The 57,671-nt window shown below is 68.6% G+C and carries 49 protein-coding genes (2 of these 49 cut by a window edge); 23 read left to right on the top strand and 26 right to left on the bottom strand.

Going from position 1 to position 57,671, the window contains the following annotated elements; all coding sequences use genetic code 11:
* Positions 1-1,553, top strand: partial view of a cytochrome bc complex cytochrome b subunit gene (locus OG504_RS51805; RefSeq protein ID WP_405996633.1) — the 3' portion only. Its footprint begins 46 nt before the window's first position; only the last 1,553 of its 1,599 coding nucleotides appear in the window; its start codon lies off the left edge, out of view; it ends in the stop codon at positions 1,551-1,553.
* Between the two features lie 74 nt (positions 1,554-1,627).
* The gene (locus OG504_RS51800; RefSeq protein ID WP_405996142.1) at positions 1,628-2,293 is read left to right on the top strand and encodes a nitroreductase; all 666 of its coding nucleotides are present in this window, start codon (positions 1,628-1,630) and stop codon (positions 2,291-2,293) included.
* Positions 2,294-2,327: 34 nt separating this feature from the next.
* On the opposite strand, the gene OG504_RS51795 is transcribed toward OG504_RS51800, so the two are convergent.
* Entirely contained in the window at positions 2,328-5,096 is a 2,769-nt protein-coding gene (locus OG504_RS51795) for an ATP-binding protein (RefSeq protein ID WP_405996141.1), read from the bottom strand.
* Between the two features lie 377 nt (positions 5,097-5,473).
* On the opposite strand from OG504_RS51795, the gene OG504_RS51790 reads away from it, so the two are divergent.
* The gene (locus tag OG504_RS51790; RefSeq protein ID WP_405996140.1) at positions 5,474-6,193 is read left to right on the top strand and encodes a sigma-70 family RNA polymerase sigma factor; all 720 of its coding nucleotides are present in this window, start codon (positions 5,474-5,476) and stop codon (positions 6,191-6,193) included.
* A 356-nt stretch (positions 6,194-6,549) separates the two neighbouring features.
* Here OG504_RS51790 and OG504_RS51785 read toward each other — a convergent pair whose 3' ends face one another.
* From OG504_RS51785 to OG504_RS51750, 8 genes are all read right to left on the bottom strand, one after another.
* Positions 6,550-6,720, bottom strand: a complete 171-nt coding sequence (locus OG504_RS51785) for a hypothetical protein (RefSeq protein ID WP_405996139.1) — start codon at positions 6,718-6,720, stop codon at positions 6,550-6,552.
* A 139-nt stretch (positions 6,721-6,859) separates the two neighbouring features.
* Positions 6,860-7,606 carry an SDR family oxidoreductase gene (locus OG504_RS51780; RefSeq protein ID WP_405996138.1) on the bottom strand — a complete coding sequence of 249 codons (747 nt, stop codon included), beginning with the start codon at positions 7,604-7,606 and terminating at the stop codon, positions 6,860-6,862.
* 74 nt (positions 7,607-7,680) lie between these two features.
* Positions 7,681-9,381 carry an L-aspartate oxidase gene (locus tag OG504_RS51775; protein ID WP_405996632.1) on the bottom strand — a complete coding sequence of 567 codons (1,701 nt, stop codon included), beginning with the start codon at positions 9,379-9,381 and terminating at the stop codon, positions 7,681-7,683.
* A gap of 110 nt (positions 9,382-9,491) precedes the next feature.
* A complete protein-coding gene (locus OG504_RS51770) occupies positions 9,492-10,037 on the bottom strand; it encodes an Ohr family peroxiredoxin (protein WP_405996137.1) in 546 nt (181 codons plus the stop codon).
* A 94-nt stretch (positions 10,038-10,131) separates the two neighbouring features.
* Positions 10,132-11,046, bottom strand: a complete 915-nt coding sequence (locus OG504_RS51765; protein ID WP_405996136.1) for an RNA polymerase sigma-70 factor — start codon at positions 11,044-11,046, stop codon at positions 10,132-10,134.
* A 112-nt stretch (positions 11,047-11,158) separates the two neighbouring features.
* Positions 11,159-11,926, bottom strand: a complete 768-nt coding sequence (locus OG504_RS51760) for a class I SAM-dependent methyltransferase (protein WP_405996135.1) — start codon at positions 11,924-11,926, stop codon at positions 11,159-11,161.
* Complete coding sequence (gene aceE, locus OG504_RS51755) at positions 11,923-14,577, bottom strand: pyruvate dehydrogenase (acetyl-transferring), homodimeric type (RefSeq protein WP_405996134.1); 2,655 nt, start codon at positions 14,575-14,577, stop codon at positions 11,923-11,925. The genes OG504_RS51760 and aceE overlap by 4 nt, the downstream gene beginning before the upstream one ends.
* A gap of 52 nt (positions 14,578-14,629) precedes the next feature.
* Positions 14,630-15,370 carry an SDR family oxidoreductase gene (locus tag OG504_RS51750; protein WP_405996133.1) on the bottom strand — a complete coding sequence of 247 codons (741 nt, stop codon included), beginning with the start codon at positions 15,368-15,370 and terminating at the stop codon, positions 14,630-14,632.
* 211 nt (positions 15,371-15,581) lie between these two features.
* Between OG504_RS51750 and OG504_RS51745 the strand changes: the two genes are divergently transcribed.
* The 7 genes from OG504_RS51745 to OG504_RS51715 all read left to right on the top strand — a co-directional run bounded on the left by OG504_RS51745 (position 15,582) and on the right by OG504_RS51715 (position 20,915).
* On the top strand, positions 15,582-16,025 hold the full coding sequence (locus tag OG504_RS51745) for a cupin domain-containing protein (protein WP_405996132.1): 444 nt from the start codon (positions 15,582-15,584) through the stop codon (positions 16,023-16,025).
* Between the two features lie 70 nt (positions 16,026-16,095).
* The gene (locus OG504_RS51740) at positions 16,096-16,653 is read left to right on the top strand and encodes a DUF5134 domain-containing protein (protein ID WP_405996131.1); all 558 of its coding nucleotides are present in this window, start codon (positions 16,096-16,098) and stop codon (positions 16,651-16,653) included.
* 114 nt (positions 16,654-16,767) lie between these two features.
* Entirely contained in the window at positions 16,768-17,766 is a 999-nt protein-coding gene (locus OG504_RS51735; RefSeq protein ID WP_405996130.1) for a patatin-like phospholipase family protein, read from the top strand.
* Entirely contained in the window at positions 17,763-18,989 is a 1,227-nt protein-coding gene (locus OG504_RS51730) for a macrolide family glycosyltransferase (RefSeq protein WP_405996129.1), read from the top strand. Before OG504_RS51735 ends, OG504_RS51730 begins: the two co-directional genes overlap by 4 nt.
* Positions 18,989-19,477, top strand: coding sequence for a hypothetical protein (locus OG504_RS51725; RefSeq protein ID WP_405996128.1), 489 nt, complete (start codon positions 18,989-18,991; stop codon positions 19,475-19,477). The genes OG504_RS51730 and OG504_RS51725 overlap by 1 nt, the downstream gene beginning before the upstream one ends.
* A complete protein-coding gene (locus OG504_RS51720) occupies positions 19,474-20,412 on the top strand; it encodes a hypothetical protein (RefSeq protein ID WP_405996127.1) in 939 nt (312 codons plus the stop codon). The genes OG504_RS51725 and OG504_RS51720 overlap by 4 nt, the downstream gene beginning before the upstream one ends.
* Positions 20,413-20,552: 140 nt before the next feature.
* Positions 20,553-20,915, top strand: coding sequence for a TetR/AcrR family transcriptional regulator (locus OG504_RS51715; protein WP_405996631.1), 363 nt, complete (start codon positions 20,553-20,555; stop codon positions 20,913-20,915).
* Positions 20,916-21,071: 156 nt separating this feature from the next.
* On the opposite strand, the gene OG504_RS51710 is transcribed toward OG504_RS51715, so the two are convergent.
* Complete coding sequence (locus OG504_RS51710; RefSeq protein WP_405996126.1) at positions 21,072-22,001, bottom strand: UTP--glucose-1-phosphate uridylyltransferase; 930 nt, start codon at positions 21,999-22,001, stop codon at positions 21,072-21,074.
* Positions 22,002-24,037: 2,036 nt separating this feature from the next.
* Here OG504_RS51710 and OG504_RS51705 point away from each other — a divergent pair.
* The 4 genes from OG504_RS51705 (at position 24,038) to OG504_RS51690 (ending at position 27,663) form a co-directional block, all read left to right on the top strand.
* Positions 24,038-25,573 carry a serine/threonine-protein kinase gene (locus tag OG504_RS51705; RefSeq protein ID WP_405996125.1) on the top strand — a complete coding sequence of 512 codons (1,536 nt, stop codon included), beginning with the start codon at positions 24,038-24,040 and terminating at the stop codon, positions 25,571-25,573.
* An 80-nt stretch (positions 25,574-25,653) separates the two neighbouring features.
* Positions 25,654-26,226 (top strand): sigma-70 family RNA polymerase sigma factor, encoded by a 573-nt coding sequence (locus OG504_RS51700; protein ID WP_405996124.1) that lies wholly within the window; start codon positions 25,654-25,656, stop codon positions 26,224-26,226.
* A gap of 117 nt (positions 26,227-26,343) precedes the next feature.
* The gene (locus OG504_RS51695) at positions 26,344-26,718 is read left to right on the top strand and encodes a DUF805 domain-containing protein (protein WP_405996123.1); all 375 of its coding nucleotides are present in this window, start codon (positions 26,344-26,346) and stop codon (positions 26,716-26,718) included.
* Between the two features lie 45 nt (positions 26,719-26,763).
* Complete coding sequence (locus tag OG504_RS51690) at positions 26,764-27,663, top strand: hypothetical protein (protein ID WP_393049032.1); 900 nt, start codon at positions 26,764-26,766, stop codon at positions 27,661-27,663.
* Positions 27,664-27,800: 137 nt separating this feature from the next.
* Here OG504_RS51690 and OG504_RS51685 read toward each other — a convergent pair whose 3' ends face one another.
* The 4 genes from OG504_RS51685 to OG504_RS51670 form a co-directional block, all read right to left on the bottom strand.
* Positions 27,801-29,120 (bottom strand): NPP1 family protein, encoded by a 1,320-nt coding sequence (locus tag OG504_RS51685; protein ID WP_405996122.1) that lies wholly within the window; start codon positions 29,118-29,120, stop codon positions 27,801-27,803.
* Between the two features lie 105 nt (positions 29,121-29,225).
* Positions 29,226-30,125 carry a MerR family transcriptional regulator gene (locus tag OG504_RS51680; protein WP_405996121.1) on the bottom strand — a complete coding sequence of 300 codons (900 nt, stop codon included), beginning with the start codon at positions 30,123-30,125 and terminating at the stop codon, positions 29,226-29,228.
* Positions 30,126-30,222: 97 nt separating this feature from the next.
* Positions 30,223-30,996 (bottom strand): SDR family oxidoreductase, encoded by a 774-nt coding sequence (locus OG504_RS51675; protein ID WP_393049040.1) that lies wholly within the window; start codon positions 30,994-30,996, stop codon positions 30,223-30,225.
* Positions 30,997-31,852: 856 nt separating this feature from the next.
* The gene (locus OG504_RS51670; RefSeq protein ID WP_405996120.1) at positions 31,853-32,884 is read right to left on the bottom strand and encodes a CHRD domain-containing protein; all 1,032 of its coding nucleotides are present in this window, start codon (positions 32,882-32,884) and stop codon (positions 31,853-31,855) included.
* Positions 32,885-34,073: 1,189 nt separating this feature from the next.
* On the opposite strand from OG504_RS51670, the gene OG504_RS51665 reads away from it, so the two are divergent.
* The 3 genes from OG504_RS51665 to OG504_RS51655 all read left to right on the top strand — a co-directional run bounded on the left by OG504_RS51665 (position 34,074) and on the right by OG504_RS51655 (position 37,889).
* Positions 34,074-34,355 (top strand): hypothetical protein, encoded by a 282-nt coding sequence (locus OG504_RS51665; RefSeq protein WP_405996119.1) that lies wholly within the window; start codon positions 34,074-34,076, stop codon positions 34,353-34,355.
* On the top strand, positions 34,352-34,927 hold the full coding sequence (locus OG504_RS51660) for an NAD(P)-binding domain-containing protein (protein ID WP_405996118.1): 576 nt from the start codon (positions 34,352-34,354) through the stop codon (positions 34,925-34,927). Before OG504_RS51665 ends, OG504_RS51660 begins: the two co-directional genes overlap by 4 nt.
* Before the next feature lie 61 nt (positions 34,928-34,988).
* A complete protein-coding gene (locus tag OG504_RS51655; RefSeq protein WP_405996117.1) occupies positions 34,989-37,889 on the top strand; it encodes an AfsR/SARP family transcriptional regulator in 2,901 nt (966 codons plus the stop codon).
* A 2,392-nt stretch (positions 37,890-40,281) separates the two neighbouring features.
* On the opposite strand, the gene OG504_RS51650 is transcribed toward OG504_RS51655, so the two are convergent.
* The 3 genes from OG504_RS51650 to OG504_RS51640 form a co-directional block, all read right to left on the bottom strand.
* Entirely contained in the window at positions 40,282-40,488 is a 207-nt protein-coding gene (locus tag OG504_RS51650; protein WP_405996116.1) for a helix-turn-helix domain-containing protein, read from the bottom strand.
* Between the two features lie 331 nt (positions 40,489-40,819).
* Positions 40,820-41,260: a hypothetical protein gene (locus OG504_RS51645; RefSeq protein WP_405996115.1), complete on the bottom strand. Its 441-nt coding sequence runs from the start codon at positions 41,258-41,260 to the stop codon at positions 40,820-40,822.
* Between the two features lie 264 nt (positions 41,261-41,524).
* The gene (locus tag OG504_RS51640) at positions 41,525-42,787 is read right to left on the bottom strand and encodes an IS110 family transposase (RefSeq protein WP_405996114.1); all 1,263 of its coding nucleotides are present in this window, start codon (positions 42,785-42,787) and stop codon (positions 41,525-41,527) included.
* A 401-nt stretch (positions 42,788-43,188) separates the two neighbouring features.
* On the opposite strand from OG504_RS51640, the gene OG504_RS51635 reads away from it, so the two are divergent.
* A complete protein-coding gene (locus OG504_RS51635) occupies positions 43,189-43,989 on the top strand; it encodes a transposase (protein ID WP_405996113.1) in 801 nt (266 codons plus the stop codon).
* A gap of 697 nt (positions 43,990-44,686) precedes the next feature.
* Here OG504_RS51635 and OG504_RS51630 read toward each other — a convergent pair.
* The 7 genes from OG504_RS51630 to OG504_RS51600 form a co-directional block, all read right to left on the bottom strand.
* On the bottom strand, positions 44,687-45,292 hold the full coding sequence (locus OG504_RS51630) for a hypothetical protein (protein ID WP_405996112.1): 606 nt from the start codon (positions 45,290-45,292) through the stop codon (positions 44,687-44,689).
* A 25-nt stretch (positions 45,293-45,317) separates the two neighbouring features.
* A complete protein-coding gene (locus tag OG504_RS51625) occupies positions 45,318-45,449 on the bottom strand; it encodes a hypothetical protein (protein ID WP_405996111.1) in 132 nt (43 codons plus the stop codon).
* Positions 45,450-45,972: 523 nt separating this feature from the next.
* Positions 45,973-47,178: a lactonase family protein gene (locus tag OG504_RS51620; protein WP_405996110.1), complete on the bottom strand. Its 1,206-nt coding sequence runs from the start codon at positions 47,176-47,178 to the stop codon at positions 45,973-45,975.
* A 77-nt stretch (positions 47,179-47,255) separates the two neighbouring features.
* A complete protein-coding gene (locus tag OG504_RS51615; RefSeq protein ID WP_405996109.1) occupies positions 47,256-47,888 on the bottom strand; it encodes an amidohydrolase family protein in 633 nt (210 codons plus the stop codon).
* Positions 47,889-47,937: 49 nt separating this feature from the next.
* Positions 47,938-48,219 (bottom strand): hypothetical protein, encoded by a 282-nt coding sequence (locus tag OG504_RS51610; RefSeq protein WP_405996108.1) that lies wholly within the window; start codon positions 48,217-48,219, stop codon positions 47,938-47,940.
* Between the two features lie 188 nt (positions 48,220-48,407).
* Entirely contained in the window at positions 48,408-49,325 is a 918-nt protein-coding gene (locus OG504_RS51605) for a transposase (protein ID WP_405996107.1), read from the bottom strand.
* Positions 49,297-50,001, bottom strand: a complete 705-nt coding sequence (locus OG504_RS51600; RefSeq protein WP_405996106.1) for an ISL3 family transposase — start codon at positions 49,999-50,001, stop codon at positions 49,297-49,299. The genes OG504_RS51605 and OG504_RS51600 overlap by 29 nt, the downstream gene beginning before the upstream one ends.
* A gap of 301 nt (positions 50,002-50,302) precedes the next feature.
* On the opposite strand from OG504_RS51600, the gene OG504_RS51595 reads away from it, so the two are divergent.
* Positions 50,303-50,866 carry a cysteine hydrolase family protein gene (locus OG504_RS51595; protein ID WP_405996105.1) on the top strand — a complete coding sequence of 188 codons (564 nt, stop codon included), beginning with the start codon at positions 50,303-50,305 and terminating at the stop codon, positions 50,864-50,866.
* A 658-nt stretch (positions 50,867-51,524) separates the two neighbouring features.
* On the opposite strand, the gene OG504_RS51590 is transcribed toward OG504_RS51595, so the two are convergent.
* Both OG504_RS51590 and OG504_RS51585 read right to left on the bottom strand, forming a co-directional pair.
* Positions 51,525-51,782 (bottom strand): hypothetical protein, encoded by a 258-nt coding sequence (locus OG504_RS51590; RefSeq protein ID WP_405996104.1) that lies wholly within the window; start codon positions 51,780-51,782, stop codon positions 51,525-51,527.
* A gap of 495 nt (positions 51,783-52,277) precedes the next feature.
* Positions 52,278-53,102 (bottom strand): SDR family oxidoreductase, encoded by an 825-nt coding sequence (locus OG504_RS51585; protein WP_405996103.1) that lies wholly within the window; start codon positions 53,100-53,102, stop codon positions 52,278-52,280.
* A 358-nt stretch (positions 53,103-53,460) separates the two neighbouring features.
* On the opposite strand from OG504_RS51585, the gene OG504_RS51580 reads away from it, so the two are divergent.
* The 4 genes from OG504_RS51580 to OG504_RS51565 form a co-directional block, all read left to right on the top strand.
* Complete coding sequence (locus OG504_RS51580; RefSeq protein WP_405996102.1) at positions 53,461-53,679, top strand: hypothetical protein; 219 nt, start codon at positions 53,461-53,463, stop codon at positions 53,677-53,679.
* Positions 53,680-54,363: 684 nt separating this feature from the next.
* A complete protein-coding gene (locus tag OG504_RS51575) occupies positions 54,364-54,903 on the top strand; it encodes an ArsR/SmtB family transcription factor (RefSeq protein ID WP_405996101.1) in 540 nt (179 codons plus the stop codon).
* Positions 54,900-56,186 (top strand): MFS transporter, encoded by a 1,287-nt coding sequence (locus OG504_RS51570; RefSeq protein ID WP_405996100.1) that lies wholly within the window; start codon positions 54,900-54,902, stop codon positions 56,184-56,186. Before OG504_RS51575 ends, OG504_RS51570 begins: the two co-directional genes overlap by 4 nt.
* Positions 56,187-56,737: 551 nt before the next feature.
* On the top strand, positions 56,738-57,671 hold the 5' portion of the coding sequence (locus OG504_RS51565) for a glutaminase domain-containing protein (protein WP_405996099.1). It continues 128 nt past the right edge of the window; the window shows 934 of its 1,062 coding nt (coding positions 1-934); it begins with the start codon at positions 56,738-56,740; its stop codon lies beyond the right edge, outside the window.

The raw sequence follows: 57,671 nt of genomic DNA, 5'->3' as shown, positions 1-57,671 counted from the left end.
GCGTCCCCCGCCTCGTCAGAGAAAAGGCCCGACGGGCTTTTCCGGACCACTGGTCGTTCCTGCTCGGGGAGATCTGTCTCTACAGCTTCGTGATTCTCATGGTCACGGGTGTGTATCTCACCTTCTACTTCCATCCGTCGATGAACGAGGTGCGGTACAACGGCAGTTACGCACCACTGCGCGGCCAGATGATGTCGGAGGCGTTCGCTTCGACCCTGCACATATCCTTCGACGTCCGCGGCGGTCTGCTGATCCGGCAGGCCCACCACTGGGCGGCCCTGATCTTCGTCGCCTCCATACTCGCCCACATGATGCGGGTGTTCTTCACAGGCGCCTTCCGCAAGCCGCGCGAAGTCAACTGGCTTTTCGGATTCCTGCTGTTGGTCCTCGCCATGTTCGCGGGACTGACGGGATACGACCTCCCGGACGACCTGCTGTCCGGGACCGGCCTCGCCGTCGTGAACGGAACGATCCTGTCCGTTCCGATCGTCGGAACGTACCTGTCGATGTTCCTCTTCGGGGGTGAGTTCCCCGGGCACGATCTGGTGGCGCGCTTCAACACGATCCACGTTCTGCTCATCCCCGCCCTCATGGTGGGGCTGCTGACCGCACATCTGGCCCTGATGCTCTATCACGGGCACACCCAGTACCCGGGCCGTGGACGCACCAACAGCAATGTCGTTGGCGTGCCGGCCAAGGTACGTGCCGTCAAGTCCGCCGGGTATTTCCTGCTGGTGACCGGTGCGGTCTTCGTCATCGCCGCGGTCGCGCAGATCAACCCCGTCTGGCAGTACGGTCCTTACCGTGCCGACCAGGTTTCGGCCGGGTCGCAGCCCGACTGGTACATGGGCGTGGCAGACGGACTGCTGCGGGTGATGCCGGGCTGGGAAATCAACTTCTGGGGACATACCCTGGCGCTCGACAACCTGATTCCGCTGACCACGGGGGTCGGTTTCTTCCTCGCCCTGGGCGTGTATCCGTTCATCGAGTCCTGGGTGACCCGTGAAACGCGCGAGCAGAATCTTCTGGACCGACCACGTAACCGGCCTGTGCGAACAGCACTTGGCGTCGCATGGATCAGTTTCTATGCGGTGGCCCTGATCGGCGCCGGGAACGACATCATCGCCGTCCGTCTCCATGTCGCGGTCGAGTCGGTGACGTGGGCTGTCCGCATCGGCCTCTTCGCCGTGCCGGTCGTGGCTTATTCGGTGACAAAACGCTGGGCGCTCGGACTTCAGCGCGGCGACCGCGACAAAGTACTGCACGGACGCGAGACCGGCATCATCAAACGCATGCCCGACGGCGAATTCGTCGAGGTGCACCAGCCGCTCAGCCAGGAGCAACTCCACCTTCTCACCCAGCATGAGCAGTACCGGCCGATCGACCCTGGCACAGCGAACGGAGCGGCGAATCCGAACACCGTGTTCCGCCTCGCCCGGCAACTGCGTGCCCGGCTCAGCAAAAGCCTGTACGGCGAGGGGGCGCAGATCACCAAACCGACGGTGCAGGAATACAAGGACAAGAAAACTCCGGTCAAAGGAATTCACCGGTGACCAGACCCGTTCTCGAGCCTGTGGCACACCGGAACCGGAGCCGACGCGTTGACCAGATGGGGAGGTGGGCGATCTTGGACGTCTACGAGGCGGTCACGAGCCGCCGGGCGGTGCGCGGATTCACCGACCGGCGTGTCTCGAGGGAGGTGCTGGAGCGCGTGTTGTCCGCTGCGGCTTGGACGCCGTCCGGATCGAACATCCAGCCGTGGCGCGCCTACGTGGTGATCGGCAGGCCGCTGGCGAGGATCAAGAAAAGCACCAGCGAGCGATTAGCCGCGGGCGACGCCTGGGACGAGCCGGAGTACGAGCAGTACCCGACCGCGCTGAAATCCCCGTACCACGAACGTCGATCCGCCTTCGGTGAGCAGCGCTACGGCGCACTCGGCATTCCGCGCGAGGACGTGGAGGCGCGCCAGAGGGCCGCTTCCGCGAACTGGGACTGTTTCGGTGCGCCCGCCGCCCTGTTCTGCTACATCGACCGCGATCTGGGCCCGGCCCAGTGGTCCGACGCCGGCATGTATCTGCAGACCGTCATGCTGCTGCTCCGCGCCGAAGGACTGCACAGTTGTCCGCAGATGGCATGGGCGAAGTTCCGCAGGAGCGTCGCGGAGGTCCTGGCACCGCCGGACGAGCTCATGCTCTTCTGCGGCATGTCGATCGGATACGAGGACGTCTCGATCGACCACGCCCGTACGGGCAGGGCGCCGCTCGATGAGACAGTCACGTTCGTTGAACATTAGTACCGCCGTCGGCCGGTTCACGGCGCCTCACGGCCTAGGCCGACGTCGCCTCGCCCTCGAGCCGCATGGTGCGGATCTCCTTGCGAGAGGAAATGCCGAGCTTCGAGAACACCTTGCGGAGGTGCCATTCGACCGTGTGGGGACTGATGAACAACTGGGCGCCGATCTCGGGGTTCGTGAGCCCGTCGGCGGCGCGACGGGCGATCTGCGCCTCCTGCGGAGTGAGGGCTTCGTGCGTCGCGGCGCTGCGTTTACGAACCTTCGCTCCCGTGGCCTGCAGCTCGCGTCGCGCACGTTCCGCGAAAGCCTCGGCCCCGATCTGTCTGAGCATTTCGTGGGCGGCGGCCAGGTGAGCACGGGCGTCCGCGCCGCGGTTCTCGCGGCGAAGCCACTCGCCGTAGAGAAGTTGGGCACGTGCCAGCTCCGTCTTGACCTCGGTGTTGCCGAGTCGCTCGATCGCCTCACGGTACAAAGCGTCGGCGGCCTGGCCGTCGCTCACCAGCGCACGGGCCCTGGCCGAGGTGCCAAGAGCCCAGTCGGTGCCACTGGCCTGCGCCATGTCGTAGATCGTCCGGACTGTCTCCGCTGCGTCTTCCGGTCTTCCGAGTCGTGCTGCTGCCTCGATGAGTTCAACCATCGACTGCAGGTACAGGCCGAGTTCCTGTGGGTTCTCGCAACCGCGTTTGGCGGCCGCATAGGCCTCCTCGTATCGGCCGAGGCCGTTGTAGAGCACCGCCGCCGCCCATTGCGTGGCGGTTGTCACCTTGCCCTCGCCTCGCAGAAGGAAGTCCTGGGTGATTGCCTCGATCGCCTGCCGGGTCTCGGACTCCCGGCCCCTCCACGGCTCGACGACGAGCGCCCCGTAGTGCGCGAAGAACCTGCTGCCGGTCGCCTCGCCGATCGCGGTCGCCTCCACGACGAGGGAGTCGGCTCCGGCGAGGTTGCCCGCGAAGACCCGATTCGACAGACGCAGCAGCAGAGCCGACGGCAGCACGGACAGAGCTCCGGTCTCGCGTGCCAGGTCGACCAACCGCGCCGAGAGCACGGACCAGCTCTCGAAGTCCCAGGTGCTGTGCGCCAAACGGCAGGCGAGCGGGAGCCAGCCGAGCCCCTCCGCCCCCGAGACCTCGTCGGTGCGAAATGCGGCCAGCGCCTTGAGCAGCATCGGCGTGCCCGCGGCGTAGCCCTCCGTGGCCACCCGTGCAAGACCCGTCAGAAGGAGGTCGTCGCGTGTCGGCTCAGCGGGCCTCGGTGCGCTCAGTACGGCCTTCGCCACTTCGCGGACGCCGCCCTTCGGGAGCCGGCCTGCGGTGAGAGCCGCGTAGATCGCGTCGCGGTAGGTCTCACGGGCGCGCCTGGGATCAAGCGGCTCGAACCGCTTGGCCGCCTCCAGCAGCAGTGGCAGACCTGCGCTGGCACTCTTCGACGCGGACATGATCTGGCCGCGCAGCAATGTCGACTGCGCAGCGCCGAGATCGTCGAGTGGGCCCAGCCCCGCCGCGTCCGCCAGCTCTCGCGCGGCGTCGAACGCGCCGGCCTGGTATTTGGCCTGCGCCGCTGCCAACGCCCTGGCTCCGCGGCGTGCGGGATCCGGGGTCAGCTCGGCAGCCCGATCGAGAAAGGCCGCTGCTGCGGCGATCCCGCCACGCGCCTGCGCCCGGTCCGCCGAGCGCTCCAACTCGGCGGCCACTGTCTCGTCCGGTCCGGCCGTCGCACAGGCCAGATGCCACGCCCGACGATCGGGATCGAGTTGGGTGTCGGTCGAGTCTGCCAACGCCTTGTGCGCCTCGCGACGGCCGTCCGGGCCCGCCGCGCGATACGCCGCCGAGCGCACCAGCGGGTGCCGGAAGCGCACCCACGTGCCGAAAGTGATCAATCCCGACGTCTCTGCGTGCTCCACAGCGGCGTCCACGGCGAGCCCGAGCCGCCCGGCCGCACGTCTCAACAGCGTCACGTCGCCGACCGGCTCGGCGGCGGCGGTGACCAGCAGCCGCTGCGTCTCGGCCGGGAGTGACTGGACACGGCGAAGGAAACCCTGCTCGATGTGGCTCGACAACGGCCGCGCGTCGGGGCGCACGAAGGCGTCGGTCAGGTCCACCGGGGCCAACCCGCCGGGCAGTTCGAGCAGGGCCAGCGGATTGCCGCGCGTCTCGGCGACGATACGGCTGCGTACCCGGTCGTCGAGCGGACCGGTGACGACCGAGTCGAGGAGTTTCCGGGAGTCGCTCTCGGTCAGGCCCTTCACCGGCAGCTCGGGCAGGCCGGCAATCGACTTGCGGGCAGTGGGCTCGCGGACGGCGAAGACGAGCACGACCGACTCCGCGAACAGCCGACGGGCGACGAACTCCAAAGTCTGCGCCGACACCTCGTCCAGCCACTGCGCGTCGTCGACGAGGCACACCAGCGGCTGGTCCCCGCCGACGTCCGCAAGAAGGCTCAGCGTGGCCAGGCCCACGAGGAACCGGTCGGGTGTATCACCGCCACGCAGCCCGAACGCCGTGCAGAGGGCGTCGCGTTGAGGCTCGGGAAGATCGTCGATGCCGCCCAGCAGAGGGGCGCAGAGCTGATGCAGGCCGGCGTAGGACAGCTCCATCTCGGACTGGACGCCGGCAGCCCTGACAACGTGACATCCGGTGGCACGCTCGAAGACGTAGTTCAGCAGCTCGGTCTTCCCGATCCCTGCCTCACCGCGCAGGACCACGACCCCACTTCGCCCCGACCTGGCGCCTGCCAACAGGTCGTCGAGGACCCGGCACTCGTTTCGCCGCCCGAGGAGTCCGGCGAATGAACCGCGGCTCGTCATGGCAGCCTCCCTGATCATCAGAATAGACCAGCGTCCGTAGGCGCGGCTCCGGACCGCCGCGGCGGTGTTCGTCGGCCGACAGTTTCCTCGCCGCGGGTCCGTCGGCGGTTGCCGCCGGTGGCCGGCCGGGTTCGGCGTCGCCGTCGGCACCGGTGGCGGTACAGGCACAGAACGGCACCGTTCGGGCGTCGGCGAAACGGCTCCGACCTGCCTCTCAGCGCTGCCGGGCAGGCGACTTCGGGGCTCGGTCACGGACCTGCCACGGCACAACCACGGAGCCCCCTACGGCTTTCACAGGGGCGATCGGCTGCCCCTGGGCGCGATGTTGGTTTCGGCCGCCTTTCAAGCGACTGACCTACGGAGCAGAGGAGCCGGTCGTGGACACACAAACGGTCGCAGCCACGCGAGGTCGGGAGACGGCGGGCATGACGGCCACCCCGACGGTCATTGAACTGGACAGCGCGACGTCGGTGTTCGTCCGTGCCCGGCCAGGACTCCTCAGGATCGCCAACCGGATCGTCGGAGACGCCGGCGAGGCCGAAGACGTCATCCAAGAGGCATGGCTCCGGTGGCAGGGCACAGACCGTACGGTCGTCCTGAACCCGTCGGCACTGCTCAGGACCACCACCGTCCGGCTGGCCATCAACGTCGTCCAGTCCGCCTGGAGGCGTCGGGAGTCCTGCGCCAGCACCTGGCTTCCGGAACCGGCGGACATCGAGGCGAGCCCGGAAGCGGCGGCAGAGAGGCTGGAAGCCGTTGAACGGGCGGTTCTCCTGCTGATGGAGGCCCTGACGCCGAGGCAACGGGCCGCGTACGTCCTGCGGGAGGGTTTCGGCTACCCGTACACCCGGATCTCCGGGATCCTGCGCCTGAGCGTCGCGAACGCGAGGCAGCAGGTGTCACGCGCCCAGAACCGTCTCACCACGGACCGTCGCAGGCAGCCAGTGGACTCCGTCGCGTATCGGCGTCTCGTCCAGGCGTTCCTCGCAGCAGCCCAGTCCGGCGACCTTGCGCAATTGGAAAGGGTCCTTTCCTCGGACGCCGGCCACCGCCCAGCCACCGTCTTCGAGCCGATGACCCGCAGGGCGGGCGAGTAGTCGTCAGCGAGCGTCTTCAGCGCGTTCCCCGATCGGGGAACGCCGAGGGGACGCGCGACGCACTCGGCTCCAGCCCGGACACCGCCGCCGACTGTCAGCGGCCAATGCCCCGGCCTCCATGCGGGTCAGCGTGTCATGGGGGCCAGTCGTGCTCGGGCAGGGTGATGACGTGCAGAGCAGCGTCGGCGATGCCCTCGGGTGGCGGACCCTCCTGGACTCGGTGCCGAAGATGGTGGCCGCAGGGGACCGAGGGCCGTCGACCTGCGATCTGCCCGTCCGCTTCCCTACCGCCCTGCCCCGTCCGCTGTTGGTGCAAGAGTGCCGTGGTGCGCATCTCCTCACCCTCGGGACCGACGTCATGGGGACGAAAGCCTGCGCAGAGCCGTCGAGACGGCTGCCATGCAGTCGTCGACATCCACCAGCTCCTGCCGCAGTTCGGTGACACGGGACTGCAGTTCGGCGGCTTCGGCGGCCAGTGCCATGACGGTCGCCGCGATGTCGGTGCGTCGCTCATGGGTTTCGGTCATCGTGCTCCCCTTGCTGTCGTCGGCATTCTCGTGCGGCGGCCGACGACACATTCCGGTTGCCTTGCGAGGGAATCCGGCGAACTTTTCGTGAAAGATTCGGGTGGCCCTTTCCTCCGAAAAGGGCCACCCGAAACGATCTCTACTTCTCCTGCGCGAGCCAGTCGGCGAACTTCGTCCCGGCGATGTGTGCGCCCGGACCCGGCAGGAGTGTGTTCTCCTCCAATTCGGCGCCCCAGTACGTCGCCTTCGGGTCGGTGACGATCTTGCGGGGGTCGTTCTGGGCGCTGAGTCCCATGCGGATGAACTCCTCGAGCTGGAACGCCTCGGGACCGGCGACCTCCACCACGCCGCCCACCGGCTGCCCGACCGCGGTGCGGGCGACTGCCGCGGCCACGTCGTCGGAGACGATGGGCTGGATCCTGGCGTCGGGCAGGTGCACGGTGTCCCCCTCGGTGACCCCGTCGGCGAGTCCCTTGGCGAACTCGAAGAACTGGGTGGCGTGGACGATGGAATAGGGGTTGCCGGACGCCTTGATCAGGTCTTCCTGGGCCTGCTTGGCGCGGAAGTAGCCGCTCCCCTGAAGGCGTTCGGTACCGACCACGGACAGTGCGACGTGATGCGCCACGCCCGCCTCGGTCTCCGCCTCCAGCAGATTGGTCGTCGAGGTGTGGAAGAAGTCCATGACCGCCTGGTCCTCGAACGAGGGCGAGTTCGATACATCGACCACCACCGACGCACCCTGCAGGACCTGGGCCAGTCCCTCGCCCGTCAGCGTGTTGACGCCGGTGTTGGGCGCCGCCGCGACCGCCTCGTGCCCGTGCGCGCCGAGCCCGGCGACCACCTTCGAGCCGATGAGCCCGGTTCCACCGATCACTACGACCTTCATGACGGAATTCCTTTCGGGTTTTCCTGATGCCTGTACCAGTAGAGACCGGACACGGGCTCTGTTTGTGACAGCTCCTATTCGACGAGTTTCCCCGCGGTCGTGACTTCCTCCATGAGAGAGGCAATCTCGTCGGGGACGGCCGGAATGCCTTCGCGGGTGATGCCCGTCGTCGGGGACCACACGAGATTCACCTGCAGAGCGGGATCCAGGCCGGGGTAGTCGCTGCGGTTGTGGCAGCCACGCGTCTCGCGGCGCTCCAGCGCCGATTCGAGGGTGGCCCGGGCCGCGAGCGCCGCGGACTTCAGGTCGAAGGCGTGCGCGAGATCCTGATGGCCCGCGATGTCCGGGTGGATGCCGACGGCCTCCATGCGCTTCTCGATCACCGCGAGTTCCGCAAGGCCGGCACGCAGTCCGTCCTCGTCGCGGACGACGCCCGCGTGCTCGGTCATGGTGTTGCGGATCGCGCGTTGCAGGGCACGGACGTTCTCGGGCCCGTCGGCGGCGAGGAGTTCGTCGATCTCGGCGCGGGCCTCCGCGATGGCCGTCGCCGACCGGGGCTGTGCCGTCAGGGACTGTGTGTACGCGGCGGCGGCCTGGCCGGTGAGGCGGCCGAACACGAGCAGTTCGATGAGGCTGTTGCCGCCGAGGCGGTTGGCGCCGTGGAGTCCGCTCGACGCCTCGCCGATGGCGTACAGGCCGCGTACGTCGGTGCTGTGGTCCTCGGGGCGCACCCACACGCCACCCATCGAGTAGTGGGCGGTGGGGGCGATCTCGATCGGGTCCCGGGTGATGTCCAGCATCTGCAGGTCCAGCAGGGTCTGGTAGACACGGGGCAGGCGCGTCATGATCGTCTGCCGGGGCAGGTGCGAGACGTCGAGCCACACACCGCCGTTGGGCGTGCCGCGCCCTTCCTTGATCTCCGTGTACGCGGCCAGGGCCACGCGGTCGCGGGTGGACAGTTCCATGCGCTCGGGGTCGTAGCGGTTCATGAAGCGTTCCCCGAGCGCGTTGCGCAGGATGCCGCCCTCGCCGCGGGCGGCCTCGCTGACGAGGGTGCCTGCGGCGTTCTCCGGTTCGATGATGCCGGACGGGTGGAACTGCACCAGCTCGGCGTCGCGCAGCCTGGCCCCGGCCTCCACGGCCAGGCGGAAGGAGTCCCCGGTGTTCTCGTCGCGGCGCGAGGAGGTGCGCCGCCAGATGCGGGTGTGGCCGCCGGCGGCCAGGACGACCGCGTCGGCGTGGATCAGGTAGCGCCGTCCGCTGGTGAGGTCGAAGCCGTACGCGCCGAACACGGCGCCCTCGTGCACCAGCAACCGGGTGATGTACACCCCCTCCAGTACCGGGATGTCCAGCTGCTCCGCGCGCCGGATGAGGGTGCGCTGGATCTCCAGGCCTGTGTAGTCGCCGGCGAAGGCGGTCCTGCGGAACTTGTGCGCGCCGAAGAAGCGCTGCGAGATCCGGCCGTCCTCCTCCCGGGCGAAGTCCATGCCGTAGCGCTCCAGGTCCTCGATGCCCCGGGCGGCGCCCTGGGTGACGATCTCCACGGTCCGGGGGTCGGCGAGGAGGTAGCTCTCCTTGAGGGTGTCGGCGGCGTGCTGCTGCCAGCTGTCCTCGGGGTCCATGGTGGCCAGCGCCGCGTTGATGCCGCCGGCCGCGAGTGCCGTATGGGCGTCCTCCTTGGGGCGCTTGCCGACGGCGAGGACGTCGATGCCGGCCTCGGCCAGTTCGATCGCCGCTCGCAGGCCGGCACCTCCGGTGCCGATCACCAGCACCATGGTGGCAAGACGTTGTTCGGTGACAGCCACGGTCCACTCCGATCACTGGGGTCTTCATCCAGTACGACCGGGTAGTCCCGCGATCTGTGACGACTCGGGCGGCCCTGCGCTCAGGTGGCCAGCGTGATGGTGGTCGGCGTGCCGTGCCAGGCCATCCTCGCGTACGGGCACAGCACGTCGGCCCGCCGCAGGAGCTCGGTCGCGACGTCAGGGGCGACGCCCGGCCATCTGACAACCAGGTCGATGTGCAGGACGTAGCCGCCGTCCTGTGGATTGCGGCCGAACGCCACGGTCGCCTCGACGGATATCGCGGCGGGATCGAGCGCGGACTGTCGTGCGATGAGGCTCAACGCCCCGTGGAAGCAGGCCGCGAACCCGGCGGCGAACAGTTGCTCGGGGTTGGTTCCGCAGCCGTCTCCGCCCAGTTCGACGGGCAGGCGCAGGTCGAGGTCGAGGACTCCGTCGTCCGAGCGTGCCCTCCCCGAGGCTCTCCCGTGGGCCGCCGTCCCGCCGGTCACGGTCACCGTCGTGGTGTAGAGGGGAGCGAAGGCCGCTCCGTCGAAGTCCTGCTCGGTGGACAGGTCGGGCGGCTGGATCGGCTCGGTCACCGCGTGGCCCCCGTGGTGCTGCGACGTGCCGGACCAACTGTGCTGCATTCCATGGTGAGCGCACCTTTGCGTCGTGGCGTCCCGGATACCGGACGACTGGATGACCGACGAGCAGCCGCTCTTGTGACGCGCAGGGCGGCCTTCAGGAGGAGAACGTGGTGTCGCCGTCCAGAGAGGCCACATAAGGTGCCAGTTTCTCGGGATTCATGACCCACATGGCCCGCTCGATGCCACGTTCCGAGATGTCGAGGGTCAGCAGAACCACCGCCGTCCCATCGGCCGTGACAAGGGCGGCCGGCCCGCCGTTGGCCTCGACCCAGTGGATCTCCTTCTCCGGCCAGAAGCGCGGGGCGAAGGCGGCGAGGTACCTGGAGACGTGCACCAGGCCGACGACCGGGAACTTGGATGCCCCGCGCAGCCCGTTCCCGTCGGTGTAGCTGACCACGTCCTCGGCGAGGATGCCTTCGAGCACCGCCAGATCACCGGTCTGTGCCGCGGTGAGGAACACTTCCATCAGCCGTCGGTGCTCGGTGGCGTCGACGGGTTTGCGGCGCTCCGACGAAATGCGTTTGCGCGCGCGGCTCACCAGTTGGCGTGTGTTGGTCTCGCTGGTCTCCAGCATGTCCGCGATCTGCTGGTAGGGGTAGTCGAAGGCTTCCCGCAGCACGTAGGCGGCCCGTTCCACGGGGTTGAGCCGCTCCAGCAGGAAGAGGACCGCCGTGTCGAGCGCCTCGGCCCGCTCAGCGCCCAACTGCGGATCCGCACGCGTGTCGACCGGCTCCGGCAGCCAGGGACCGACGTACGACTCACGCCGCACCCGGGCGGACTGGGCCACGTTGAGCGCCAGACGGGCGGTGACGGTGGCGAGGAACGCCTTCGGCTCGCGGACGACGTCACGGTCGGTGTGCTGCCACCGCAGCCACGCCTCCTGGAGTACGTCCTCGGCCTCCGTGGTGCTGCCGAGCACACGGTAGGCGATGCCGAAGAGCTGGGGACGCGCCGCCATGAACACGTTCGTCGCCTCATCGAGCGAGTCCGTGTCGTCCCCGATACCCATGCGTGCCGCCTTCACTTCCGACCCCTTCGCGCAAGCGCTTGCCCATGTTACGGCGGGCGGGCGCACCACCTGGCGGAGGGCGTCATGGCCGTGCGCGTCATGCCTCTGCGCGTCATGGCCGTGCGCGTCGTACAGCCAGGACGGAAGGGTCCGGCCGTTCGGGCAGCGGGATGAAACCACCTCTCTCCAGTTCCGCGATCATCTCCGTACGGGTGGCCGGCCACATCCAGAACGTCTCCTCGTGCCGGCGCAGCACCCGCCCGTCGTCGTGCACCCAGTACTCGAACCGTGCCCGGATCCTGTCGACGTCGGCGGACGTCACCATGCGTCCCCCGTACTCGTGCCGGCCCACCGTCCGGGTCGGCAAAGCATGGATGGTCTCGTGATGTGGGAGGCGAGCCGGCGGGAGCTGGACGAGCAGCACCCCCGTGGGCACCAGCGCCTCGGCGACGGCGGGCCACAGCGCACGGCGCGCCGCCGGATGGAGACAGGCGACGGTGTTGTGGCACACCGCCACGTCCGCGACCCCGTGCAGCCCCGCCTCCTCGAGCGCGTACGGGTGCACGGTCACCCGCGTCGTCAACTCCGCGCTCAGGGACGCCAGTCGCGTCATCAGCGGGGTGCGCATGCACCGGGCGGGCTCCACCGCGTGCACGGGAACGCGTGACTCCAGGAGACTCATCAGGGTGACACACCCGGTGCCCGCCCCGACGTCGACCACACCGACCCGGGCCCTGCCGACGTCGTCGCGGTAGAGCGAGCGCACCCGGGCCTCGTCCCGCTCCGCCTGCAGCAGGTCGTAGAACTCCGCACTGACCGCATAGGTGTCCTGGTGATCCCGTCCGGGAGAGTCGACCGGCGGCGAGGTCACGACGGTCACCCGCGCCATCCATACCGGTCGCGCGCCCGCACGACCGTCTCCGGACCGATCGCGCCGGCACGCGCCAACCCGTCCAGGGCGGCGACGACGATCGACTCCGCGTCCACGCGGAAGTAGCGCCGTACGGCGTCCCGGGTGTCCGACAGCCCGAAGCCGTCCGTGCCCAGCGACGAGTAGTCGTGGCCGACCCACTGGCTGATCTGGTCGGGCACCTGCCGCATCCAGTCGCTGACCGCCAGCACCGGCCCGGGCGCGTCCGCCAGTGCCGCCGTCACAAAGGGAACGCGTTCCTCACCCCGCAGCCGTGCCCGGTCGGCGTCCAACGCATCGCGGCGCAGCTCCGTCCAGGACGTCACCGACCAGACGTCGGCGTGGACGCCCCACTGGGACAGCAGCAACTCCTGGGCGCTGAGGGCCCAGTGGATGGCCGTTCCGGAGGCCAGTAGCTGGATTCGTCGTCCTGTTACGGCGGGCTCGGCCTGTCGGAACAGGTAGATGCCCCGCACGATGCCTTCCTCGACGCCCGGTCCGGCGGGCATCGCCGGCTGCTCCTTGGGTTCGTTGTAGACCGTCAGGTAGTAGAAGACGTCCTCGGGCCGGTCACCGTACATACGGCGCAGCCCCTCCCGCACGATCACCGCGATCTCGTACGCGAAGGCCGGGTCGTAGGACACGGCGGCCGGATTCGTGGACGCCAGCAGCTGGGAGTGGCCGTCGGCGTGCTGAAGTCCCTCGCCCGTCATCGTGGTGCGGCCCGCCGTCGCCCCGATGACGAACCCGCGCCCCATCTGGTCGGCGAGCGCCCAGAACTGGTCGCCGGTGCGCTGGAAACCGAACATGGCGTAGAAGATGTAGAACGGGATCATGGGTTCGCCGTGGGTGGCGTACGAGGTCGCCGCAGCGGTGAACTCGGCCATCGAACCGGCTTCGGTGATGCCTTCGTCGATCAGCTGGCCGTTCTTGGCTTCCCGGTAGTACAGCAACTGGTCCGCGTCGACCGGTTCGTAGGTCTGGCCGTCCGGCGAGTAGATCCCGGCCGTCGGGAACAGGGACTCCATGCCGAACGTGCGGGCCTCGTCCGGGATGATCGGCACCCAGCGCCTTCCCGTCTCCTCTTCGCGCATCAGGTCCTTGACCAGGCGGACCAGAGCCATGGTGGTGGCCACCTCCTGGTGGCCGAAGCCCTTCTCCAGGGTTTCGAACGCGCGGGCCGGCGGCTGCCTCAGCGGTTTCGGGACCACCCTGCGCACCGGGGCGGGGCCGCCCAGCGCCGCCCGTCGCTCGCGCAGGTACCGCACCTCCTCCGAGTTTTCGCCCGGGTGCCAGTACGGCACCAGGTCGCCGCTCAACGCGCTGTCGGGGATGGGGAGTTCGAGCAGGTCACGCATCTCGCGGAACTGCCCCATGGTCAGCTTCTTCATCTGGTGGTTGGCGTTGCGCGACTCGAAAGCCGAGCCGAGCGTGTGCCCCTTCACCGTCTGGGCGAGGACGACCGTCGGCGCGCCCCGGTGCTCGACGGCTGCCCGGTAGGCGGCGTAGACCTTGAGCGGTTCGTGCCCGCCCCGGGAGCTGCCGAACAGGTCGGTCAGCCGGCTGTCGCTCAGCCCGGCGGCGAGAGCGGAGAGCGCGTCGCCCGTGAAGAAGTGATCGCGGATGTACGTGGCGTCCCGGGCGGCGTACGTCTGCAACTGGGCGTCGGGCACCTCGCCGAGACGGTGGACCAGGGCGCCCGTGGTGTCCTGTCCCAGGACGGGGTCCCAGGCATCGCCCCAGAGAGACTTGACCACGTTCCAGCCCGCTCCGCGGAACCTGCTCTCCAACTCCTGCACGATCTTGGAGTTCGGCCGCACCGGCCCGTCCAGGCGCTGGAGGTTGCAGTTGACGACGAAGGTCAGGTTGTCCAGCTGTTCCCGGGCGGCGAGCGCCAGCGCGGCCGTCGATTCCGGCTCGTCCGTCTCGCCGTCCCCGAGGAAGGCCCACACGCGCGATGCGGAGGTGTCCTTGATGCCCCGGGCGTGCAGATACCGGTTGAACCGGGCCTGGTGGATGGCGGCCAGCGGGCCGAGGCCCATGGAGACGGTCGGGAACTCCCACAGCCACGGCAGACGTCGGGGGTGCGGGTAGGACGGGAGTCCATGGCCGTCGGCCTCCCGACGGAAACCGTCCAACTGTGCCTCGCTCAGGCGCCCTTCGAGAAAAACGCGGGCGTAGATGCCGGGTGAGGCATGCCCCTGGAAGTAGAGCTGGTCGCCCGAGCCGCCCCCGCCGTCCTTGCCCTGGAAGAAGTGGTGGAACCCGATCTCGTACAACCAGGCCGCCGAGGCGTAGGTCGATATGTGGCCGCCGAGGCCGAAGCAGGCGCCGCGGGTCACCATCGCCGCCGCGTTCCACCGGTTCAGGGCGGTGATCCTGGACTCCATGGCCACGTCACCGGGAAAGGCGGGCTGCGCCGACGCCGGAATCGTGTTGATGTAGTCGGAGGTCAGGAGCCCGGGCAGGGACACGCCGGACCGGGCCGCGAACTCGTGCACGCGTCGCAGCAGGTACACGGCCCGGTCCGGCACCGCGTTCCGCACGACGGCGTCGAGCGACGCCTGCCATTCGGCGGTCTCCTCGGCGTCCTGGTCGGGTAGTTGGTCAAGCTCACTCATGACTGTTTCCTGTCCGGGCGTGAGGTGGGGAGACGGTTGGGTGCCGGCGGCGTCATCGCCGCGCGAGCCACTCGGAGAAGGTCTCGTGCCCGAGGTGGGCGTCCGCCCCGGGCAGCAGCGCCCGCTGCCCGAGCGTCGCCCCGAAGAAGGGGGTGTGGGCGTCGGAGACCACGTCCGGCATGTAGCCGCGCGCTGCCAGCAGCTTCGCGGTGAGGTCGTCGAGGCGGTGCACCTCCGGACCAGCCACCTCCAGAACACCGAACAGCGGTAGTCCCACGGCGACATGGGCGATCTCGACGGCGACGTCGTCGGCCGACACCGGGCGGATCAGTACGGGCGCGACATGGACGGCGTCCCCGTACGTCGCCGCGCGCGACATGTACTCCACCGACTCGAAGAACGGCGTGGCGCGCACGATGGAGTAGGGCATGGGCGAGCGCCGCACCTGTTCCTCCTGCAGTGCCTTCGCCCGGAAGTAACCCGCCTGCAGACGCTCGGCCCCCACGATGGACAGGATCACGTGGTGTTCCGCGCCCGCCTTCGCCGCCGCCTCCAGCAGGTTGTGGGTCGCAGCGCCGAAGAACTCCAGGCTCTCCAGCTCCCCGCGGGAGGGCGTATCGGTCACGTCCACCACCACATCGGCGCCGCGCACGGCCTCGGTGAGGCCCTTTCCGGTCGTGACGTCGACGCCCTCGTGACGCGATACGCGCACGACCTCCACACCATGGTCCCGAAGCCTGGCAACCGTCCTGGAACCGATCACACCAGTGGCCCCTGCTACAACGACCCGCATTTCGGGCCCCTTCCCGTCGAGAGGTCGGTGACCCCGCTGATGACTTCGTGAGGCGGCCGTGACGCCGGCCCCTCACACCATCTAGGACAGGACTCCCACCAATGTTGTGACACTGATGTGGATCCGGGTGTCACAGATCCGTCCGGAACCCGGTCATGAATGCAGGCGGCCATGGCAGCCATGGCCGGGTGAATCCAAGGGAGGCCGACCCATGTCGGACACGGACACAACGCACGGCACCGAACCGCAGACCCACCCGGAGGGATGGAAGACAGCAGCGAAGATGGTGCAGGAGACCGCACCGCTCACCGTCCCCGAGGGCGCGTCGGGGATGACCATCTTCGTCGAGTGGGAGCCCGGAGACCCGGGAAGCCCGCCGCACCGCCACTCGGGACCGGCGTTCGGTTACGTCCTCGAGGGCGCCGTCCGTTTCGAGATGGAGGGCGAGCCCGAGCGGGTGGTCGAGGCGGGCGGGACGTTCTGGGAGCCGGGCGGCGACCCGATCCACTACCAGGACGGCAACGCGCTGTCCGACGCGCGCACCCGGTTCGTCGTGACGATGCTGTGCGCACCGGGCAAGCCCATGCTCGAACTGGTCGAGAAGGAGGAACTGGCCCAGCGGGCCCATCTCCGCGCCCCGCGCCCCACCGACTGACTGTGCACCGCCCGCCCCGTAGGCAGTTGTGAACGGGACCCGTCCGCTCCGTGGGAGGACGCGGTGAGGCATGAGCACCACTGATGTCGTGCCCGGCATGCTGACCGTGCTGTTCGCGGCCTCGGCCGTTTACACACTGTGGCATGCCGTCCTGCCTCGAGGCTCCGGGTGGCGCGGCCGAGGCGACCAGCTGCTGCACACCGTCATGGCGTCGGCCATGGCGGTGATGCCATGGCACGGGGTCGGCGAAGTGCCGGCGCGGGGGCAGACGGTCTTCTTCGCCGCCGCGGCTCTGTGGTTCCCGTTGACCGCGGTCCTCGGCCGGCGTGGCCCCGGACTGGCCGACCTCGCACGGAGGTCGCCCTGCGCGGTCGGCATGGCGGCCATGGCGTGGATGCCGATGCGGCACACCGGAGTCACGGACGCACGGACCGGCGACCTGGTCACCGCCGTGCTGACGCTCTGCCTCGTGGCCTACGCCCTCCGGTCACTGACCCGGGACATGCCCGGGCTCCAGGGAGCTTCGAGCGGCGCGGGTGCCTCCACCGACATCGGCGGGCCCGTCGACCGTTTCTGGCACGGATCGACCGCCATGGGCACGGCCGTCATGCTGCTCATGCACCACTGACACCGGACCCGGTCCGCACCATGCGTCATACCAACGGTGTCACACATTGTGCGGCAGCCCGGTCCTAGTGAGAGAACCCATCCGATTCCGTGCCCATGGCGAGAAAGGTGGATCATGAGAGTTGCTCGTCGCCGGAGACCGGTCTCATCGGCACACTCCGGCTTCAGCGGAGTCGACCCGGGCCGACCGCCCGGAGACCCGACCGCGGCGGGTCTGCGCTCCCTCCCCCGTCCCGTGGCCGTGGTGGTGGGCGCCGGTGGTGTGCTCGGAGCGGCGCACATCGGTGTCGGGTACGCGCTGGAACGCCATGGATTCGTCCCGGACATGATCATCGGAACGTCGGTGGGCGCCCTGAACGGCGCCATCGCGGCCGCCCACCCCGACAGGGCCGCGCCGTGGTTGGACCACGTGTGGACCCACCTGCGTCGCCGTGACGTGTATCCGCTCGGCTACCTGTCCTCACGGACCAGCGTCTTCACCGATCGCGGCCTTCGTCGACTGATCGCCCGGGCAGAACTGCCCTCGCGGATCGAGCAGTTGGCGGTCCCGTTCACCGCGGTTGCCATGGACCTGGTCACCGGCGCCCCGGTGCTGCTCGACCAAGGAGACCTCCAGTCCGCACTGCTGGCCAGCGCGGCCATTCCCGGGATGCTGCCCCCCGTGGATCGTGCGGGCCGGACACTCGTCGACGGCGGGGTGATCGCCTACGTCCCGGTACTGGCGGCCCAGCAGGCCGGGGCGGCCAGCGTGGTGGTGGTGGCAACGGGGCCGGAGAGCTCGCCGTTGCGCCCCACCAGTACGCGCCGACGTGCCGGTGCGATCGCTGCCAGGGCCGGGCTGCTCCTGTTGCACCACCAGATCGAGCGTGACCTGCATGAAGTGGCCCAGCACATCCCGACCGTCGTGTTGCCGACCGGCATCGAGGACTGGCCCGCACCGTGGGACTTCGGCCACTCCCAACGGCTGATCAGCACCGCATGCCGCACGGCGGGGCGCTTCCTGGACGAACTACACATCGACGGGCCGGGGTTGTACCGGGTCAACGACTCTTCGGCGACCTGCACAAGCCCGGACGAGACATCGATTTCTTCCACGGCGGGGGTCGGCCTGTGAGCACCATCGCGTTCCTCAGTATCGGCATGCACGGGCACATCAACCCGACACTGCCGGTCGTTGCCGAGCTCGTCCGGCGCGGCCACACCGTCACCTATCACACCACGCCCGCGTTCCGTAAGGAGATCGAGGCGACCGGCGCGAGAGTGTACCTGTACCCCGGGGGCGACCAGCCGCTCCCCGACCCGCCGACACCGGTCTCGTGGATGGAGTCACTCGCGAGCACCGCAGTCCGCCTGCTGCCCGCCGTGCTCACCGACCTGCGCCGCGACCGACCCGACCTGATCGTCCACGACAGTGCCTGTCTGTGGGCCGCGGTGGCCGCCCGCGAACTCGAGGTGCCGGCCGCCTCATCCTTCACCACGTTCGCCCTCAACCGGCATGTCCCCAGCCCCACTCGTGGTTCCTGGGACCTGCTGACCGCGGCGACGGCTCAGCCCCGCGCTGTCCAGGGATACCTGCGATCCCGCTGGGCGCTGCACCGCCGCTTCGACGCACGCGCGTTGCCCCTGCTCGACGTGGCGAACATCCGTCAGCCGCTCAACCTGGTCTATACGTCACGGGCGTTCCAGCCCGCCGTCGAGGACTTCGACCGGTCCTACCGGTTCGTCGGCCCGAGCATCGGTGCCCGGCCGGTCGACCCGTCGTTCCCGGCCGACCGGCTGCGCGATCCGGTGCTGTACGCCTCGCTGGGCACGGTGTTCAACGCCGACCCGCGGTTGCTGCGCGGCCTGGCCACCGCGCTCGCCCCGCTGGGCGGGACCGTGATCGTCTCCACCGGGCAGACCGATCCCGAGGCGCTGGGTCCGTTGCCGGCCAACGTGCTCGCCCGCCGCTCCGTGCCGCAACCGGAGGTGCTGGCCCGCGCGGCGCTGTTCGTCACCCATGGCGGGATGAACAGCGTCAACGAGGCCATGTACGCCGGGGTTCCGCTGTTGGTGGTCCCGCAGGGCGCCGATCAGCCGATGGTGGCCCGACGCGTCGTCGAACTCGGCGCCGGCCTGTCGATCCGCACCCGGGACGTGGCAGAGGACTCGGTGCGCGTCCTCGCCCGGCGCCTGCTGCACGAATCCCGGTTCCGGGCAGCCGCGGGCACCCTTCAGGTCGCGCAGCGCGAGGCGGGGGGATATCGGCGCGCCGCCGACGAACTCGAACGGTACCTGCACACGGCCGGCTCGGTCAGTGAGTCGTCTCCGTCGATCCGGCACAGCGAGGCTGAGTGATGTCACTCGCCGTCGTTGTCCTGCTGCTGTTCGCCGGGGTGTCGGAGGCCGCCGGGCGCATCCTGCCGCTGGTCGCACGGCGACCTGGTATGTCACGGATATTCGTGGCCGGGTTGCTGCTGCCCGCCGGCCTCGTCGAGGGTGTGGTGTTCGCGCTGTGGCCACTGACCGCCTGGGCCACGGCCGAGCTGGTGCTCTCCTCGCCACCGCCGGGCACCGGCGTGGTGTGGACACCAAGCCTCGTCGCCCCGATGGTGCTCGCTGCCGTCCTCGCGTTCCCGTTGCTCGGGCCCCTGCTCCACTTCCTGCTCTTTGTGGGGGTGGGGGCCGGTCTGGTCGGCCCGCTCGCCACGGCGAGCGGGCTGGACTGGTGGAGCGCCGCAGGTTGTGTCGCCGCCGCGGGGACTGTGCTCGGTCTCGCCGTAGAGGCCGTTCGACGTCTTGTCGTGAGGTTCAGCGCGACCGAAGTGCTGGAGTCGATCGCATGAACGACTTCTTGCTCTGGGCCTGCGTGATCGGACCTGTTCTGCTGGCTGAAGCCCTGCTGGCCCGCTACGAGATCCTTGCCTACGGCGCAGGCTGGCGAGCCCCTGCCGACGAGCTCCCGGAAGGCGTTCCCTACGCCCGGGGCGCGGCCCCTGGCAGTCCCCCGGATGCCTACCTGGTGTACCTCGACGGCATCGGCAAACGTCACGTCCGTGACAGCCGGGACGGCGGCCAGCTGGTCAAGGCTCTGATCGCCGGAGCGCCGGAGCTACGAGTGCTGGGACAGGTGCAGCCCTACTCACCACTGGCCGACCCGCTCGCCGACCGGCCGGTGTGGGCGTGGCTGCGCCGACATATCGGGCTGCTGCTGTTCCTGCACAATGTCGTGCAGACCTTCGTCGCCGCCGACCACCGCTACCGCCCCCTGTACAACCGGGCCGTCGGCTCCCAGATCGCCACTCAGCTCCGGCTCGCCGGCTACCGGCCCGACAGCGGTATCCCCGTGGTGCTGCTCAGCTACAGCGGGGGCGCCCAGGTCGCCATCGGCGCGGTCGACGAACTGCACGCCAGGCTGCGCTGCCCGATCCTGCTGATCACGCTCGGTGGGTTCCACAACGGCGCCAACGACCTCACCCATGCCGAGCACTTGTATCAGCTCACCAGCGCGAACGACCGGATCGAGCAGATCGCTACCTGGATCTTCCCCCAACGCTGGAGGCTGTTGCGTCGTAGCGGATGGAACCGCGCCCGCCGCGCCGGGAAGATCAGCGTGCATCGGCTCGACCCGGCCACTCACTTCGGGCCGCGCAGCTACATCAGCCCCACGGCTCAGCTGCCGGATGGCCGCAGTTACCTCGACCGCACCGCCGACACGGTGATCGCGGTGATCCGTGCCCACCACGGTGCGACTGCGGGACTGGGCGACCCGTTGCCATGAGGGGCTCGACGAGCCCATGCCACAGGCTCCGGCCTGATCGGTCGCGACTCGACGTGGTCGGGCGCTCCCACGACGATACCGTCGCCTGGTTCGCTCACGGAGAGGGTATGGGCTACTGAGCCGGGGCTCCGGAGAAGGGAATCTCACGGAGCCGCGGCCGTCGTCCGGGACCGACCAGCGCCAGAACCAAGATCCCCGCAGCCTCGCGCGAACTCTTCGCCGCCAAAGGCTATTCGGGCGCGACGCCGCACGGAATCGACCAACGGGCGCAGGTGGGCCCAGCCCTCGTGCACCACTTCTTCGACAACCGGGACGACCTCTGCCGGGAAACCGTCTCCTCACGCCTCGACATGTCCCCCTCCTCGGCGCGCACGGACACGGGGCGGTGGAGGGGTTCAAGCACTCCGGGGAGAGGACCGCCCGGACGTTCCTCGCTTCGTGGGAGAACGGGTCGAGCCGGCGCCCGCGCCGGTCTCCGTCGTCCGGGCCGGACTGGCCGGTGAGGCGACCGCCCGGACGTTCCGTGACCGGATCGAGGTGGCCTTCGGCCGGGCGTGCGGCGGATCACCCCCGAGGGACCGAGCGGACACCGGTGTTCACGTCGCCGGTGTCCGTGCAACTCGTCGGCCTCGCCGTACTCCGCTACAGACGACAGCAGGTCAGGTGCTGGTCTTCGCCTGGAAAGCGGCAGCACTGTCGACGTCGAGTTCGGCGACCAAGCCACGTAGAACAGGCCCGTACTCCGGGTGGGCGAGCGCGAAGGCCATCTGGGCGACCACGTAGTCGGCCGGATTGCCGGTGTCGTACCAGCGGCCCTGGATGACCTGCCCGTACACCGCGCGGGAGGCGGCGTAGGCGTTGATGGCGTCCGTCAGGTAGACCTCGCCGGTCCTCTGCTCGTACCAGCGGCGGGTCTGCTCGCGCAGTTCGTCGATGATGCCGGGGGTGACGACGTAACCACCGATGGCCGCGTACGACGACGGTGCGGCAGCGGGCTCGGGCTTCTCGACCAGGCCAGTGATGCGCAGTTGGCCGTCCCCGAGGTCTTCCTTGACGATGGGCACCCCGTAGCGCTGGGACTGGACGGGGTCCATCGGCATGAGGGCCAGCACCGGGCAGCCGGTCTGCTCGTAGGCGCGGATCAACTGCTGCGCGCGGGGGATCTCGGCCACGAAGACGTCGTCGGGCCACAGCACCAGCACTGGCTCGTCGCCGAAGGCACGGGCAGCGTTCAGTACAGGGGTGCCGTTACCGTAGGGGCCGTACTGGTCGAGGTACGTGAGGTGGCCTTGGCGGGCCAACTCCGCGACCTCCTCCACCGCGTCCGCGTAGGCCGTCTTGCCGTCCACGCGGAGTTGTTCGACGAGGGCGGGATTGGGACGGAAGTGCTCCTGGATCAGGGACTTGCCGCCCGAGACGACGATGGTGATGTCGGTGATGCCCGAGTCCACCAGCTCGCGGACGGTATGCTCGATGACCGGTTTGTCGCCGACCGGAAGCATCTCCTTCGGTGTCGCCTTCGTCAGAGGCAGCAGCCGGGAGCCAAGCCCTGCGGCGGGAATCACGGCCCTGCGAATCGTCGGGGACATCACGTCTCTCTCCGGTCGAGTGTCATGTGTCGTATCGGCAGGCACGACCTGCCGACGCTACCAACGCCCGCCGCCGAACCTGGGCGGCGCTGGGACAGGCACCTGCGCTGGAAGGTCCCTGCGCACCTGTCATTGACGTGGTTGTGCTCGAAGTAAAGACCGAGTACATGCCGCGTCTGTGACGGACGTCGCGGTCCTCAACGGCGGCGTCGGGACATTGCGTTCGCTCGGAGCCACAGCAGCGTTGCGAGGTCCGACAGAGCCAGACGACCGGCCAGCCGGCGCGATCACCAGACTCCCCCGACTTGCCCCAAGAAGGACCACGAGCAAGACGCGGCGACCTCCTACTGCTCACCGCACCTCGTGTCCGGCCTTGAGATGCCGGACCACGAGGGCGCCCGGGTGCTGCGCGCCGGCACCGTCTCCCGCAGCACACCGGCATCTTCCGAAGCGTGACTGGCGCACCGCTCCCGCCAACACTCAAGATCACGCGCAATCGCCGGACTCCGACAGCCGTCTTGGGACTCATCGCATCGCCGCAGGACAGAACGGCTCGGTAGGCGACTTCAAGGCGATCGCTCCAACCTCGCGGCCCGCGACTCGACTCACAAAACACACCCTGGCCGCAGTCGGATCCGGACCATACGCGGGCCGGACTCCGACAACTCTCCTTACAGTTCAGCGTCTACACAGGTCAGGGACGCCTGCGGCCTGTACCACCAGCAGACCAAGAACCTTCTTGTTTCTTACAGCCCTCAGAAACTTGGGTTCTTCCAGAGCCTCAAGTCGGGTGCCTGGAAGGAGCTTTCCCCTTTCAGGCACCCACGGGACGGGGCCACCATCCATAACCGGTCAGCAACCTTCCGGACCCGTTCACCACAAATCTGCGCCCGTCCCGGACCAGCCACGGACCGGCTGGGGCGCTACGTTGCGGAGCCCTCGGTGGTGCGAAGCATGCGAGGAAGAGCGGACGACGTCGAGTGTCGGGCGTGATCACACGGTAGTGGGCTGCCGGGGAGAGCTCGAGGTCGTTGAGCACCGCGAGGACTGGCTCCCAGCACATCCCTATGGTGTCGCCGTCCGGGATGACGTGGATCCGTCCTTGAACTGACACCTGGAGCGACCACCCGCACCTTGCGGCCGCAGCGCAGCGCAGGGTACTCAACTCCACCGAGCACCCTGCTGACTCGACCACGCTCGCGGCGAGAGTCTCTCGAGAGTCCGGCCGATCGAGCGACAAGTCCTGTCCGGAATACAGCACAATCATGATCCGGCCGACGACCGGGGAACGCGGACCGCGTGCCGATGGTTACCGGTAATGGCCGACGGATGCTGGCACGGAACGGGCTGGGCGGAGCCGGGAGCGGATGCGGGCAGCGGAGATCGTCGGGGTGCACGGGACGGAACGGTCCAGGACCTCGGGGGGAGCAGTCGACTCGGGACCGGGGGAAGGCGCTCGAGCGCGGCATCAAGGAGTTCACGGACCGGCCCGACCGCCCGCCCACGCTCCGCACGCCGCACTGGACTTCCCTGCTCGCCAAGGGCACGGACCGGTTGGGGCCGCAGAACGACCCCTACAGCGCGTCGATGACACCGGCGGAGGAACAGTTCGTAGCGGAGTCCCACAACGCGTGCACAGCCCCACGGGAACTCCCGGGAACTCGCGGGTGGAAGCGGGGAGCCCCCAGGCACGGGAAAGGGCTCCGACCGACCCATAAGACCAGGTCAGAGCTCTGCCGGCAGACGAGCCGGGCTGTACGCCCTGGACAGCGCCGTACGAGAGGGTGTCGGGCGGGTGGGAAACATCATGCCCGGACCATGAGACAGCGGTTGCCAGGTGTTCAACGACCGCTGAACCAGAAGCGGAAGCGGTGAACCCGACGCGCCGTCCACGGCGTGTAGGTGCCGAACGACGGCTCCAGGGACATCGGGCCGGCGTGGTGATCAGACGTTTGGAAGACGCGAGGAAAGCGAGTACCGCCGGGATGCACAACGAGGAGGCTGCCCAGGTGCCGCCTGGCCAGGAACAAAAGGTCGTGGGTCGATACCGGCTGTTGTCCCTCCTTGGCGAGGGTGGCATGGGGACGGTGTGGCGGGCGTGGGACGAGACGCTGCAACGCGAGGTCGCCGTCAAGGAGGTACGGGCACCGGCCGGGGCGGCAGCCGCGGAAACCGCCCAGCTCTACAGACGACTTGAGCGCGAGGCGTGGGCCGCCGCCCGGATCGTCAGCCCCAACGTGGTGACGGTCCACGACGTCGCCAACGCCGACGGCCGCCCGTGGATCGTCATGGAACTCGTCCGCGGCCGCTCGCTGGAGGAACTGCTGCGCTCCGAAGGGCCGTTGACCCCGCGACGGGCCGCGCAGATCGGCGGCGAGGTGCTGTCCGCCCTGCGCGCGGCGCACGAGGCGGGAGTCCTGCACCGGGATGTGAAGCCCGCGAACGTGCTCCTCTCCAAGGACGGCGGCAGGGTGGTCCTCACCGACTTCGGCATCGCCACGCTCGAAGGCGACGCCTCCCTGACCGTGGCCGGGCAGGTGGTGGGTTCTCCCGAGTATCTGGCGCCCGAGCGCGTGCTCGGCCGTACGCCGGGCCCGGCCTCCGACCTCTGGTCGCTCGGGGCCCTGCTGTACGTGGCCGTGGAGGGCGTACCTCCTTTCCGGCGGGACACCGCGCTCAGCACCCTTCGCGCAGTCGTGGACGAGCGGTTTCCGCCGCCTCGCCGCGCGGGGCCGCTGTCCACGGTGATCGCCGAACTCCTGCGCAAGGAGCCCACCGAGCGCCTCACCGCCGAACTCGCGCAGGAGCGCCTTCGGTTGATCGCCGCGGGGAGTGCCGCTCCCCCGCAGGCTCATCCCTCCACCGTCAAGGTGCCCACGATCGGCACTCCTCCGGCCCCTCCGCCGTCGGCGGCCTCGTCCGGGGTTCCTACGGCCCTGCCGACCCAGACCTCCTACGTGGCATCGCCGGTCTTCGCGTCCGTTTCCGGGCCGAACCCCGCGGCCTCCGGTCCCCCGCGCCGCACCAAGCGCGGAGTCGTCGCCGCCGTGACCTCCGGGTGCGCCTTGCTGATCGGCGCCGGACTGACATACGCATCGGTCGGCCACGACCATGAGCCGTCGACGTCGAACCAGGCGGCGACGTCGAGCACCCGGGCAGCAGAGGCCCCGGCAGCGGAAGCAGCGCACGTGACCGTGACCGTCACGGGTGGGAACACCACCTACGTCGGCCCGTGTGCCCCTCCGGCCGGACAAGCCCCCACCTTCACCGCCACGTTCACGGTGGACCGGACACCGGCCCAGGTCACCTACCGGTGGGTGACGGCAGACGGTTCGGTGGTCGACCGGGAGTGGCGCGCCCTCGACTTCGCCCGCGGCGGCGAACCGACCAAGCGGGAGGCCATACGACTGACCTCTTACACGCAGGTCGGTACCTTCGCCAGTGAGATCGGAGTGCAGATCAGAGGCGCGGACGGGACCACCTCCAACAAGGTTCCCTTCTCGGTGACTTGCCGCGCGACAGCGAACAGCACGACGAGCCGGAGCTCCGCTCGCTCACTTTCCCGTCACTGATTCGGCACTGCCCCCTGCCTACTCTCGCCGCTCCAAGACCGAGAAGCCGACGGTTCCTTGGCCAGCCTGTCCCCCCGCCCATGCTGGCCAGGCCGTCGGTGCGAACAGAGCAGGACTCCCACATCATGACGTTGCTTGCGGGCATCGATGAAAGTGCGCCCTCGTCCACCTCGGACAGGGTGCACGAGTTGGTGGAACAACATCGCCCTGCGTTACTGGCGTACACGCGGCGGTCCCTGACGGATCAACACCTCGCCGAGGACATCGTCCAGGAGACGTTCATCAGGGCGTGGCGTCACGCCGACCGGCTGCACCACCACGAGGGGTCGGTACGCGGGTGGCTGCTGAAGGTGGCCAGGAACCTCATCGTCGACCGCATGCGCAGTGCCTACGCGCGGCACGAGACGGTGACCAGTCACACCTACGACACCACGCTGCCGGACCACACCGACGGGGTCCTGACCTCCCTTGAGGTGGTCTCCCTGCTGCGCTCTCTGTCCAGGGAGCACCGGGAAGTGGTGACGCTCGTGTACCTCTGCGGTCGGACGCTGAACGAGGCGTCGCTCATACTCGGCATACCGTCGGGAACGGTGAAGTCGCGCCATTTCTACGCTATGCGGGGGCTGCGCAAACAGTATTCTGCACGCCTCTGATCGGGCACACGGAACCTGGTTGAACTCTGCGGGACGCCCTTGTCGTGTAGAAGGCGGAGCAGCCGAGCGCAAAGAGGCCGCTCCGCCTTCACCCCGTCTCCGACTCAGAGGAAATCGATGACGTACTACTTCGATGTCCTGAAGCGCTACGGCGTCTTCAAAGGGCGGGCTCGGCGTGCCGAGTTCTGGCTCTTCAACCTGTTCGACCAAATCGCGGTGCTCGCCCTCAGCGGGGCCGGATACCTCGCGGGAACCGAATACATCGCACTCGCCTACGGCATTCTCACCTTCCTGCCGAGTCTGGCGGTGACCGTGCGCCGACTGCACGACACCGACCGTCGGGGCTGGTGGCTTTTCATCGGGCTGATACCGGTGGTCGGCTTCATCGTCCTGCTGGTCTTCCTGGTACATGACGGCAACGCGGGCAGTAATCGCTTCGGGCTGAGTCCGAAAGGCAGGCTGCTTCAGGTCCACCCGCAGCCGGTGGCGTGACACGTTCTCATCAATTCCATGCGTCAAACTCTCTCAGGAGTTCTCATGTCGAGTTCGCGTTCACGCGTCCTCCCACTCGCCTCCGCCGTACTGGCGGGGATGTTTTTCCTGTCGGCCTGCAACGGTGACGACGAAGCCGCACAGGCCGCAGCGGAAGCCACCAGCGCGCTCGAATTGCAGCAGGGCACCGCGCAGGAGAACGGTGCCAATATGAGTACCGGAGACCTTTCCGTCGCTGCCGCGCCCGCTGTCGCTGCCGTCGCTCCGAAACCGGTGCTCCGTAAGTGGGTGCAATTGAGCGCGAGTTCCGCGGGTGACCTCGATCCGGTGGTCATCAACGGAAAACAATTCACCCTGTACCGGTTCGACAAGGATTCCAGCAATCCCTCGCGTTCCAACTGCGCCGGTGACTGCGCGACCACTTGGCCGCCGTATCTGGTGGCGCGTGACGGCAGGGTCTTCATCGACGGAATCGACAAGTCGAAGATCGGCTTCATCGAGCGGGACGGCGGTTTCCAGGTCACGGTCGGCGGCTGGCCCGTCTATCTCTTCAGCAAGGACACCGCTCCTGGTGACACCAAGGGGCAGGGTGTCGGCGGTGTGTGGTTCGGCGTCACCCCGGACGGCGGCAAGGCACAGGGCGGCGGCTCTTCCGCGGGGGGAACGGCGGCCCAGCCCTCGCAGCAGGCGTCGCCCACGTCCGATCCCGCGGACAACGTGACCGTCTTCGCGAAGACGAACTTCCTCGACGCGTCGCAGGGTGTCTCGGGACCGGGCTGCCAGAACGTGCGGTTCGACGGCTCGCTCCAGACCGGCGGAGGCTTCGTCAAGGTCTGGGACGGTCCGGACTGCACCGGCAACTCCAAGTTCGTCGAGGGCGACGTCCCGGACCTCCTGGGCGACACCGGCTTCCAGAACGTCCAGTCGGTGCGCTTCTTCAACTGAGGCCGAGGCCGCCGACTGCGTGGCCGGCTTCCCCGGCATCCACCGAACGACCCCGGCGCGGCAGTGTCCTTCTCCTGCCGCGCCGGGGTCGTTCCCGTGTTCTCAGCCGTGTCGAGGGACGTCAGCCACTCGGCACGTCAGCCGTTCGGATTGAGCGGCACTTCCTGGGGCTTGGCCTTGGCGAGGTGCTCCTGGAACGAGCCGTCCCGCAGGTCCAGTTTCGCCTCTCCGAAATCGGCGTTCACCAGCTTGTCCCGCAGCTCCGTTCTCGGGAAGCCGTTCCAGTCGACGAGCGGCGGATGGAACCACGCGCCCGAGGCGTTCTGGACCTGCTGGTCGCTGCCGTCGGCCACGCGCAGGACGTGGGTCAGAAATCCGTCCTTGTGATACACGATCTTCGGGTGAGTGTTTTCGAACTGCACCTCACTGCGAGGGAAAGTATGGTAATCGCCGTGCGCGGTCACCGACACGAATTCCACTTGATTCGTGCTCTGATTGATCCACGAAATGGCATGCTCCCAGTCGTTCGTGTGGCCAGTGCCCGTACTGGGTCGGTTGTTGATCTCGGTACCTGGATTTCCGATGGGTGGCTGTGACTCATCTTTCCTGAAATAGGTGCCGTACATGACGGCACACCACCCGTTGTTGCAGATCGACCTGGCGTAGAGCTGAGTACGCTCGAGATCTGCCGGCTCCCGGCAGCCCTCGGTGATGTCTCCGGTGAGCGGCAGTCCCGGATTGATCTCGCCCAGCTGCGTGATGGCCGCGGCCGGGTAGCAGCTGTCCTGGTCGAAGTCGTAGGCGGGAGCGAAGGAACTCTCGAGTCCGCCCGCGTTCTGCGGGAGTCCCTGGAAGAATATGTTCTGCAGCGAGTCCGTGAACTCGTCACGATTCTTGATACCCTTCTTCCCCTGCTGGGACTTCTGAGAAGCCCCCTTCGAGGGAGAAGCGTGACTGTCCGTTCCGGACGAATTACTCGCGCAGGCGGCGAGCGCGAGGACCGGACTTAAGGCGGCTATCGCAAGAAGCCGCGGAAAGCGTCGTGTACGCACGGACTGCCCTTCTTTCACTGTGAGCCCGCTGTTTGCGAGCCTGGCAGTTAATACACGACGCCCAGACCCGGTTCGGGTCACCCCTCCATGGCAGCAGGAGCGAGAGCCGACCGAGGAATTCTTGAAGAAACTACGCCGGGTCTCCAGATCGAGCCAGCCGTCCCCCACCCGCTTGAGCGGCAGCCCCTGCGACCGGACGAGGTGCGGGACGAGCGCGGGCTCCAGGTAGCCCAGCAGCGCACGGCTGAGCAGGACGCCGTCGCAATCGGGGGCTATCGGACGGAGGTTGGCGACGACCCACTCCTGGTCCAGCCGACCGGTCGCGGACCGGCAGCGCTCCTTCGGGGGTGGCTCGGCGGCCGGTTGCGGTTCGTGCTCGTCCGCGTAACGGCGGACGAGGGCCACGCCGAACGCGCGCAGCCATCAAGCGCCGGCTCGGCATCGGGGGGCGCGGAGAGGAGGCAGGTGGCCCGAAACCCGTCCCCTGGATGGGCCGGCGACATGGCGGGCTCACTCCCTCGTTCTTTCCTGAAACCGCTCGGAGGGGCCAAAAGGTTCGCGATCACGACTCGCGCCGCCCTGGTCGGAGGGAGTGATCAGCCAGGCGACCAGAGTGCGCCAGCGGTCGGGCTCGTCGGTGTCGCGTGGACCGACGAGATACGTCTCCTCCACGAGATCCCGGGCACGCAGGCCGTGTTGGGCGGTGAAGGAGCCGATGGCGGCGTAGGTGAGGTCGAGGTCGTCGTGCGGTCCGCGGTGGGTGGCGACGGCGACGGTCCGCCGGGGCAGCCTCAACTCCCTTACGGTTTCCGGTGCCTCCGCGGGCAGTGGTGCTTCGGCGGGGAGGTGGACCGTGGCTCGGCCGTGGCCCTCGGTGAAGAGCGTGTGCTGGTAGCGGCCGCCCGGCGGGAGCACCGGGCGGCCGACGGCGGCCGCGTCCAGGTCGCGCATCGCGGAGTCGTACCAGCTCAGCCCCGCCCCGGGCGGGACGTCGAGGGTCACGGCGAACACGCTTTGTGCCGGGAGGACTTCGAGGCTCACGGCTCGCTCGGCCCGCGGGTCGAGGATCTCCCGGAGCGCCTCGACCGCCCGCTGGGTACGGCCGAGCCGGTCTTCGAGCCGACGCAGGTGGGCGACGACGATCTGCTGCGCCGTACTGTGCCCCTCCTCGTTCCTGCCGATGGCCCCTGCCTCCAGGAAGCGCCTGAGGTCCGCCAGCGGAAGGTCGAGTTCACGGAACCGCTTGATGGTCAGCGCGGATCGGACCTGCGCGGGCGTGTAGTAGCGGTGGTTCGTGGCGGGGTCGACCTCGGCGGGGACGAGAATCCCCTGCTCGTGGTACCGGCGCAGGGTGCGGATGCTCAGATGCGTGATCCGAGAGAACTCCCCGATCGTCAGCCGTGCTCCCACGCGGTCCTCCTCATCGTTCAGGCTATGCCGCCTGCGGCGGTCGCGTCGTCGTGTACGCCGACATCGTCGTCGAAGAGCGCGCGATGAGGACGGCGGCTCACAGCGTGCGGACGGTCCCGCCGTCGACGACGTACTCGGCGGCGGTGACCGCACCGGCCCGGTCCGAGACCAGGAAGCCGATCACCTCGGCCACCTCCTCCGGCTCGGCGGGCCGCCCGAGCGGGATGCCGCCGAGCACCCGCATCAGGTCCTCCAGGGCGGTCTCGCGGGAGACGCCGCCCTCGCGCATCCGGCGGGCGAGGAGGTGCTCGGCGCCGTCGGTGCGGATGAAGCCGGGCGCGACGGAGTTGACGCGGACCCCTGCCGGAGCGACCTCGTTGGCAAGTCCCTTGCTGTAGGCGGCCAGTGCGCTCTTCGCCGCGGCGTACGCGAGCGTCGAGTCGTGCAGGGGCATACGGCGCTGGATCGACGTCACGTGCACGACCGCACCCGACCCGCGGGCCACCATGCCCGGGACCAGCTGCCGGTCGAGCCGGACCGCCGGGAAGAGGTTGAACGCCAGTTCCCGCGACCAGAGTTGGTCGTCGAGCGCCGCGTGTCCACCGGCCGGGGAGCGGGAGCCGCCCACGACATGCACCAGAATGTCTGGTACGCCGACAAGCTCGGTCACCGCGGCGGCCGCGGCCGCGACGCCCGCGGGGATGCTCAGATCGGCCCGTACGAAGAGGGAGTCGGGTCTGTCCTGGGCCGTACGGGCGACGGTGAGCACCCGTGCCCCGGCTTCCCGGAGCCGGTGTGCTGTCGCCAGCCCAAGTCCCTTGCTGCCGCCCGCCACCACGGCGACCCGTCCGTCGAGATCATCGCTGTTCATGCTCCGACCCTGACCCCTCTCCCAGGGAGAGGTTCAAGTCGGCCCTCACGTTTCAAGCGATCGTCTGCTTGGCCTGATCTCACGTGACACGCGCGGCACTTGCTCCATCTCACCATCGATACCGACCTGGAAGAACCGACATGACGTCGCTCGGTGGGAAGACGATCGTCAGACCACGACGGCGGTGGCGAGCCTCGCCGTCGCCGCCGCGCCGACGCAGGCGGCCGCATCCGCGCCGGAAGTGCGCAGACCCACGCGGCACTGAGCGCCGCCCAGTCGGCGAAGCATCTCGGCGCTGCTCCGGACCGGCCGGAGCACCGAGGCCAAACGGCTGCTCCCGGCGGAGCGGGAATACCCGGTGTCGACATGACGCCCGGGGTGGGGATCCGGGACGCTAACGGCGCCCCCGCCGGACGATTCCGCCGCAGATCGCGAAAGCGAGAATCACAGAGGATACGTAGGTGGGGTCCTTGGCATTGCCGGTGGAGACCAGACAGAAGAGCGAGAACAGGCAGAACGCGATACCCAGATACCCGAAGACGACCAATCCTTTCGACGAAACCCCGCCATCTCGCTGTGCGGACATACCCTCACCCCTCATGAATGCGTGGCGCCGCGCGGTCGCGACATCTCGTACCGAATAACGCGACGCCTCGCACCAATTGATACGAGGACGAGCAACTCGCGGGTTCACCGTCGGCCGCGGACGACGCCTCGCATCGGCGCGGTGCTGGTCTCCGCCTCCCCCGGGCGATTCACGTTCCTCACCGTCTCGCTCAGCCGTTCTCCGTCGACTGAGCGAGACAGGCTGTGCCCTTTCCGTGCGCGCTTCAGCGCGCCACTCACGTGGGCAGGTTCAGCGCGCGGCGAGGAAGAGGTAGTCCGCGGTGTACGCCACGCGTGCCTCGGGCTTCTCAGCCGGGTCGCATGTGCCCGCGGGGGCCACGCCGCCGTGCGTGTTGAGCCGTAGGACGACGTTCGTCCTGGCGAGAAGCCCCTCGTCCTTGCCGGTCTGGTTCGCCTTCAGGATCAGTTGGGGGACGTTCCCCTCGCCGTTGTCGAACTTGTTGACCACCGAGCCGGTGACCGAGGAGCCGTCCTTGGCGATCCACTGCGGCGGTCCTGCCGGTCCGGCCTTGGCGAACGAGTGCTGGATACCGCCCTGGAGGGTGGCGTCGACGTTGTCCTGGGTGAACGCGTACGAACCGTCGGCCTGCTTGGTGCAGGCGTAGACCTGCGCTCCCTTGACGACACCGCTCACGGACGAGTTCCTGATGGTGTTCGGCAGATCGATGCCGCTGGGCAGCGTGAGCGCCTGGCCGCGGACCGCGCCACCGGGGAACTCGGCGGTGTGCAGATTGAAGTAGAACCGCTCGGGGTGGACGGTGATGTCCTTCAGCAGGCCGGAGTCGGCCACGTTCACCGTGCCGTAGACGTGACGGCTGCCGTCCTTGAGCGTCTTCATGAAGAAGGGGATCTTCACATCGCCGTTGCTGCCCTGCTCGCCCTCGTGAAGGTGTGCCATGGTCGGGGTGCCCGTGCCCGTCCAGGTGAACGCGAAGGACACGGCGTGTCCCTGGATCCGCATGAGGGCCACCGCACTGCCGTCCTTGTCACCCACCGCGGGCTTGCCCTCGACAGGCACCTCGTTGCTCCCGGTGAGGACCGAGGCCAGGAACACCGCGCCCGCGGCGTCCTTGGCATAAGCGCCGATGCCGGTCACGGCGGCGCCGCTCCGTGGCGAACCGGCCGAGCTGTCCGCGCTGTTGGACGCCTGCGCCGGTCCGTCGAGGGCCGTGCCGCTGTCGTTCTGCCCCTTGCAAGCCGTCAGCAGCACGGCTCCTGTCATCACGGAAATGGCGAGGATCCCGAATCGCTCGTGCAGCATGTGTGTGCCTCCTGATGGCTGGGCCGCGGAATCTCCGTGACCGTCACGCCGACAACACGGCACACGCATGCGCCATCTTTCACCCCGTGACACCTCTGCGACATTTCCATGACAGCGGACAGGCACTGGGCACTATGTCGCTGACATTTCTTGTCGTTCCCGGACGTGCCCGAGCGTCAGGCCGGCACGATCACACGTAGCGGGAGGACGGGGAGGGACACCCACCCGTCGCTGTCGGCCTGCCACTGTCAGTGCGCGACCGGTGTCCGCCGCCCGGGAACGGATCCTGCGGCGCGCGGCTTCGAGGGGGATCTCCGTCCTTTTCCTTAGCATCACCAGGGGAACGGTGGCGAAATGCCGTAGGTCCGGATCATGGGCCTCGCCGGACCCGAGGGCGACGACGCCGACGTAGAACCGCCCCTCGCCGCACGTCCTCGGCGACGCCGCCACTGCCGGGGACCTGGATCCGGATGTCGACCAGCGGATGGCAGCGCCGGAAGGCACCCACGAGGCGAGGCAGGTCAAGCGCAGCCTCGGGTCATCGTGCCGATCCGCAGGTCATCGCCGTATCGGCGCGGTTCGGGGCCGCGCATGAGGCTGACGGCAGGTCGGCCGCTGCGCGACCCGGGAAACGTGTCCCCTGGGGTGGTCGTCGTGCGGCTCACCGGAACGCGTCGAGCAAGGTCGCTCACACCACGAAGCGGTCCACGACCCGCCCCCGGCCCGTTCCGCCGCCGCGACGACCGCCTTGGCCTCCGGCAGGAACACCGCCCCCGCCGCGGAGGGCCGGGAGGCTGCGCGGGTGAAGCTCAACTCCCCCGCGACGGTGACGGAATATCTCAGTGACCGTGATCCCGCCCCCTAATTATCGTTGGAATCGATAATACCTTTCAATACATTTCGTTGGACTCGATAGGACGTTCGTATCACTATCGACAGCGACAGGAGAGCCGGCCGCCACGAAAGCGTCGTTTCCGGCCTGCCGCTTCGAACGTGTCACTACGAATGGAAATGTCATGACGAATCAGATTCCTGTCGCCGCCGGAACGGCCGGCATCGGCCGCGAACTCGCCGCGACCCACGCGAGCCGCGAGGCCTTCGTGGTCATCGCCGGACGCGACAGCGCGGGCGGAGAAGGTGGCAGAACACGATCGCGGACCACGATATCGCGGGGGCAACGGAGTTGGCCGTGTCGAAGCTGGTCGGCTGCACAACCGTCGTCCACACTCTGCGGTCGCGCACCTCCCCCACCGGCCCGGTGCGGTTGTCCGGTGGCCTGGCCTCAACGCCATCCATTCCGGTGTCGGCGGCGACAGCCCCTGCTGGGCGGCAACGAACCGGTGTCGGACGCCGCCCGCGAGCGCACCCGACCGGAGTTTCGCCCACCATGCGGGACATGGCCGACGGCTCCGTCCTCCTGGTGGAGAACCCCTCGGCGAACGGCGTCAGCCTCAACGGCGGCCTCGCATGAGCGGCGCCCTGCCCTGTGAGGCCGTGGCAGGCGTCGGTCGCCTCAGCCGCCTCATGGTGGCACGCCCGCGCAGGGCGGGGCACAGCGTGACGGTCACCACCCGGACCCGCGAGCGGGCCCTGAACGTCGCGGCGGAGACGGGCGCACAGGCCGTCAACTCCCCCAGAGAGGCCACTGCTTCGGCCGGCATCGTGATCGTCTCGCTCTCCGACGGCCGGACCGTGCGGAAGTTGTACGAGGGATCCGACGGCCTCCTCGACACCCCGGTGCCGGGCTCGGTGGAACCGGCCACCCACGGTGAACTCACCGTGTTGGCAGGCGGATCCGAGGAAGCACTCGACCGGGTGCGCCCGGTGATCGGCGTACTGGCCACCCGGTTCCTCCACTTCGGCGACTCGGACAAAGGCAGCGGCATGAAGCGGCGTCTCCCGGACGGACGCCTAGGACAACCGGACCGACTTCGGGCGAGCAGAACGGTTCGGTGCCGGCTGAGTTCCTTTGTGACACCAGCTGGCCGAGAGGGCACACGTGCCTCGCACGAGGAGAACGGACCCTCCTCGTCCCCGTCATGATGCCGTCCGTCGTGCGGCGTCCCGGACGCCCCGTCCCCATCAACCCTGAGGAGACAAGGAAGTGGACCAGGACCCGACGCCCACCGCGGAGCGGAACCCGCTTCGTCTCTCGGTCCTCGGGCCGCTACGAGCCTGGTACCAGGACAGAGAGCTGCACCTGGGACCGCCCAAGCAACAGAGCGTGCTGGCCATGCTGCTGGCCCAGGCAGGCCACCCGGTACCGGTGCACCAGATCGTCGACGCCTTGTGGGGCGACGACCCGCCGTCGCGCGCGATCAACGTCGTACACCGTCATGTGGGGGCTCTACGACGGCTCCTGGAACCGGAGTTGACGCAGCGGAGCGAGGCGCGGGTACTGGTCCGGGCCGCCGGGGGCTACCGACTGAACCTCAGTGACGCGGAGTTGGACCTCCTCCAGTTCCGCGAGCACCGCGACGCAGGCCGGAAGGCGGCCGAGGACGGCCGACAGGACGCGGCAGCCTTCCATCTCGTCAAGGCGCTCTCCCTGTGGCGCGGCCCCGTCGTCGCCGGTCTGCCCCACGAGGTCCGCTCGCACACCGTGTTCGCCGGGATCGACGCGGAGTACTTCCAGGCCGCTCAGGCCGCCGCGGAGGCCGCGCTGGCCACCGGACACACCGGACACACCGGGACGGTGCTGCCGCTGCTCAGACCGGCCGCGAAGGGGGATCCCCTCAACGAGGCCCTGCAAGCCTGCTTCATCCGGGTCCTGGCCGCGGAGGGGCAGTCGGCCCAGGCCGTGGAGCACTACCGACGCGTGCGCTCGCAGCTGGTCGACGAGCTGGGCGTCGACCCCGGTCCCGAACTCCGCGCCGCACAAGCCCAGGTGCTGCGCGGTACGGCCCCCGCCGCCAAGGGCAATCCGTCCCACGCCAAGGCCTCCGCCGCTCCCCCTGGTGACCTTCCCCGCGTGCCCGCACCAGCCCAACTGCCCGCGAGTCTCCCGGTGTTCACCGGGCGACAGGCCGAGATCGAGCTTTTGGACTCCTTCCTGCCGACGGACACGAGCCCGAGGGGCGTCATCGGCGCGATCGGGGGCGCGCCGGGCGTGGGGAAGACCACGCTCGCCCTGCACTGGGCGCATCGCACCGCCCACCGCTTCCCCGACGGCCAGTTGTACGTCAACCTGCGCGGCTACGACCCCGAGGGCGACCCCCTCACCCCCTCCACGGCGGTCCGCTACTTCCTGGAGTCGCTCGGCGTCCCCGACAAACGGATCCCTTCCCTCCTTGACGGCCAAATCGCTTTGTACCGCAGCCTTTTGGCCCGGCGCCGCTGTCTGATCCTTCTCGACAACGCGCGGGACGCCAACCAGGTACGTCCGCTGCTGCCGGGCAATCCGGCCTGTCTCACCATCATCACCAGCCGCCAGCAGCTGACCGGACTCGCCGTCTCCTCAGGTGCGCGGCTGCTCGACCTGGACGTCCTCACCCTTCCCGAAGCCCTCGAATACCTCGCGAGGAGACTCGGGACGGCACGGGTCGAACGGGAACGCGAGGCGGCGACCGCCATGGCCGGGCACTGCGGCCGACTGCCCCTGGCCCTCGCCATCGTCTGCGCCCGCGCGGAGATCCGCCCGGCCGCTCCACTCGCCGAGATCGCGGCGGAGCTGGAGGAAGGGCGCGACGGGCTCCACGCCTTCTCGATCAGCGGCGCGAGCGATCCCGTCACCGACACACGGTCGGTCTTCTCGTGGTCGTACCGTGCTCTCAGCGAGCGGGCGGCCGAGGCGTTCCGCCGTTTGTGGCTGATCCCGTCGCACGAGGTCTCCCTTGAGGCCGCGGCGAGCATGACCGGCCTGCCGGTGCGCGTCATGCGCCGGGTGATGTCCGAACTGCACCGCGCCAGCCTGTGCACCCCGGAGAGGTCCGGCCTCTACAGCACCCACTCGATGCTGCGGCTCTTCAGCAGGGAGGCGTCCCGGGCCGAGGACTCCCGGCACCTCGTCGAGGAGGCCCGGCAGCGGCTCTACGACCACTACTTACACACGGCGCACAACGCCTCGACCGCCATCAACACCCACCGCGAACAACCCGTGTTGCCGCTCCCCGCGCCGGGCGCCCAGGCCATCTCGTTCGCGAGCACCGCGGAGGCGGCCGAGTGGCTGCACCACGAGATGCCCAATCTGCAGGCCATCGTCACCCATCACACGGACTACGGCGCCGGTGCGCAGATCTGGCGACTCGCGGCCGTTCTCGAACTGTTCCTCGATCGCAGCGGACGGCGCCAGGAGCAGATCGAGACGCAGCGCGCGGCCCTGCTCGCGGCTCAGCGGGTGGGTGACATCGCTGGACAGGCGTGGATGCGCCGGTCGTTGGGCTTCGCCCTCGGTCGTTCGGAGCCGGACGACGAGGCCGAGGAGCACCTCCATACGGCGCTGGCGATGTTCTCCGAGATCGGCGACCTCCCCGAAGAGGCGCTGGCCCGGCGCTACTTGGCCTTCCTCGCCAATGTCAGAAAGGCCCACAGGGGCGCCCTCGTGCACTACAAGGCGGCAACAGCCCTTTACGAGAAGGCCGGTCACACGGTCGGGACGGCCTCCGTCTCCAACGAGGTCGGCTGGACCCGCATTCTCCTGGGCGACTTCGAGGGCGCGGTCCGGGACTGCCGTCATGCGATCGCGCTCGCCCAGGCAGCCGGCAACCGCAATGTCGAGGCAGCGTCCTGGGACAGCCTGGGCGTGGCCCACCATCGCCTCGGCGACAACGCCGCATCCCTGCGGGCACTCGACCGCGCCCTGGCCGCCTATCGCCGGCTGAACGACGTCTACCTGATCGCGGACACACTCGTTCACATCGGCGACGTACACGCGACGGAGTCCAGCGAGGACGCCCGCGTGGCGTGGAGCGAGGCGCTCGACATCCTGGGCACCATCGGGCACCCCGAGAGCGATCTGATCCGCGAGCGGCTCGCCGTGCTCGACTCCTCATCACCGCATGCGTGACGAGAGCGTGCCCCGCTGCCGGAATCCGCAGGTCGTCGTCGCGTCGGCGCGGTTCGGGGCCGTGCATGGTGCTGACGGCAGGTCAGCCGCCGCGCGACCCGGGAGCCGTGTCCCAGGGAGTGGTCGACGCGCGGTCTGCCCGAACCCGTCAAGCAAGGTCGCTCACATCACGAAGCGGGAGACGCCCCCGCCTCCCGGTCCACTCCCCCGAAAGGGCCACTACTTCGTGCAGACCTTCGCCAGTTCTCCCGCGGAGTCCCTGACCGGAGCGAGGTCCGTCCGAGGGGTCGAGCGCCGCGTTCCGTAACGCCTGCTGAAGATCGGTGACGTCGTCCGCGGCGACGGTGTCGGCGGTGGGCACACGGACCCCAGCGCTCGGTGGCCCACACCGCCTGGACCGGCGTTCTCCCACCTCTTGATCGTGCCGTCATCACCGTCCTACAGGTGCCGCGACACCACCCTGTCCTCCGACCACCCGGTCTTGCGCCCCTCGCTCCCCGGCGCCGGTGTGCGCGGGTCGATCACCTCGTGGTGGCCCGTCCTGCTCTGACGAGTCGGACAGCCGATCCAGACTCCGGCGGGCGTAGTCCGGCCCCACTGGTGTCCTCAAGCCCAACGAGGTCGACCTCGTGCGGCCTGGTGCTCATCACCGCCGGTCAGGGCGGTTGCCGCTCCGACGACATCGAAGGCCCCCACCTCTACGGGATCGGCGGCATGTACTACCGGTTCTCCGGCGAGGGGGCACCAGGCAGGGCCTCACACGGGCCTGCGCCCGCAGTGCTTCGCCCTGAGAACCCCGCGAGCACGCCCTCCACACACAACCCCGTGCCTTCACACCGGCACGCTGTTGTGCACCCCGTCCGGCGGACCGGCCACGCCGAACTCGTCCAGACCGCCGACGACTCCCGGTGGGCGCTCTTCCTGCAACCCCCAGGTCATCGGTTCGGCAGGGGGGAACAGTCATGCCGGGCCCGGAGGCCGGCGCCCCTCTTGCAGGACCGCGGAAAACATAACGGGGGGACGAGCCTGGACAACTCTTCGTCACCCGTGCCAGGGTCACAGAATGACCGCCACCCGAAAGGCTCATGCCGCGTAAACGGCCCAGCGTGCTACGCGCCCAGAAGTCGGTGCCTCGTCAGCTGTACAGGGGAGCCGGTCCCTGGTGGGACGAAAGCCTTCCTGTGCCCTGGCCGTCCCGTATCTATCGGCTGTCAGGTCGGACCGTTTCCGCCATTCACAGAGCCGAGTCCTGCTGTCCAGACGATCAGGGCCTCTGGCCCGGTGCCACACGAGCGGCGCTGCGCTACTACCGGACATTCCTGGCCCGTCCGGGCCGTTATCTGTACCTGCGCAGATCCCGCTGCCCCTGTGATGGATGTGAACTGCAGGAGGACGTGGCTCTGGCCCGGGATCTCCTTGAACTGGTCCTGGCGAGGCTACCTCCCCGTGCACGCGACGAACTGGCAGTCCTGGTGGCCGAGTTGGACGAGGAACTCTGGCGCAGGACCCTGCCCGATCCTTTCGCGTATCGGCAACCACGGCGGAGAGGGGAGTGGTGGCACTGGAGAATCTACGACGAGACCAGTCACCTCTGAAGGAGCCACAGCCCGCCGTCGAGTCGAGGATGTCGGCGCACGTCTCGTAGGCCAGGCCCCTGCTGACGCACCGGGTGTCCGTCAGCAGCCTGCCCCCGACAGCTGTCGGCGACTGTGTCTGGAGGGTGCGCAGCAGGGAGTCGTAGGGGGTGTAGATGGCGTTGCAGGTGGTGCCGTCGGCCTTGAGCGTGGACGTGGACGTCCACCACGGGGCGTCGTTGGAGACGGATCGGTACCGGCGTGATCGACATGCGCTACGAGAACCCGTTGTACATGGCCGAGGACGCCGGTGCCTCACCAAGATCCGGACCAGGAGCGGGCCAACTTCGCCTCCCGTCAGGCAATTTCGCCTATCTCTGCGGTTCAGGGGCGGTTGGGCTCGTGTACCACCAGCAGACCAAGAACCTGCTGGAAACTCCGCTCGCATAGCTGAGCGCAACCGCCTGGCATCACGAAATCCTCAGCGGCGCTCCACAACCGAGCTACACATCAGACCACCTGGCCTGCGACACAACGCGCCTGACGCACCATCAGAACAAGCGTCATGTCAGCGTCACGATATCGCCCGTAACGCCCACACTGCACATAACGCGCACACGCAAAACCGCAGAGCAGGACGGGTCTCCAGCTCGATGCCCCAGGCCCGCGCCTGGGTCTTGAGGGGGGAAGGACTCGCTGAACCGGTCTCCTGACCGGTTGCGTACGGTCGCCTGCCATTTGCCGGACTGCAATTTGCGCAGGTACGCGGTACTACTCCTTCGTTCGGAATGGGTGAGGGCCGGACGGGTGGAGAGAAATCACAGGCGGGTGCGCGGGGAAGCAACCAGCCTTTTGGCGATGAACTCCTCCAGCCCAGTAGCGGGGACACGGACGCGGGAGCGTTCCGTCCCGGTGCGCAGATCGACGACGGGAAGGTCTCCGGCGGCGATGAAACGGTAGACGGTGCGGCGGTCGACGTCCAGGGCGGCGGCGACAGCGGGGATGGACAGCAAACGGGCAGGCATGCGCGAGTCCTCGGGAACAGGGTGGGACAGGCCAGGCCGACGCATCGATTCAGCCGGCTGTCGGGTGGTCCGGGACGAAGGTCAACCAGCCCCGTCGGAACAGTGAGACCTCATCGCCGAAGGACATCGTCACGTGATGGCGGCAGCGAGGCGTGGACCGCCGAAGGTCGGGATGCATGCGGCGGGTGGCCCCGCGCTCGGCGCGTCGGCCAGAGCGCGGGACGGGAGTTACCGTTCGTAGGTGTCCCGAAGGCCCATGATCTCTTCCAGGTGGTCCCAGTCGATCTCGACATCTTCCAGCCTGAAGCGATGCGGGTGGCACGGTCTGCCGTCAAACCCGCCATCCGCCGCAGAACAACCAGGTCAATCGCTGGGTGAAGTGGTGCCGCCAAAGCCACCACGGCAGCCGGCGGTGGGCGACGAACGACCACAGGTCGTCATCGGCTTCGTTGCCGCGCGGGCAAGCGCGGAGTAGCGCGAGAGATCGCTGGTCAACGGTCCGATGCAGACGAGCGACGTGGGCCAGAGCGATGACACCTTGGCGGCGGATCTCCACATCCTCGGACTCCATCGCCTTCCTGACCCGCGGCAGAATCACGTCCGCGTCCGCGTGATTGAGGGCGAGAGCGATGACAGCCACCCCCACGAGCGGCTCACCCCGATCGAACGCGGCATCGACCTCCTCAGGCCGCTCGATCCACCGCAACGTGGACCCGTCCTGCCAGTCCAGGACGGGCGTCGAATCGACGGAAGCGCTCTCATCGCGGTGCACGCCCCGACCTTACCGAGGCACCCCACACCTCGACGACACCCCATTAGCGTCATGATCCGCCGGACAGGCACTACGGGCCTTCTGCCGTCCACCGGCGTGCGCTATCCGCCAGTTCACGCATCGCGCTCACCCACCTCGCTCCGGGCCACAGCTACCGTCAGCGTGGAGGAAACACCTGGTCAGTAGCAGTCCTGTGGCAGCAAGTGTCCGCGTACGCCCTGAAGTGACCCTGACACGAAAAGAACCCGCGGTTGAGCTCGGTGGTCAGGCTGTGGCGACGGGTTCGAAGCGGATGGTCAGGCCGAGAGTGTTGGCTTCCTTCAGCATGCGGCGCATGGCGCGTGCTGGATCGCGGCGGGTGAAATAGTCCGCGCCCAGCTCGAGGTAGGGGACGTGGTCGTGGAGCACGTGCCAGACAGCAATGGCGATCTTGTGCATGACCGCGACCAGTGCCCGTTTGCCACCTCGCCGTGCCGAGATCCGGCGGAAGAACACGGCGAGACAGGTGTCCCGGCTTCTGATGGCGGCCAGCGCGGCGACTCCGAGCACGCGTTTGAGATTGGTGTTGCCGTGCCGGGTCCGGCCGGACTTGTTCACCCCTGCCGACTCGTTCTGCCCCGGGCAGACCCCGATCCAGGAGGCGAGGTGATGGGCCGTGGCGAACTGGCCCATGTCTCCGCCGGATTCGGCGAAGACGATCTCTGCCGCCATGCGCCCGATGCCGGGAACAGTGTCCAGGATGTCCAGGTCGTGCTCGTGCCCGCTCAGCAGGGTGGCGATACGTGTGTCGAAGGCAGCGACCGTCTCCTTGAACCGGTCCGCCTCGTCCAGGTAGTGCTGAACCATGAAGGCATGGTGGTCGGTGAAGTCGCCGTCCAGCGCCTCGATCAGGGCGGGAATCTTGGCACGGGCCTTGCCGACGGCAAGATCCGCAAGGCGTTCACGGTCGCGTTCACCGGCGACCAGGGCTGCCAGGATCGTCCGTCCGGTCTTCCCGGCCACATCGGTCAGCACGGAGGTGAGCTTCATCCCGGTGTCCTCCAGCTCCTTCTCCAGCCGCTGGACCTCCCGACCTGCAGAACGCAGGAGTTCGGTGCGGCGCCGGGTCAGGTCAGGCAGTTCCCGCACCATGCGGCCGGGGACGAAGGACGCCATCACCATTCCCGACGCGCCGGCCCGGGCCAGGAACGCCGCGTCGCTCGGATCGCTCTTGCGGCCCCTGATCCCCTTCAGGTGAGAGGGGCTGACCAGCATCAGGTTCAGCTGCGGCAGCAGCAGGTAGTAGACCCCGCGCCAGTAGTCGGCCGTTGCTTCCATGACCACCACGTCGACCTGGCGTTCCACCAGCCAGGCCAGGAGCCGACGTAGTTCGGACCGGGTGGTGCCGAACCGTTCGGTCTCCAGGCTCCATGTTCCCGCCCGAGTCGTACTGGGCGTTCGCACGCAGGCGAGCAGGAACCGCTTGCCCAGGTCCACTCCCGCGGACCGCAGATGGATGACCTCGTCCTTCACGTCCTGCCGACTCATCGCCCGCTCCTGAACACCCGTAGCGAAAACCTGGCGGGAACCCCGGAGGGATCAGGGAAAGAAGCGGAATCTGACGCGTGCCCCCGGCAGCGGATCACTGTCTTGGCAACAAACCGTGGTCCCCAGCGCGACCCTCATTGCCATCCTGGACAAACGAGCTCACCGGCATCGCAGAGCCATCGGCGTGACCGGGGCACCCACCCCATTTTCTCTCACCCGAGGTGATCAGCGCAGCCATCCCCGTTCCTGGCAAGATTTTCGTGAAGCGGGGCTGCGCCACCGCGCGCCGGTGACGCTCCGTCACGGATAGCGGGACCTTCGGCGAGTGTGATGACCTCGTACGAATTGTCTCGCCGCACCTCGATGCGGTGCGGGTGGAACGAGTGTGGGCGGCGGGCGGCGTGCTCCGTATCGCTGCCCGTACCCGCGAGCTGATGGTGCCGTGTCCGGATTGCCGGTGCGCGTCGGCGCGGGTGCACAGCCGGTATTGCCGCACGCTGGCCAATGTTGCTGCCGGGGGCCGCCCGGTGCTGATCAATCTGACGGTGCGGCGGTTGTTCTGTGACAGTACGGACTGCGGTCGGCGGACGTTTGCCGAGCAGGTGGAGGGGCTGACGGTGCGCTATCAGCGTCGCAGTCCGCTGCTGCAGCATCTGGTCGAGATGGCCGGGGTGCTGCTCGCCGGCCGTGGCGGGGCCCGGCTTCTGCGCATCTTGAAGACGCCGTTGTCGCGGACGAGTGTGCTGTTCCAGTTGATGCGTATGGGACTTCCGCCGGTCGCGACACCGCGGGTGCTGGGCGTGGATGACTTCGCGTTGTACGCGGACGTCTACGGCACGCTCCTCGTGAATGCCGACGCGCGGCTGCCGATCGAGTTGTGGGCCGGGCACGATGCCGGGCAGCTGGCCTCCTGGCTGCGTGCGCATCCCGGCGTCGAGGTGGTATGCCGGGACGGTTCGCTGGTCTACCGGCAGGGCATCGCCGAGGGAGCCCCGGACACGGTGCAGGTCAGCGACCGTTTTCACCTGTGGCAGGGGCTGTCGAAGCGGGTCTCGGACATCGCCGCGGCCCACCGCGGCTGCCTGGCCGCGGCAGTACGTGAACCCGAACCGGCCCTGCCCCCGTCGGACGAACCGTGCAAGGCGGCTGATACTCCCGCCCTCCGTCACGCGCAGCGACCGTTCGAGACCGTCCAGGGGTAGACCGGCACGGCCCGCAGCCTCAGCGCGATAGCCCGCGCGCTCGGCTTGAACCGCCGCACCGTGGCCAAGTACGCACGCGCTGCCTGCTGGAAGGAGTGCATACGGCGCACTCCGCCCCGCCGGTCCACGAGCCTCGACCCGTATCCGGAGTATCTGAGGCAGCGGTGAGAGGAAAGCGAGCACACCGCGACCGTGCTGCACCAGGAGATTGCCGCCAAGGGCTCGGCGGCCACTACCAGCGGGTCAAGATAGCCATCGCGCCGCTACGCCGCCGTCGGCCGATCGACACACCGCGCGAGCGGCCACCCTCGCCATCACCCGCACGACCATCACCGGCCTCGCCGACCGAATCCCGCCCCAGACGGTCGCCCCGTCACCACGTCTGGAACTGCCCGCGCACCCGGACTACCCGCGCATCCTCGCCGTCTTCAACGACACCACCGGCCCCCTGAGGGCCCGCGACGTCTGCCAGGCCCTCGACTTCGATCTGCTGCCGAAACACGTCGAGCGCACCCCGCGCCAAGATGAAACGCCTCGTCACCATAGGAATCCTCACCGAGGCCGAGCCGGGCACCTTCAGTAAGAAGCAGTAACCAAGTCCGGAACACACATCAACTCACGAACCACCCACTCAATGGCGGTCGCTGGGCTGGCTTTTGTGTGAGAGGGCGGGCCGTCATGGCCCGCCCCCGGTTGATCAGTTGTTGTTGGGGTGGGTCGACGCCCGCTTGAGCCGGGCTCTGGCTTGTTGCTCCCAGTCGGGCGCGGCTGCCGGAGGCGTGGATGGTTCGGGTGCGCTCGTGGCGCTGCTGCGCCAGTTCTGCCCACACTGGTCGGTGTGCTGGTGGACGGTGTCTTTCTCGGGCGTAGCCGGCCAGATCTGCAGGAGGTAGTCCTCCGCCGGTTCGAATGCGACAGCGTCGTATCCGCGATCACGCCCGCGGGCGTGGACGCGTACCCGGTAATGTCCGGGCCCGAACGGGGTCAGCAAGGGCAGGTCGGGAGGATCGTCCATCATGGCGGCCACCTGCATCTGCCCGGAGACGGACTCGAGGCTGTGATCCACCACCTCGTCCCACCCCGTGGTGTCCGGGCTCGTCACAGGCTGCTCGTACACCTGCACCTGCACGTTGACGACACCGCTGCTGGCCCCTACGAGCACCACCGCCAGCCCTGGTCTTGAGAAGATCAGGCCGTTCTCGGGACCGAAGGGGGGCTGGCGGTGCTGTCCGATGTCCGCCAGGTGGAAGGCGTGGTACTCCACCCGTACAAGTGCGGATGCCGCCGCCACCGGTTCGCTCATGCCAGGCATGCTAGACCGCGCCTCCTCAGTCGACGATCCATACCCGGAAGGCGTCTTTCTCGATGACCCGGTTGTCGGTGTAGAAGACGTTCAACAGGCTGCCCGCGCTGCTGTTCTCCGCCGCCGGGACGACACCGTCCGCGAGTACATCCGACACGGCGTCCTCCTCCGACACCGCAACCCCTGCCGCCGACGCCTCCGGCGGAACCCAGCCGCAGGGCGGCCGGGGCGACGACCTCGCCGCCACCGGCGCAGGCGGCGTCGCCGCCGTAGCCGCCACCGGCGTCCTCGCCATCGCCGGCGGCTTCATCGCCCTGCGCCGCAGAGGCACCCGCGGCAGCAGTTGAACACCGGGCGACTCGGCCGGAACCACAGGCCGGTTCGATTCCTGGCACGGTGCGCACCGACTGCGCCGACTCGCCCCAGGCATGCGCCTTCGGATCTTCACCAAGGGAGTTCCAAGGGCTTCGCAACTCCGTGCGGCAAGCCCGTCCTCAGAGGCACCGAAGGGGACCGGCGACGTCACGCCGGTGAGCGGCTCCGGCCCGGCGTCCCACCCGGTGGAACCCGGCGCGGTGAGTCCACGCGCTGTCGTTCTACGGGAGCACGCCCGCCCCAAGCACGACGTCCCGGGCCCGCTCATCGCGTGCCCGGGACGTTCCGCCGCGGTGGCCGCTTTCTTACACCGCGGCGATGCCCTCCATGCCGGAGGCGGCGAAGGCGGGCAGTCCTGTGATCGTCGTGATCTTGGTGAGGGCGCCGGTGCGTCCGACACGGAAACCGTCGACGGTGCCGGAGGTCGCGTTCTGGACGTAGACGAACTTGTCGGCGGCGACTGCGAGGTCGATGACGCCCTGCGACATCCCGGACGGCGCGGCAGCGATGCCCGCCTCGTTGGTCAGGGCGAGTCGGCCGTGCGCGTCCTGGCGGTAGCCGCTGACGGTGGAGTTGCCGGTGTTGCCACCGTAGAAGAAGTCACCGGCCCGCTCCAGCCAGCACAGGACGTTCTGCCCGTTCGGCAAGGACGCCTGCACGGTCTTCAACTCGCCGTCGTGGCGCACCTTGTAGGTGGTGACGGTGGACTTGGCGGCCTCGGCGACCAGCATGCGCCCGGACTTGTCGAAGGCGATGGCGAACGGCACCATGCCCGCCGACTTGTTCACGACCGGCTTGTCCGCCGGGAGGCCGTCCTTCCCCACGGGGAAGACCTCGATGGTGTTCGCCGACTTGGTGGTGACGACCAGGTCCCGGCCGTCCGGCGTGAACGCGACCTGCCCCGGCGAACCGCTGAACAGCGGCACCTTCTCGTTCCTCAGCGCCAGACCGCGGAACGAACCGCTCAGCGGCTTCAGCCCCTTGGAGGTGATCCGGAAGCCCTGGACGCTTCCCGCGCCGCCCGCGTTCATGACGTAGGCGAGATCCCCCGAGACCGTGACGGCGGATGGGAAGTCGCCTCCCGTGGACACTGTTTGACGGTCCGTCAGCTTCTGGCCGTGCACGGCGAAGGACGTCAGGGTGCCGCTGCCCGCGTTGACCGCCAGCAGGCGGCCGGAACGGTGGTCGTAGACGAGCGACCCCTGCGAAGCGAGCGAGTCGGTCGGCGCGTCGGTCTGGTCGCCGCCCTTGCCGCCGGTCGCGTACTTCCCCGCAGCGGTCAACTTGCCATCGTCACCCCGCCGGAAGACGCGGATGGTGTTCCCTGCCAGTTCGTTGCCCTGGACGAAGACGGCGTGGTCGGCCTTCGAGGCGGTGTGCGGGGTGGGTGAAACCTGCGCCGCGGAGGCGACGTTGACGGTGACCACGACCGCCGCGACAGCCACTGTCCCTCCGCCTAGAGCGGTCAGCCTCTTCCGCAGCTTCGACCTGCGTTTGTTGTGCCTGCTCATGTACGGCTCCTCTGGCCCGGGGTGTGGGACCAGAGTTGCCACTGTGCAGCGATGTACGAAGGCGTTCGGACGCTGCGTCAGAGTCTCGTAAGGTCCTTCCGAAGCTCTCCCGCCTGGGCGACCAGCACGACGTTCTCCGGTCGGCCGAGGCTGCCGATGTCACGCAGCGGGTCCTGGTCGACCGCCACGAAGTCCGCGGTCTTGCCCGCCTCCAGGGAGCCGAGTCGGTCGTCGACGCCGAGGAGCCGGGCCGCGGTGAGCGTGCCCGAGGTGATCGCGGCCAGCGAGTCCATGCCAAGTGCCTCCAGGTACGACAACTCGCTCAGGTTTCGGCCGTGTTCGACGACACCGGCGTCCGTGCCGAGGGCGATCGGGACACCGCGGGCCATGGCGTGCGCGATGTTCTCCTTGGTGATGCCGGCCCAGCGGCTCTTCTTGCGGAAGTGGTAGTCGGGCATGGTCGCCTCGTCGAGTGGGGCGAAGACCGTGGCGAGGGTGGGGACGAGGACAGCTCCCAACTCCAGGGCCAGATCGCACAGCTCGTCGGTCATTCCGTAGCCGTGCTCGATGCTGGTGATACCGGCCTGGAGGGCGTTACGAATGCCTGCGGTGCCCTGAGCGTGCGCGGCGACCGTCTTGCCGCGATGCCGTCGGGCCTCGTCGACAACTGCCTTCAACTCGTGGTTCTGGCACAGATCTTGGGGAGTCATCGCGGAGGGTGACGTTGTTGTTCGATTGAGGGCGCGGGTCCGGGGCCCGTCAGCGTTCCCGCATTCTGGTCCACCACCAGGCGAACACCGCCAACTCGATGTTGTTGGGGTCGGGCAGGGTGCGGCGCTCGAGTTCCTCATCGATGCGCGTGATCAGTCGGCCCAAGTCCCTTTGCGCTCCAGGAGGAAGGTGCCGCATCGCCCACTCGAGGTCATCACGGGCATCTCCCACCCCGGGCGAATCGAACTCGGAAGCGTCCAGGTAGCGTCCCGGCTGGTCAAAGGCTCGCTCGAAACACGAGAGCGCATTGGCGACCGCGTTGGGCCACATCTCCTGGTCTTCGACCCGGCGGATCGCTGCACGAGTCCGCGCGGAGACACCGCGGACTCTCAGGACCGAACACTGCCATCGTGGCCGCCACCGCTCTGCGCGGACGACCTTGGGGCGCCTACGCGGCATCGCCCTTTCGGATCAACATGAGACCATCCTGCCACGGCTGAGTGCCGGCTCTCGCAGTGTTACTGGAGCAGGATCATCTTGCGGAGGAGTTCGAATCCGGCTCGGCCGTAGAGCTGGCGCTTGATCTTCTTGATGCGGTTGACGGCGACCTCGATGCTGCCGGAGCTCCAGTCGAGAGTGAGCCCAGCTGTCGCGGCGTCAAGGTCCCGCAGAAGGTGGAGCGCGAAGCCGGTGAGACCGGGGAGCCGGCTGACATCGACTGCGTCGATCCAGGTGGGGAGTGTGGAGCCGAGGCGGTCGGTGACTATCTCGCCGAAGTCGCGGACGTGTCCGGCGGCTGTGTCGAGTTCGGGGCAGCGTGCAAGGACATCCTTCAGGCCGGCCCGGTCTTCCTCGCTCAGCGCAGTGGGGTGTCGGGTGAGCCAGCCGGTCACCTGGCGCACCGTCGGAGGCCGGGGTGGCGTGCCGGCGGGAGTCCCGCGGAGGGTGGCGATGTGGGCGCGGACCATCTGGTAGGTGACGGGCGCGTTGTCGGCAACGAGTTCACTGTGGAGGTGGGTGACGCTGGTGCATCCCTCAGCGAAGCGTCGCTCCAGGCAGGGCTTGTAGGGGGCCAGTCTGCTGGGCCGGGGCCGGTTCTCGCGGATGGTGTCCTGCCAGCGTGCGGCGTTCGCGTACCGGAGCACGGTGTTGAGGCCCCAGCCCAGGTGCCGGGCAATCGCCCGGCGTGAGTGACCTTGGCCAAGTAGTTCGTGGACCAGGGCGTGTGCGGCCTTCTTCCGTTCGGCTCGTCGGCCGACAGGCGCCGGGGTGTCCTGCGGCCGGCGGGATGCCAGTCGGGTGGCCTCCGGCGGCATGCCGTCGGGCGAAGGATTGCGCAGGCAGTCGCGGTGGGCGGCGACGCAGGTCTCCTCTGCCCGGCCGAGGCCCTGCCACAGATGGAACCGGTCAGCGACCTGCAGAGCTTCGGGGGGCACCGCGGCGGGCGCCCTCGGCGTAGGCGCCCGCCCGGTCCCGGCAGATGATCTCCGCACCGGGGTGACGGACCGGCCAGGCGGCCAGTGGTCCGGCTTCACGCGTCGGCAGCACATCGACCACCCGATGGTCTTCGACGCTGGTCAAGACGGTGGAGTAGGTCTGGCCGCGACGAATCGCGAAGTCGTCAACACCCAACACGCGCGGCGTGTCGAACCGTGGGTCGGGCAATGCCATGACCCTGCGCAGAAGCGTCATCCGTCCCACCTGGAAACCCAGTTGGGCAGTCAGCCGGGCGCCGGTCCGTCCGGCGAGTGCGAGCCCGACACGTTCCAGGACGCGGCCAAGCCGCGTGGTGAAGCGCGCGTACGGGGCGGTCAACTGAGCGAACGACTCGGCGAATGTACGACGCGGGCAGTCGTCCGTGCCGCAGATGAAGCGCCGGACCGTCAGATGGATCGCGACGCTTTGTTCAGCGAGCGGCAGATCCTTCAGTCTGCGCTGGTAGGAGTCGTGCACTCGGTCCGAGGAGCGGCCGCAGTCCGGACATGCCGCCCTGACTGCCCAGCCTCTCGCCGTGACGTCGACCGTGCCGAAGGCGGCCGTCACCGCTTCGACCTCCACGCCGTCGATTCCGTCGAACACGAGCGAGTCCCAGAACGTTGCGTCGGCCTGCATGACCAGCACCGTCACCGGTCGTTGCGGTCACCGGAGAGGTCAAGCACAGACCTGACGGAGCGTCATTCTCTGCTGCAAGGCGGGGAGGCGTACGCGGTCTCGCGCGTATCCGGGTTCTTGCAATCGAACGCCGCAGTGACGCTCCGCGACCGCTCCCCAAGATCTGTGCCAGGGCCGAGAACCGACACCGGCCATAGGCGCACTGCGGCGTGACGCTGATGAGGATCTCCGAAACCTCCACCGCGGTGCGGTTGATCCACCAGACTTGCTCTTGTTTCCCAGCAGAGAAGGGACGGCAAGCATGGCGAACAGCGCACTTCTGGTGATGGACGTCCAACGGGACATCGTGGCCATCGCCGACGACGGTTCCGGATACCTGCCGCGCCTGCGCAGAGCAATCGACGGTGCCCGGGCTGCCGGCATCCCCGTGATCTACGTGGCGATCGGGTTACGGCCGGGCGATCCAGAAGTCAGCCCTCGCAACAGGGTGATGACAAACGCCGTGCGGGCAGGCCTGTTCACCGAGGGCGCCCCTGGCACCGCGATTCATGACGACGTTGCGCCCCAGCAGGACGACGTGGTGGTCACCAAGAGGCGGGGGAGCGCGTTCTCGGGCAGCGACCTCGACTTGGTACTCAGGGCTCGCGATATCGACAGCCTTGTTCTCACCGGCATCGCCACCAGCGCTGTAGTGCTGTCCACTCTGTGGCACGCCATCGACCTGGACTTCGGCCTCACCGTCCTGGCGGATGGCTGCCTCGACACCGACGCCGAGGTGCACCAGTTCCTCACCGAGAAGCTGTTCCCGCAGTGGGCAGATGTCGTCGCCGTCGAGGACTGGCTCAAAGCCATCGCACCGCAATAACGCTTGGCCGCGTGCCGCCACCGCCCGCGCCACCTGCGCGGTCAGCTCCGGCACTTGCGGCCACGGCCTCGGCCGCATTGGCATCCCACACCCCCGCCCGGGACCGGGAACGTCGGACGTTCGCTGCTGTCCCGGTAACGAGCCGCCGGCCCCACCGACGATGACCTGGTTGCAGGTGGATGGCGGAGTGCCTGCCGGTGCGTCATCTGGGGACCGGCCTGTTCCCGTGTGCTCGGTCGCGCAGAACAAGCAGGGTCCAGCCCCGGCCGGCTGGATCGAGCGGTCTGCTCTCGGCGGTGAAGAGTTCTGCGGCTCGGCGGTAGGAAAGCCTTCCTCGGCCGGTGACCGGGCAGCGGTCGGCTGTCGGTGTGGCGGCGGGGGCCGAGGTGATCACAGTTGTCCGGTGCTCGGGTTCGATGTTGGGACCGATCGGGTGGTGCTACTGGCGGACTCGCCGGGAAGGGGTTGACCTCTGCGGTGGACGCGCGTCTGGCGCCGCGCCGGGCAACCGGCAGTAAGCGTCGCTTCGCGTTCCCCACTCGCATTCCACCCCTGCGGCAGGCGCTCCCAATGGATTCCGGTGAGCAGCACACAGAAGATCCCGCGACTCAACCGACTCGACCAGCAGACCAAGAACCTGCTGGGCACAGAACGAGCGTCAAATGAGTGCCACGAGCGTCGAGATATCGCCCGTAACGCCCACACCACACAGTATGCGCACCCAGCTCTGCAGATCGATGAGCTCCAGCATGAGCTGTTCAAGCCCTGCTCTGGCCATGGTGACTTGACGGCCGTCTCCTTGAATGGTCACAACAGGCTGGGCCGGCCCCATCTCGGCTCCGCTCGGCAGAACCCCCTGTGCATCCAGGCCCTGTTTGCCGAGCTCTTCAACGAAGTTGTCGGAGGACAGGTTCACGGTGAAGACGAGAACATCGGCAATGAGACCGTCTCCTTCCCCGGCCGTCGCTCAGCCTGACGCTTGTTCCTGCCGAGCGAGTCTTCTGCGCCCGCCGCCGGCCCCGACGACGGCAAGCCATGGGGAGAATCTGGGGAGTCTCGTTGGCTCTGGGGAGCCCGTGGGGAGAAGCGGCTGCGTAACGCGGCACGCCCCCGAAAGACCCCGAAAGAATCTTCTCTGCAGGCCACAGAGGCAGGAACCGCATCGCCGCAGCTCAGCGCCCCCAGGTAGACAACTTCAAGAAGATCTCCTCGGCGACTGACGTACAGCACTGCCGCGTCGCCGACCTGTCACGAGCAGGCGCGCGACTGCGGCCGGAGGCACCGCCCCTGATCACACAGCGCCACCCCGGAAGGGGGCCGGCTGGATTCACTCCAGCCGGCCCCCCTTCCTCGCGCGCAATTGCCCGCGCGCACGACTGTCCCTCGCGTTCGCCGAGTCTGCCCGCCCGGCTCAGCCCTGCGCCATCTCTGCCACGGGCTGCCACTTCTCCCACACCGCGAGACGCTGCTCATAGTCGGCCTTGGCGATGCCCAGCGGCGCCGAGCCCAAGAAGCAGCGCAGCGGCGGCTCGTCGGCGTCGACGATCTCCAGCACGGCCGCGGCGGACGCCGTCGGATCGCCCGGCGTGCCGACCCTCTTGCGGCGCTGCTCCTGCACTTCCTTGTGGAAGTCGGCGTACGCCGGCAACGGCTCGGACGTGCTCGACGAGGAGCCCGCCCAGTCGGTGGCGAACCCACCGGGCTCGATCAGTGTGACCTTGATGCCGAACGGCGCCACTTCCTGGGCCAACGCCTGGCTCATGCCTTCGAGCGCCCACTTCGACGCGTGGTAGATCCCGACCAGCGGGAAGGCGCTGATGCCTCCGATGGACGAGACCTGGAGGATGTGGCCGCTGCCCTGCTCGCGCAGGAACGGCAGTGCCGCCTGCGTGATCCACAGGGCACCGAACAGGTTGGTCTCCAGTTGCGCACGCGCTTCGGACTCGGTGAGTTCCTCGACCATGCCGAAGTGGCCGTAACCAGCGTTGTTGACCACCACATCGAGCCGCCCGAACCGCTCGTGCGCCTGCCGTACGGCGTCGAAGTCGGCGTCACGGTCCGTCACGTCGAGGCGCAAGGGCAGCAGCCGCTCGCCGTGCTCCGCGCGGAGGTCCTCAAGCGTGGAAAGGTCACGCGCGGTCGCGGCAACCGAATCGCCGCGTTCGAGAGCGGCGATGGCCCACTCCCTGCCGAAGCCGCGTGAGGCACCGGTGATGAACCAGATCTTCTGCGTCATGGTGTGCTCCTCGAGGAAACTCGTCAGCCGTACCGTCGGTACATCGCGGTGTTCCATCCACCAGACAACACTCAGCTCGCAACGCACGCCACACCAACCGGGAGCAAATCGACTACGCCCCCGACAACCTCCAGAATCTGCGGGCATCCCGCCCTACCGCGCGGACCGCGCCACGGCTCGCGGTGTTCGCGAGGCGTCCTCGAAAGCGTGAGACATCTCCAGCTAACGCCGCTTGGGAGAGTCGTCGCCCATGTGGGGCAGCAGCGCGCCCCCGAGTGTTCCCCCGACACCTGCGACCGCGATCAGTACCGCCCCGACATCCTTCCGATCACCCCAACGGCCGTCCCCACGAGGGCTGTTGAAGAAGGTCGCTCAGACCCGGCGCACGGGAGCGGACGCCCAGTGGCCGCTGGACGACGGCTGGGATCGGCACAGGCACTGCGCACAAGCCCACGTTGCGACGCTGCGCGGCACGGACTCGTGGGTGCCCCCTGTGGAGGAGGAGCCGGTGCCGGCCGCCCCGGAGGCCGTGGCCGCCGTTGGGGCCCTGGTGGAGGATCTGACCACTGACACCTGAGAGTCCGCAATGAGTCGAGACTTCCCCGACGATCCGCACCCGATCCTGCTGGGCGGCCCGCTGCTCACACAGTTCGTGCTCGCGGCTCATGGCGTCCGCCCGCCGTGCCGCCGCGGCGAGGTCGGCGCGGTGGGTACCGGCCGCATTGCCCAGCGCCCAGGCCAACGGCAGCGTGGCGAGCAGGTCCGAGCCGCCCCGGTACCCGGGGCGGCGGTGAGGTGGTTGGTCCAGGTACCGGCCACGACGACGACCGCGCCACCGCACAGCGCCAGCACCGTACGCCGACCGCCGACCGCCGACCGCCGAGGGCGCAGCTGCCCACGTTGCAGCAGGAGACCCCAAGCGCGAGCGCGGCGAGGGAGGACAGTCGGGTCTCGTGCGCGGCACCGATGACGACGACCGTCGCTCCTGGACCGGGAGCAGGCAAGTTGCCGCGATTCAAGGTCGGCCGCAAGTGCCCTGTGCGGCGACGTCAGACCCTTCTCCCGTCATCGAGGAGGCGGCACCACTCGTCGAGGACTGTGTCCCAGCCATGTCGGAGGTCGGTCACCGTGCGCCCCCAGGGGGAAACGTCCAGTCCCCGGCGGCGCACGCTGAAGCCGAAGTCCCGTGCCGGACAGCCATTTTCGGGACACCGGGCCAAACCCCTTGCTCAATGGTCAAGAATCGTTGACCATTGCTCGCATGCCTACAGACGATCTCCCCGAGACCTTTCACGTCACCACGGACGACCAGCTGCGCGCCGTCTCCAATCTCACGCGCCACCGGATCATGGCCGTGCTCCGCTTCGAGCCCGCGACGATCACTCAGATCGCCGAGCGGATGGGCCTGGCGAAGGGGAGTTCCAGCTATCACGTGCGACTGTTGGAGCGGGCCGGCCTGGTGAAGGTGGTGCGGACGCGGAAGGTACGGGGTGTCACCGAGCGGTACTACGCAATGGCCGCACGGTCGATCGAGCTGCCGGACCCCGGGGTGGGGCAGCCCGATCTGCTGATGCGGCATGCGGTGGCGGACCTGGAGGCGTCACCGCCGGACGGTGAGCGGCACGTCCGCATGGCGCATCTGCGCCTCACCGAGGAGCAGTTCGCGCAGTTGGGGGCGCGGATCCAGGCGCTGGCGGACGAGTACCGGGAACTGTCCGATCCCTCACTGCCCGACGCCTCCCTCGTCTTCGCACTGTTCCACCCGGCGCCGCGCAACCAGGCCGAGGGGGACGCCAAGTGACCGCGGACGTAAGGAAGTTGCCGGCCGGGTTCGGACGGCTGTGGACCGCGCAGACGGTGTCCTCGCTCGGCGACGGGGTGTCGCATGCCGCCCTGCCGCTGCTCGCGCTGACGCTGACACGGGATCCGATGGCGCTCGCCGTCGTCACGGCAGCCGGGACCCTGCCGTGGCTGCTCTTCGGAGTGCTCGGCGGCGCACTGGTGGACCGCTGGGACCGCCGGCGCACGATGTGGGTCATGGACGCCGCACGTGCGCTGCTGCTCGCGATACCGGCAGCGGCCGCCGCGCTCGACGTGCTCAGCATTCCGCTGCTCGCGGCCGTCGCCTTCCTGCTCGGCCTCGGCAGCCTCTTCTTCGACACGGCCGCCACGGCCTATCTGCCGGATCTCCTCGGCCGCGACCCCGCTCTCCTGGAGCGCGCCAACTCCCGCCTGCGCGGCGCCCAGACCGCCATGTCAGGCTTCGCGGGACCGCCCGCGGGCAGCGCCCTGCTGGCGCTCGGACGGGCTGTTCCGCTGCTCACGGACGCGGTGTCGTTCGCGGTCTCCGCACTTCTCGTACGATCTCTGCCCGCCGCACCCAGGCCCGTGCCGGAGGCCCAGGAGTCGCTGCTCCGGCAGGCGCGGGCCGGTGCCTCGTACGTGTTCCGGGACCGGTTGCTGCTCGGGCTCGCGCTGCGCCCCGCGGTCGGGAACATCGCCTTCCTCGCCGTGGAGACCATCCTCGCCCTCTTCGCGCACGACCGCCTCGGCATCGACACCTACGGCTTCGGCCTGCTCCTCACGGCAGAGGCAACCGGCGGTCTGCTCGGCGCGGGCATCGCCTCCTTCCTCGGCCGGCGGCTCGGCACCGGCACCGCGCTGACCTGCACGGCCGCAGCGGAGGGACTCGCCATCCTGGGCCTCGCCGCCGCCCCGAACCCGTACGTCGCCGGTCTCTCCCTCGCCGTCTGCGGAGCGGGCATGGGCGCCACGATGGTGCTCGGTCCCTCCCTGCGCCAGTCGATCGTCCCCGCCCATCTGATGGGCCGGGTCGCCTCCACCTCCCGCATGCTCGCCATGTGCGCCGCCCCGTTCGGCGCCTTCCTCGGCGGCTGGCTGGCCACCACCTACGACGTGCGCACGCCGCTCTACGCCGCCGCCGGCCTCCTGCTCACCATGACCGCCATCACCGCGACCATGACCAGCAACCGCCGCGTCCAGGCAGCACTGCGAGCAGCCGCACCGACCGACGACCCACACCAACCGGCACCTTCGAACTCCGCTCAGGAAAGTGCCGTTTAGGGGCTCGGCGAGGCCGTCGAGCCAGTGCCGAGCCGGCACATCCGGAAACCCTTCGAAGGACGGACCGAGTGTCAAGTGAGGGTGGCATTTACGAGGAGCTCAACCCCACCGCCTGGCGGTGAAGTCGCGCTACTTGAACCGCACTTGGAAATCCTCCTCGTGCTCGTACGGCGTCCTGCGCAACCCGGTGACGATTCTGCCCCGTGGGCCCTCACCGAAGGCTCCGCCGCAACGCACGCTCAACTGCCTTCCGCCGACGGCACATCGGACCTCCTCGGTTGACCGACGCTCATGATCCGTCGATCCACCACGCGGTCCCCTACCTACGACGGAGCTCCACCGCACGCCAGAAGTCGTAGCCACGTCACCACCCGACGACCGCGACCCCGCATCCCCGACGGCCTACACACCCCTCACGAAACACCTCGGTTCCTGAACTCCCCCGCAAGGGGCGGGTGTTGCGCAAAGGCTGGACAGCAGTCCCGGGGAATGCTGTCATCCCTCAGTAGCGCACTTTCCCTCAACGGAAAGCGAGTTGGTACAGCACCCGCATGCGGCGCCCCGCCCCGCACACCGGGCCGTCCGCCCCTCGGCGCTGTTGGCACGAAGCATCTGTTCTCCGTGACGCCCCGTCAGCATGGCCTGCTGACAACGATGTCGAACGCTCGTTGCCCGTCGAAGGAGCCCCCACATGCCTCATCCCGAAGACGATGACCGCGGAGAACCGGAACCAGACCGACGACTTCACCGGCTGGATCGCGCACAGCGCCAGCCTCGCGCTGAAGGGCATCATCGGCATCGGCGCGATGAGCGTGATCGCGAAGGCGGCGTCCAACTCCTCCGACGCCACGCACTACTTGGCGGTGGCCCGGGGCTACATCAGCCGGTGGGTCACCCTCGCCCAGGACTCCTCCGGAACCCACCTCAAACTCGCCTACGACCAGGACGGCACCTGGAGCCTGAAGTACAACGGCTACGCCGACCGCCTGCTGGGCGTGGACCTGGTGCCCACCGGGGTGGCCGCGCAGGAGGCCGCCTGGTACCTGTCCAGGGCGGGCACCTACGGCGTGCTGCTGGACCCGCGCAACGACTACACCAAGACCGACTGGGAGGTGTGGACCGCGGCCTGGCTCGCCGACCACGCCGACGTCCGCGCCATGCTGGTCAACGGCGTCTACGGCTTCGCCAACGCCACGCCGTCGCGGGTGCCGTTCACCGACTGGTACGTCGTCGCCACCGGCGCCCAACGGGGCTTCGCCGACCGGCCCGTGATCGGCGGCGTCCTTGCCCTGATGAACGCCCCGGCGGCCGACTCCGTCTCCTGGAAACGTATCCAGAACAAGAACTCCGGCAAGCTGCTCGCCGTCAGCGGCATGTCCCTGGCCGACAGCGCCGAGGTCACCCAGTACGAGGACAACGGCACCGCCGACCACCTGTGGACCGTGATCGACAACGGCGACACCACCGTCAGGATCTACAACCGCA

Source organism: Streptomyces sp. NBC_00986, assembly GCF_045162565.1.
Lineage (GTDB): Bacteria > Actinomycetota > Actinomycetes > Streptomycetales > Streptomycetaceae > Streptomyces.
The sequence above is the reverse complement of the archived record's forward strand: the minus strand, read 5'-3'. Positions and strand labels throughout refer to the sequence as shown.

Excerpts from the sequence above, each read along its gene's own strand:
- OG504_RS51795 (WP_405996141.1), bottom strand. The coding sequence starts at position 5,096 with ATGACGAGCCGCGGTTCATTCGCCGGACTCCTCGGGCGGCGAAACGAG.
- OG504_RS51785 (WP_405996139.1), bottom strand. The coding sequence starts at position 6,720 with ATGACCGAAACCCATGAGCGACGCACCGACATCGCGGCGACCGTCATG.
- OG504_RS51780 (WP_405996138.1), bottom strand. The coding sequence starts at position 7,606 with ATGAAGGTCGTAGTGATCGGTGGAACCGGGCTCATCGGCTCGAAGGTG.
- OG504_RS51775 (WP_405996632.1), bottom strand. The coding sequence starts at position 9,381 with ATGGTGCTGGTGATCGGCACCGGAGGTGCCGGCCTGCGAGCGGCGATC.
- OG504_RS51770 (WP_405996137.1), bottom strand. The coding sequence starts at position 10,037 with ATGCAGCACAGTTGGTCCGGCACGTCGCAGCACCACGGGGGCCACGCG.
- OG504_RS51765 (WP_405996136.1), bottom strand. The coding sequence starts at position 11,046 with ATGGGTATCGGGGACGACACGGACTCGCTCGATGAGGCGACGAACGTG.
- aceE (WP_405996134.1), bottom strand. The coding sequence starts at position 14,577 with ATGAGTGAGCTTGACCAACTACCCGACCAGGACGCCGAGGAGACCGCC.
- OG504_RS51750 (WP_405996133.1), bottom strand. The coding sequence starts at position 15,370 with ATGCGGGTCGTTGTAGCAGGGGCCACTGGTGTGATCGGTTCCAGGACG.
- OG504_RS51745 (WP_405996132.1), top strand. The coding sequence starts at position 15,582 with ATGTCGGACACGGACACAACGCACGGCACCGAACCGCAGACCCACCCG.
- OG504_RS51740 (WP_405996131.1), top strand. The coding sequence starts at position 16,096 with ATGAGCACCACTGATGTCGTGCCCGGCATGCTGACCGTGCTGTTCGCG.
- OG504_RS51735 (WP_405996130.1), top strand. The coding sequence starts at position 16,768 with ATGAGAGTTGCTCGTCGCCGGAGACCGGTCTCATCGGCACACTCCGGC.
- OG504_RS51725 (WP_405996128.1), top strand. The coding sequence starts at position 18,989 with ATGTCACTCGCCGTCGTTGTCCTGCTGCTGTTCGCCGGGGTGTCGGAG.
- OG504_RS51720 (WP_405996127.1), top strand. The coding sequence starts at position 19,474 with ATGAACGACTTCTTGCTCTGGGCCTGCGTGATCGGACCTGTTCTGCTG.
- OG504_RS51710 (WP_405996126.1), bottom strand. The coding sequence starts at position 22,001 with ATGTCCCCGACGATTCGCAGGGCCGTGATTCCCGCCGCAGGGCTTGGC.
- OG504_RS51700 (WP_405996124.1), top strand. The coding sequence starts at position 25,654 with ATGCTGGCCAGGCCGTCGGTGCGAACAGAGCAGGACTCCCACATCATG.
- OG504_RS51695 (WP_405996123.1), top strand. The coding sequence starts at position 26,344 with ATGACGTACTACTTCGATGTCCTGAAGCGCTACGGCGTCTTCAAAGGG.
- OG504_RS51690 (WP_393049032.1), top strand. The coding sequence starts at position 26,764 with ATGTCGAGTTCGCGTTCACGCGTCCTCCCACTCGCCTCCGCCGTACTG.
- OG504_RS51675 (WP_393049040.1), bottom strand. The coding sequence starts at position 30,996 with ATGAACAGCGATGATCTCGACGGACGGGTCGCCGTGGTGGCGGGCGGC.
- OG504_RS51670 (WP_405996120.1), bottom strand. The coding sequence starts at position 32,884 with ATGCTGCACGAGCGATTCGGGATCCTCGCCATTTCCGTGATGACAGGA.
- OG504_RS51660 (WP_405996118.1), top strand. The coding sequence starts at position 34,352 with ATGAGCGGCGCCCTGCCCTGTGAGGCCGTGGCAGGCGTCGGTCGCCTC.
- OG504_RS51650 (WP_405996116.1), bottom strand. The coding sequence starts at position 40,488 with ATGCCTGCCCGTTTGCTGTCCATCCCCGCTGTCGCCGCCGCCCTGGAC.
- OG504_RS51640 (WP_405996114.1), bottom strand. The coding sequence starts at position 42,787 with ATGAGTCGGCAGGACGTGAAGGACGAGGTCATCCATCTGCGGTCCGCG.
- OG504_RS51630 (WP_405996112.1), bottom strand. The coding sequence starts at position 45,292 with ATGAGCGAACCGGTGGCGGCGGCATCCGCACTTGTACGGGTGGAGTAC.
- OG504_RS51620 (WP_405996110.1), bottom strand. The coding sequence starts at position 47,178 with ATGAGCAGGCACAACAAACGCAGGTCGAAGCTGCGGAAGAGGCTGACC.
- OG504_RS51615 (WP_405996109.1), bottom strand. The coding sequence starts at position 47,888 with ATGACTCCCCAAGATCTGTGCCAGAACCACGAGTTGAAGGCAGTTGTC.
- OG504_RS51610 (WP_405996108.1), bottom strand. The coding sequence starts at position 48,219 with ATGTGGCCCAACGCGGTCGCCAATGCGCTCTCGTGTTTCGAGCGAGCC.
- OG504_RS51600 (WP_405996106.1), bottom strand. The coding sequence starts at position 50,001 with ATGCAGGCCGACGCAACGTTCTGGGACTCGCTCGTGTTCGACGGAATC.
- OG504_RS51595 (WP_405996105.1), top strand. The coding sequence starts at position 50,303 with ATGGCGAACAGCGCACTTCTGGTGATGGACGTCCAACGGGACATCGTG.
- OG504_RS51585 (WP_405996103.1), bottom strand. The coding sequence starts at position 53,102 with ATGACGCAGAAGATCTGGTTCATCACCGGTGCCTCACGCGGCTTCGGC.
- OG504_RS51575 (WP_405996101.1), top strand. The coding sequence starts at position 54,364 with ATGCCTACAGACGATCTCCCCGAGACCTTTCACGTCACCACGGACGAC.